This is a genomic window from Jiangella rhizosphaerae, assembly GCF_003579925.1.
Taxonomy (GTDB): Bacteria; Actinomycetota; Actinomycetes; order Jiangellales; family Jiangellaceae; genus Jiangella; species Jiangella rhizosphaerae.
Map to the genome: position 1 here is coordinate 1 of NZ_QUAL01000045.1, position 48,110 is coordinate 48,110.

Here is a 48,110-nt window from a genome sequence, read left to right on the forward strand (position 1 = left end):
GAGGACGCGTTCACGTTCACCGTCTCCGACGGCACCGCGGTGTCCGAGCCGGCCACGGTGACCGTCAGCGTCGTCGAGGAGCCCAGTCCGACGCCGACGCCCACCGAGACGATCACGCCGTCGCCGTCGCCGAGCGAGACCGGTGAACCGCTGCCCGACACCGGCTCCGGTGCGGGCTTGGCGCTGGCGTCGGCGTTGCTGTTGGCGATTGGCTGGCTGGCGTTTCTGCTGCGGGGTCGCCGTACTACGGCCTGACCCCCTCGGCCGCGTTGGCCGGTCGTTGGGGCGTTGGTTCCCCGTCCCCCTGCTGCCCGATTGTCTTGGCCGCGTGCGCGCGCCTCAAGCGGACTATGGAGGCGCTTCGCGCCGGCGATGACCGCTTGACCCGCGCGCCCGCGGCAAAGAACGGGCAGCTATCAGGGGGACGGGGGAAGAGCGGCGACGGCTGCCCGGGGCGTTGGCCCCGTTACGGTGTGGCGTTGGTGTCGTTGAGCGTCCACGTGGTGAGATTTCACCGTGGTTGGCGGGCCATCACGAGGATTACCCCAGCGTCAACACGCGTACAGGCATGGTGAAGCTCGCGAAATCCTCGTGATGTAGGCGATCGCCGATGATCATCGCCGTCCACAGGCCGACAAAGCACGCGAAACGGGCACGGCAAGCGCGAGGCGTGCCCAGATCCTCCCCGTCCCCCTGATAGCTGCCCGTTCTTGGCCGCGAACCCGCGGGTCAAGTCCGCCCCTCGTCGCGAAGCGACTCCATGGCGGACTTGAGGCGCGGGTTCGCGGCAAGAGAATGGGGCAGCAGGGGGACGGGGAGCCTGGCCGACCTCGCTGGAAACCGATTACAGGTGTGTCGGCGGCAGTTGGTACCGTACAAAGCCGGGCACCCCACGGATTTCGCGCGAGCGGTCGATCACGCCTGCGCTCTGTCCGGGGACGGGCATGAGCGCAGAGAGCGAGTGACGTGAGGGACGAGCGGCAGGCCACCCTGCGCGAGGGGCTCCGGATCCTCGTCCGGGCCTTGCGCGACGAACCGGTCATCCTGGGCATCGCGGTCGCCGGCAGTGCGGTGTATGGGTTCGCGACGGTGGCGGCGGCCGAGGTCATCGGGCGGGTCACCGACCGCGTCGTGGTGCCGGCGTTCCGCGACGGCGAGACCACCACGGGCGCGCTGGCGCTGGCGGCGTTGGCCATCATGGTGACCGCGCTGGTCAAGGCCGGCGGCATCGTGGTGCGCCGGTACTTCGCCGGGCTCGGCCAGTATCGCCTCAACGCCCGCTACCGGCGCCAGGTGAGCCGTCAGTACCTCAAGTTGCCGCTGTCCTGGCACCACCGGCACTCCACCGGCAAGCTGCTGTCCAACGCCAACGCCGACGTCGAGGCGTCGTTCTGGCCCATCGCGCCGCTGCCGTTCGCGCTCGGCGTCGTCGTCATGCTGGTGTTCGCGCTGGTGTCGATGTTCCTCGCCGACCCCCTGCTGGCGCTCGTCGGTGCGCTGGTGTTCCCGGCCATCCTGCTGCTGAACTTCGTCTACCAGCGCCGGCTGTCGCCACTGGCCACCCGTGCCCAGGCGTTACGCGCCGAGCTGTCCGGCGTCGCGCACGAGTCGTTCGACGGCGCCATGGTGGTCAAGGCGCTGGGCCGCGAGGCCGCCGAGACCGCCCGGTTCGCCAAGGTCGCCGGCCAGCTGCGCGACGCCAACTCCGCCGTCGGGCGCGTCCGCGGCGCGTTCGACCCCATGCTCGAGGCGCTGCCCAACCTCGGCGTGCTCGCCGTGCTCATCATCGGTTCCGCGCGGGTCGCCGACGGGTCGCTCGCGGCCGGCACGCTGGTCCAGGTCGCCTACCTGCTCACCATCACCGCGTTCCCGATCCGCGCCATCGGTTTCGTGCTCGGCGAGCTGCCGCGGGCCACCGTCGGCTGGCGGCGGGTCCAGGCGGTGCTCGACGCCACCGGCGCGCTGCCGCACGGCACGAGCAGCCTCGACGGCGACGGCGCCGCCGCCCACCTGGGCATCCGCGACGTCAGCTACGCCTACGTCGAGGGCACGCCGGTGCTCGACGGCGTCCACCTCGACGTCGAGCCCGGCCGCACGGTCGCCGTCGTCGGATCCACGGGGTCGGGCAAGTCGACGCTGGCCAGCCTGCTGGTCCGGCTGGTCGACCCGGTCAGCGGCGCGGTGCTGCTCGACGGCACCGACCTGCGCCAGCTCGAGCCCGGCGCGGTCGCCGGCGCGGTGTCGCTGGTGTTCCAGCAGCCGTTCATCTTCGAGGACACCGTCCGCGACAACGTCACCCTCGGCCTCCCGGTGCCCGACGACGACGTCTGGGCGGCGCTGCGGCTGGCCCAGGGCGACCGCTTCGTGCACGACCTCGACGGCGAGCTCGACGCCCGCATCGGCGAGCGCGGCGCCACGCTCTCCGGCGGGCAGCGGCAGCGGCTGGCGCTGGCCCGCGCACTGGTCCGCAAGCCGCGGCTGCTCGTCCTCGACGACGCCACCAGCGCGGTCGACCCCGAGGTCGAGCGGCGCATCCTGGCCGGCCTGCGCGACGCCGCGCTGCGGTCCACCGTCGTCGTGGTCGCCTACCGGCGGGCCACCATCGCGCTGGCCGACGAGGTCGTCTACGTCGAGGACGGCCGGGTGTCCGCCCGCGGCACCCACGCCGAGCTGCTGACCACCTCGCCCGGCTACCGCGACCTCATCACCGCCTACGAACGCGACGCCGCCGAGCGGGCCATGGCCGGCACCGACGAGGAGAACCGGCCATGAGCGCTGTAGCCGGCCAGAGTTCCCGCCTGGGCGAGGTCCGCTCCGGCTCCGCCTGGGCGACGTTCCGGCGCGGGCTGGCGCTGTCGCCCGAGATCACCCAGGGCCTGACGGTGACGCTGCTGCTCGCGCTGGTCGCCACCGCCGGGCGGGTCGTGGTGCCCATCGCCGTCCAGCAGACCATCGACGACGGCCTCAACGCGCCCGGCGGCGCCGACCTCGGCTACGTCCGCTGGATGGTGGGGCTGGCCGGCGCCGGCATCGTGGTCACCGTCGTCGCGGCGTACTTCATGAACCGGCGCATCTTCCGGGCCAGCGAGGCCGGCCTCGCCACGCTGCGGACCAAGGCGTTCCGGCACGTGCACGACCTGTCGGTGCTGACCCAGGACACCGAGCGGCGCGGCTCGCTGGTCTCCCGCGTCACCAGCGACGTCGACACCATCTCCCAGTTCGTCCAGTGGGGCGGGCTGATCATGCTGGTCAGCATCGGCCAGCTGATCATCGCGACGGTCGTCATGGCGGTGTACTCCTGGCAGCTGACGCTGCTGGTCTGGGTCTGCTTCCTGCCGCTGTTCCTGGCGCTGCGGACGTTCCAGCGCATGCTGTCGGCGGCGTACATGGTGGTGCGCGAGCGGGTCGGCGGCATGCTCGGCGCCATCTCCGAGTCCGTCGTCGGCGCCCAGGCCGTCCGGGCGTACGCCATCGAGGCCCGCACGCAGCAGCGCATCGACGACGCCGTCGAATCGCACCGCGTCGCCGCCAGCCGGGCGCAGCGGCTCGCGGCGACGGCGTTCTCCACCGGCGAGGTGGTCGCCGGCCTGGCCAACGCCGCCATCGTCGTGGCCGGCGTGCTGCTGGGCGTGGCCGGCGACATCACGCTCGGCCGCATGCTGGCGTTCCTCTTCCTCGTCACGCTGTTCGTGGCCCCGGTGCAGGTCGGCACCGAGGTGCTGAGCGAGGCGCAGAACGCCATCGCCGGGTGGCGGCGCGTCCTCGGCATCCTCGACACCCCGGCCGACGTCGCCGATCCGGGTGAGGACGGCGTCCGCCTGCCCCGCGGCCCCATCGACGTCCGCTTCGAGCGCGTGTCCTACGCCTACCCGAACGGGCCGACGGTGCTGAAGGAGGTCGACGTCGCGATTCCCCGGCACACCCGGGTCGCGGTGGTCGGCGAAACCGGCTCGGGCAAGACGACGTTCGCCAAGCTGCTCACCCGGCTGATGGATCCCGTGCACGGGCGGGTCCTGGTCGACGGCACCGACCTGCGCGAGGTGCGGTTCGCGTCGCTGCGCGAGCGGGTGGTCATGGTGCCGCAGGAGGGGTTCCTGTTCGACGACACCCTGGCGGCCAACCTGCGCTACGGCAAGCCCGAGGCCACCGACGAGGAGCTGCTGCTGGCGGTCACCGAGCTGGGGCTGGGCGAGTGGCTGGACTCCCTGCCGTACGGGCTGGAGACGCCGGTCGGGCAGCGGGGCGAGTCGTTGTCGGCGGGCGAGCGGCAGCTGGTGGCGCTGGCCCGGGCCTACCTCGCCGACCCCGACCTGCTGGTCCTCGACGAGGCCACGAGTGCCGTCGACCCCGCGACTGAGGTGCGGCTGGCGCGGGCGCTCGAGGGCATCTCCCGCGGCCGGACGTCGGTGACCATCGCCCATCGGCTGTCCACCGCCGAGGCCGCCGACGAGGTGTTCGTGTTCGATCGCGGCCGGCTCGTCGAGGCCGGGCCGCACGCGGAGCTGGTCGAGAAGGGCGGCGTCTACGCCGCCCTGCACGCGGCCTGGATCAGCCAGTCACGCTGATCCAGGCCACGGCCGGACCTCAGCGGTTGGCGCCCTCGAGGGTGCCGCTCACCGGGCCGGAGGGGTCGAGCACGGTGCAGACGAGCTCGCGGTCGCCCTGCGCCCAGGACTCCTCGGTCGGCTCCAGCCACTGGATCTGCAGGACCGACTCCTCGTACGGCATACCGACGAACGTCTCGAACTCGCCGACGCAGTCGGTCGTGACCTGCTCCTCGAACGCCTCGGAGCCGGGGAAGTCGCCGTCGGGCACCTCGAAGACCGCGAACACCTCCTGGTCGTGCTCCTCCTCGCACGGGATGACGGTCAGCTCGCTGACCTGCTCCTCGGCGTTGAAGTTGCTGATGCAGTCGCCCAGGCCGACGTCGAAGACGTCCTGGGTCTCGCCCTCGGGCGCCTCGGACTCCTCCTCGGCCGGGGTCTCCTCCTCGGCGGGGGTCTCCTCGGCCGGGGTCTCCTCCGAGGCGGTCTCCTCGGTGGTGGCGGTCGAGTCGCCGCCGGCGTTGTCGTCAGACGAGTCGTCGCCACACGCGCTCAGGCTGAGCGCCGCGACGGCGGCCAGCGCCGTGACAGCAGTACGAATCGTGATCCGCACGATCATTGTCTCCTTGTGGTTGAACACGCCGATGACACGGCGTCTTGCGGCCGCCGCCCGCTCGGACGGACGACGGAGTCCATGGGGGTGGTCACCGGTCTCAGCGGTTCGCGCCCTGCAGCGAACCCGTCACGGGGCCGGCTGGGTCGTTGACGAGGCAGACCAGCTCGCGGTCGCCCTGCTCCCACGACTCGGCGGTGGGCTGCAGCCAGGTGAAGTCGAGCGCGGACTCGGCGTAGGGGAGCCCGACGTAGGCCTCGAACTCGGCGGTGCAGACCTCCTCGGCCTGCGCGCGGAGGTCGTCGTCGCTGGGCAGCTCGCCGTCGGGGATCTGCGCGGTGGCGTAGATCTCCTGGGCGTGCTCTTGGTCGCACGGGACGACGGACACGTCGGTGACCTGCTCGGAGTCGCCGAAGTCGCCGAGGCAGTCGCCGACCCGCACCTGGAACACGTCGGCGGCGGCGGACTCGGTGACGTTGCCCGAGGCGTCGCGCCGGGGCTCGTCGCCGTCGTCCGAGCAGGCGGCCGGCAGCAGGACCGCGGCCACAGCGGCCGACGCCGCCGCGGCGACGCGGAACGTGCGTGCCACGAGAATGCTCCTTCGTCACGAGTCGGTGCCGAGTCGTACCCAACCACGGCACCTTAGTTGGTCATCGCGTCGTCCACGATGCGATACCGGAGATCCGGCCGCGTGTCGTCCGCCGCGAGCGCGTCGGCGACAATGGGGGGATGCCCGGTCTCGACCCCACCGTAGCCGCCCGGCTCAAGCTCACCCCCGACGGCCTGCTGCCCGCGGTCGTCCAGCAGCACGACACCGGTGAGGTGCTCATGCTCGCGTGGATGAACGCCGAGGCGCTGCACCGCACGCTCACCACCGGCCGGGCCACCTACTGGAGCCGCAGCCGCGGCGACTACTGGGTGAAGGGCGAGACGTCGGGCAACCGGCAGTGGGTGCGCGAGGTGCGCCTCGACTGCGACGGCGACACCCTGCTGCTCAAGGTCGACCAGGAGGGCCCGGCCTGCCACACCGGCACCCGCACCTGCTTCGACGACGGCCTGCTCGACTCCGTCGCCGGGACGGCCGCATGAGCGCCATCGAGCCCGCACCGGACCTCGAGACGTTCCGGGTGCTGGCCAAGGAGCACCGCGTCATCCCGGTCGTCCGGCGGCTGCTGGCCGACGGCGAGACGCCCGTCGGGGTCTACCGCAAGCTGGCCGCCGACCGGCCCGGCACGTTCCTCCTGGAGTCCGCCGAGCACGGCGGCGTGTGGTCGCGCTACTCCTTCGTCGGCGCGCGGTCGGCCGCGGTGCTCAGCGAGCGCGACGGCGAGGCCGTCTGGCACGGCACGCCGCCCGTCGGGCTGCCGTCCGGCGGCGACCCGTGGGAGGCGCTGCGCGGCACGCTGCGGGCGCTGAAGAGCCGGCGGCTGCCCGGGCTGCCGCCGCTCACCGGCGGGCTGGTCGGCTTCGTCTCCTACGACGCCGTGCGGCGGCTCGAGCGGCTGCCCGAGACGACCACCGACGACCTCCACCTGCCCGACCTCGCCTTCCTGCTGGCCACCGACGTCGCCGTCCTCGACCACGACGACGGCACGATCCTCCTGGTCGCCAACGCCGTCAACTGGGACGACAGCGACGAGCGCGTCGACCAGGCGTGGGCCGACGCCGTCGAGCGGCTGGACCGCATGACCGCCGAGCTGGCGCGGCCGACGCCGTCGTCGGTGGCGTCCTACGACCCCGCCACGCCGCCGCGGCACGACAGCCGCACCGAGAAGGCCGACTTCCTCGCCGCGGTCGAGCGGGCCAAGGAGGAGATCCGGGCCGGCGAGGCGTTCCAGATCGTGCTCTCGCAGCGCTTCCAGACCCCCACCACGGCCGACCCGCTGGACGTCTACCGGGTGCTGCGCCGCGACAACCCGAGTCCCTACATGTACCTCGTCCGGCTGCCCGGACCGAGCGGCGACGGCGACGGCGCCTACTCCGTCGTCGGGTCCAGCCCCGAGGCGCTGGTCAAGGTCAACGGCGACCGCGTCATGACCCACCCGATCGCCGGCACCCGGTGGCGCGGCGAGACGCCCGAGGCCGACGCCGCGCTGGCCGACGAGCTGCTCGCCGACCCCAAGGAGCGCGCCGAGCACCTCATGCTGGTCGACCTGTCCCGCAACGACCTCGGGCGGGTCTGCGCGCCGGGCACCGTCGAGGTGGTCGACTTCATGACGGTGCGCCGCTACAGCCACGTCATGCACATCGAGTCGACGGTGATCGGGCGGCTGCGCGACGACCAGGAGGCGCTCGACGTCCTGGCCGCCTGCTTCCCGGCCGGCACGCTGTCCGGCGCGCCGAAGGTGCGGGCCATGGAGATCATCGACGACCTCGAGCCGGTCCGCCGCGGCGTCTACGGCGGCGTCGTCGGCTACCTCGACTTCGCCGGCGACCTCGACGTCGCCATCGCCATCCGCACCGCGCTGATCCGCGACGGCGTCGGCTACGTCCAGGCCGGCGCCGGCATCGTCGCCGACTCCGACCCCGAGGCCGAGTGGACCGAGTCGCGGAACAAGGCCGCGGCGGCGCTGCGGGCCATCGCCGTCGCCGAGACGATGCGGCCGGTGGAATGACCCCGCGGTCCCGCCGCGAGTACGTCGGCGCGCTGCTCCTGCTGGCCGCCGGCGGCGTGCTCGGGCTGGTGGCGGCGTCGCGGCCGTGGGGGAGCGGCGAGCAGTCGTCGTCACTCTCCGTGACCCCGACGACGGTGTCCGGGTCCGACCTGCTGCCGCTCGCCCCGGCTGTCGCGCTGGTGGCGCTGGCGGCCGTCGTCGCGGTCCCGGCGGTCCGGCGGCTCGGCCGGCGCATCGTCGGTGGCGTTCTCGCCTTGCTGGGCCTCGTGCAGGCCCTGATGGCCGCGCTGGCACTGGCCGACCTCGCGGGGCGGGTGTCGGACTGGCTGACCACCGGCCCCGAGGCCGCCGGCCCCGTCGAGGCGATCTCCACCTCGCCCGCGTGGCCGGTCGCCGTCGTCGTGGCCGGCCTGCTGGTGGCGATGGCCGGCGTGCTGATCGCCGTACGCGGCCCGTCCTGGCCGGCCATGGGCACCCGCTACGAGCGGTCCGGCGGCCGCGCCCCGCGCCGCCCCGCCGGCAAGCCGGCCGACGGCAACCGCGCCACCTGGGACGCCCTCGACCGCGGCGACGACCCGACGACCTGACCCCGGCCCGGTCGCCGGGCGCCCGCCTGCCCGCCGACCCTCCGCCGCCCCCGGACGAGTGGGCGGGGCGAGAACGGAGGTCGGGCGACGGGGTGCGGCGGTCATCGGGCACAATGAGCGTAAGGACGCCACGACGACAGGAGACGTGACACACGATGGCGCACAACGAGCACGGCCACACCCCGGCCGCCTGGACCACGGTCATCCTGATCCTGGCCGGCTTCGTGGTCGGCGCCATCGCGGTCATCCTGCTCAACTGGCCACTGTTCTGGATCGGCGGCGTCGGCCTGGTCGTGGTCGGCGGCATCGTCGGCAAGATCATGCAGATGATGGGCCTCGGGCAGCGCGACACCCAGCGCGACGCGCAGGCCGGTCCCCGTCAGCCCGCCTCCGCGACGGGCGAGGACAGCATCGGGTAGGCCATGCCACGCGCCGGCAGGACGACGTCGGACCGGGCCCGCGCGGGCCCGCCGGTCGTCTCCGTCGCCGGAGTGACGCTCGACGTCGACCACCGCCGGGTGGCGACGCCGGAAGGGCGCGAGGTCGCGCTGACGCCGTTGCAGGCCGCGCTGCTCGCTCACCTCATGCACCGGCCCGGCCGGGTCTGCACGCGCGAGGAGCTCATGTGCCAGGCGCTGGGCTACCCGGTGCCGGTCGGCAGCCGCACCGTCGACGTGCACGTCGCGACGCTGCGGGGCAAGCTCGACGGCGCGCTGACGATCCGCTCGGTGCGCGGCGTCGGCTATGCCCTCGACCCCGTCCCGGAGGTGTGAAGCACATGGCCGTCGAGCACCCTTCACCGGGGGTACGTCGAGACCACTCATCACTCGCCGTTACTCTGGACCAGCCGGGTCGACCGATCCGGTGGGGCGGCACCGGCGAGGGGCGGAGATGAGCGTTCTCGAAGAGATCATCGACGGGGTGCGCGCCGACCTGGCCGAACGAGAGAACCAGTGCCCTCTCGACCAGCTGAAGGAGATGGCGGCCAAGCAGCCGCCGGCCCGTGATCCGCTGCCGTTGCTCCGTTCGCCGGGTGTGTCGGTCATCGCAGAGGTGAAACGGTCGAGCCCGTCGCGTGGTTCCCTCGCCGAGATCGCCGACCCCGCCGCCCTCGCCGTCGACTACGAGTCCGGCGGCGCCGCGGCCATCAGCGTGCTCACCGAGCGGCGCCGGTTCGGCGGCACGCTGGAAGACCTCAAGACGGTCCGGGCCGCGGTCGACGCGCCGGTGCTGCGCAAGGACTTCATCGTCACCAGCTACCAGCTGTGGGAGGCGCGGGCCTACGGCGCCGACCTCGCGCTGCTCATCGTCGCCGCGCTCGAGCAGATCGCGCTGGTGAGCCTCATCGAGCGGGCCGAGTCCATCGGGCTGACGCCGCTGGTCGAGGCGCACACCGCCGAGGAGGTGGCCCGGGCGGCCGACGCCGGGGCGAAGCTCATCGGCATCAACGCCCGCGACCTCAAGACCCTCGACGTCGACACCACGACGTTCGAGCGGCTGGCGCCGAAGGTCCCGGACGGCATCGTGAAGATCGCCGAGTCCGGCGTGAAGTCCCCGCGCGACGTCATCGACCTCGCCCGGGCCGGCGCCGACGCCGTCCTCGTCGGCGAGACCCTGGTCACCGGCAAGGACCCCAGGGCCGCCGTCGCCGACCTCGTCGCCGCCGGAGCCCATCCCGCGCTCAACCGGGGCAGCCGCCAGGGCTGAGGCCACCTGCTTGCTGCGCTGGTTCGCCTCAGCGCAGGTCACGTCGACGGAGTGACACCGTTGGCTCGACGGGGCTTCTACCGTTGGCCGTCCCCTGCTGCCCTATTTTCTTGGCCCCGGATCCGCGCCTCAAGTCCGGCGCCCCTGCTGGTCATTGTGGGTTTGTGGTCGGGGCTCTGGACTTGACCCGCGGCTCCGGGGCCAAGAACGGGCAGCTATCAGGGGGACGGGGGGGTCTGAGCACGCCGCACGGTCGGTCTGCCGCGTCGGCGCTCGTCACGTGTCCGGTTTGCGGCGTTTGCTGGGTCATGGACGCTCATGATCATCAATGATCGGGTACACCACTACGATTACCCGACCTTCACCATGCCTGCATTCGTGGTGATGGTCGGGTAATCCTCGTGTCGGCTCCCGGATCACCGGCAGGTCCCACATCGTGGACCCAGCGACACCAACGCCACACCGAACGGCCCGACAGCCCACCGCGAGCGGGCCAGCGAGCCCGAACCACCCGACAACACGACGCACGGCCAACGTTCGCAGCCCATCGAGCCGACTGCAGCACAACTGCTACGAACGCCGCATCGGCCGTCCCGGCGTCAAGTGGTTCGGCGAAACCGGAGGCGATTGGGGCCGCGGCCGCTCGCTGCGATACCGTCGCTGGACAGCCATCCCTGCCACGCAACGAGGAGCTACTCGGGTGGACACCAGGCCCGATTCCGGGCACGTCCTTTCCGCCGACCGGCCCGGCCGGTTCGGCCCGTACGGCGGCCGCTACGTCCCTGAGGCGCTGATCGCGGCGCTCGACGAGCTGGACCGCGAGTACACCGCGGCCCGTCAGGACCCCGCCTTCACCGCTGAGCTCGACCACCTGCTTACCACCTACACGGGCCGGCCGACGCCCGTCACGGAGGCGGCCCGGTTCGGCGCCGAGGCGGCCGGGGGCGCGCGCGTCCTGCTCAAGCGCGAGGACCTCAACCACACCGGCTCGCACAAGATCAACAACGTGCTGGGCCAGGCGCTGCTCACCAAGCGCATCGGCAAGCCGCGGGTCATCGCCGAGACCGGCGCGGGCCAGCACGGCGTCGCCACCGCCACCGCGGCCGCGCTGATGGGCCTGGAGTGCGTCATCTACATGGGCGAGGAGGACACCCGCCGGCAGGCGCTCAACGTCGCCCGCATGCGGCTGCTCGGCGCCACCGTCGTCCCGGTGACGACCGGCTCGCGCACGCTCAAGGACGCCATCAACGAGGCCCTGCGCGACTGGGTCACCAACGTCGAGACGACGAACTACGTGTTCGGCACGGTCGCCGGGCCGCACCCGTTCCCGACGCTGGTGCGCGACCTCCAGCGCGTCATCGGCGTCGAGGCGCGCCAGCAGGTGCTCGACCTCACCGGCCGGCTGCCCGACGCCGTGGCGGCCTGCGTCGGCGGCGGGTCCAACGCCATCGGCATCTTCCACGCGTTCGTCGACGACGCCGACGTCGCCCTGTACGGCTTCGAGGCCGGCGGCGACGGCGTCGCCACCGGGCGGCACGCGGCGACGATCACCGCCGGCTCGCCCGGGGTGCTGCACGGCGCGCGGTCGTACCTGCTGCAGGACGAGATGGGGCAGACCATCGAGTCGCACTCGATCTCCGCCGGGCTCGACTACCCCGGCGTCGGGCCGGAGCACGCCTGGCTGAAGGACACCGGCCGGGCCACGTACGAGCCGGTCGACGACGCCGACGCCATGGAGGCGTTCCGGCTGCTCTGCCGCACGGAGGGGATCATCCCGGCCATCGAGAGCTCGCACGCGCTGGCCGGCGCCCGGCGCCTGGGCGAGCGGCTCGGGCCCGATGCGACGATCCTGGTGAACCTGTCCGGGCGCGGCGACAAGGACGTCGACACCGCCGCCAAGTGGTTCGGCCTCATGAGCGAGTCCGGGGAGGTTCAGGCGTGACGACCTCGGTGGCGTTCGAGAAGGCGCGGGCCGAGGGCCGCGCCGCCCTGGTCGGCTACCTGCCGGCCGGCTATCCCAGCGTCGACGGCTCCATCGCGGCGCTGCGGGCCATGATCGACGCCGGCGTCGACATCGTCGAGGTCGGGCTGCCCTACAGCGACCCGCTCATCGACGGGCCGGTCATCCAGACCGCGGTCGACGCCGCTCTGCGGGCCGGCACCACGACGACCGACGTGCTGCGCGTCGTCGAGGCCGTGGCCGCCACCGGCGCGCCCGCCGTCGTCATGTCGTACTGGAACCCGCTGGACCGCTACGGCGCGCAGGCCTTCGCCCGCGACCTCGCGGCGGCCGGCGGGTCCGGCGTCATCACGCCCGACCTCACGCCCGACGCCGACGACTCCTGGATCCCGGCGGCGCGCGAGCACGGCCTCGACACCGTCTTCCTGGTCGCGCCGTCCTCCACCGACGAGCGCATCGCCATGACGACGGCGGCCTGCCGCGGCTTCGTCTACGCGACCTCCGTCATGGGCGTCACCGGAACCCGCGAGCAGGTCGGCGACGCCGCTGCCGGGCTGGTGGGCCGCACCCGCGCGACGACGGACCTGCCGGTCGCCGTCGGACTGGGCGTCTCCAACGCCACCCAGGCCGCCGAGATCGCCGCGTTCGCCGACGGCGTCGTCGTCGGGTCCGCGTTCGTCCGCCGGCTGCTCGACGCCGCCGACCCCGCCGCCGGGGTCGCGTCCGTCGCCGAGCTGGCCGCCGACCTCGCCGGGGGAGTACGGAAGCGCTGATGGCCAGCAAGCGAGAGCAGGCTCGCATCCGGGCGGAGGCGCTGCGCAAGGAGGCGGAGGCCCGGGCGCTGGCCGAGCGGCGGCGAGAGCGGTTCCTGCGGGCCGGCATCTCCGTCGGCATCCTGGTCGTCGTCGCGGTCATCGCGATTGTGCTGGTCAACCGGGCGACTGACGATCCCCAGGGCACAGGCGCCATCCCGTCGGGCACCGTCGAGGGCGGCACCGGTGTGGCGGTGGGCGAGGCGGACGCGCCGGTGACCATCGACTACTGGTTCGACTTCCAGTGCCCGTTCTGCGGCCAGTTCGAGGCCGAGAACGGGCCGGTGCTGGAGGAACTGGTCGCCGACGGCACCGCCCAGGTGGTCTACCACCCGGCGGCCTTCCTCGGCGAGGAGTCCGACCGCGCCAGCAATGCGTTCGGCTGCGCCATCGACGCCGGCCGGCCGGTCGAGTACCTCACCGAGCTGTTCGCGAACCAGCCCGAGGAGCGCTCCGGCGGCTACACGACGGACGACCTGCTGGCGGCCGGTGAGGCGGCCGGCCTCGACGACGCCGTCTTCGAGTCGTGCGTCCGCGAGGGCACCTACGCCGACTGGGGCCGGCACGTCCTCGACGCCTTCCGCGACGAGGGCCTCGAGGCGACCCCGGCGGTGCTGCTGAACGGCGAGCCGCTCGACGATCCGGCCGCGATGAGCGCCGACGAGTTCCGGTCGGCGGTCGACGCCGCCGTGACGACATCGTGATCCTCGGGCCCGGAACTCACGTCATGGTCAATGAAGTTGTACCCTCGTCAATCCCCGTGAACTCACTCGTGTCGAAGGAAGCCCATCGATGAGCAGCAAGAAGGCCGAGGCCCGCGAGCGCATCAAGGCGATGCGCGAGGAGCAGGCGCGCCAGGAGAAGCGGCGCGAGCGCATGATGCGCTACGGCGTGGCCGTGGCCATCGTGGCGGCGGTCGCGATCATCGCGGTCGCCGTCGCGGCCAGCCGCGGTGGCAGCGACGGGCCGATGCAGGTGCCCGACGCCGTGGGGTCCGGCAACGGCCAGGTCATCGAGGGCGACGGCGGCGGCATCCTCGTCGGTGAGGCCGACGCGCCGGTGACCATCGACTACTGGATGGACTTCCTCTGCCCGCACTGCGCCGACTTCGAGGCCGCGAACGGCGCCGCCATCCAGCAGCTCGTCGACTCCGGCCAGGCGAACATCGTCTACCACCCGCTCGACTTCACCGGCGCCGTCTACTCGCGGCGGGCCAACAACGCCTTCGCGTGCGCCGCGCAGGAGGGCCAGGCGATCGAGTTCAAGAGCGCCGCGTTCGCCGCGGCCGGCACCCAGTGGTCCACCAGCTCGCTGGTCGACCTCGGCGAGCAGGCCGGCATCGGCGGCGACTACGAGGGCTGCGTCCGCGACGACGAGTTCGAGGACTGGGCGGCCGCGGTGCCGCAGACGGCGCGCGACCACCAGGTGGAGGGCACGCCGACGGTGTTCGTCAACGGCGAGCTGCTCGACTCCACCCAGTGGACCCCCGAGGGCATCAACGCCGCCGTCGAGACCGTCGCCGCCGGTGGCAGCCTCGCCACCCCGGCGCCCGACGCCACCGGCACGGCCCCGGCGACCACCCCGCCGGCCACGCCGCCCGCGGGCGAGACGCCGAACCCGTCCGCCACCCAGTGACGTGCGGCACACCGCGATGACGTACCGCGCCGACCCGTCCGGTACGGTTCGCCTGTGATCGCGACGCCGGCCGTGGTGCCCACCTCCATCCCCAGCCCGAGCAGCGGCTCCTGGGAGATCGGCAGCTTCGACCTGAGGGCGTACGCCCTGTGCATCATGGCCGGCATCGTGGTGGCGATCTGGCTCACCAACCGGCGCTGGCTCGCCCGTGGCGGCGAGCCCGGCGTCGTCGCCGACATCGCGGTGTGGGCGGTGCCGTTCGGCATCATCGGCGGCCGCCTCTACCACGTCATCACCGACAACCAGCTCTACTTCCGCGAGGGCCGCGATCCCTGGCAGGCGCTGCGCATCTGGGAAGGCGGCCTGGGCATCTGGGGCGCCATCGCCATGGGTGCCCTGGGCGTCTGGATCGCCTGCCGCCGCCGCGGCGTCCCGTTCGCCGCGATGGCCGACGCCGCGGCGCCGGGCATCCTGCTGGCGCAGGCCCTCGGCCGGTGGGGCAACTGGTTCAACCAGGAGCTGTTCGGCCGCCCCACCGATCTGCCGTGGGGCCTCGAGATCGACCCCGTGCACCGGCCCGACGGCTACGCCGACGTCGCGACCTTCCATCCGACGTTCCTGTACGAGTCGCTGTGGGCCGTGGCGCTGGCGCTTCTGCTGCTGTGGGCCGACAAGCGGTACACCATCGGCCACGGCCGGCTGTTCGCCCTGTACGTGGCCGGCTACACGCTGGGCCGGGGCTTCTGGGAGTACCTGCGCATCGATCCCGCCAACGAGGTGTTCGGCGTCCGGGTCAACCTCTGGGTGACCGGGCTGATCTTCGTGGCGGCCATGGGGTACTTCTTCTGGTCGCTCAAGCGCCACCCCGGCCGCGAGGACCCCGAGACGCTGCGCGGCTTCTACGACCAGCCCGACCCGTTCGACGACAAGGGCAAGGCCGAGGACGACGCGCCCCTCACCCTCCCCGACGACGAGCCGGAGGACGGCGAGAAGGAACCGGCCGACGCCAAGCCGGCGGCGGGGGAGAAGCCCTCGGAGGCGAAGCCGTCGGAGCAGAAGCCGGCCGACGGGGACAAGCCGGCCGACGCGGAGAAGGCCGACGACGAGAAGCCGGCCGAGCCGGCAACCGCTGCGGCCACCGCCAAGAAGGCTTCCGCGACGACCACGGCGGCCGCGGCGACGGCCGCCGGGACGTCGACCGCGAGCACGGCGGCGACGAAGGCGACCACGGCGAAGAAGACGACGACCGCCAAGAAGGCTCCGGCCGCCAAGAAGACGGCGGCCAAAACCACCGCGGCGACGAAGAGCACCGCCGCCGCGAAGAAGGCGCCTGCGGAGAAGCCCGCCGACACCGCCCCGGCCGAGACGGCGGCCGAGAAGGCGCCGGCCGCCAAGAAGACGGCGACCAAGAAGGCGACGGCTGCGACCAAGACCGCGGCGGCCACGAGCGCCGCCAAGAAGGCGCCGGCGAAGAAGGCGCCCGCGAAGAAGGCGCCCGCGACGCAGGCGCCCGACGCGTCGGCGGAGACTCCGTCGGCCGAGTCGACCGGCACGCCCGCCTCCGGCAGCTGACGCGGCGGCCGTCGGTCCACGTCGTGGTCATGGCGTGGGCCGGACTCGCCGCGTTGGCCTGCACCGCCGGCCGCTCCGGCCCCGAGATGATCACGTTCACTACGAAAACTCGTGTCGTACTACGCCTGCAATCGTGTCGACGGTCGAGGAACCCTCGTGATGTCTCCCGTACCGCCACCCACTCCCGTGATCATCGGCAATCGCTGGCGTTATGGCACCAGTGATCGCCGCTGATCCCGAAGGAGGCGCAAAGGAAGCGCCGTGTTACGTCACGAAACGGCCACGAACCGCCCTCGCCACGCCGGTGGTGGCGCCCTTCACAACTGCGTGGACGTCAACGTACTTGTGCGGTCGTACAGTCCACTGACCTGACGATCTGCGGCAACGACCGGTCATCGGTGGAGAATCCGATGATCAACAGCGGGTTCGCGGCCGTGCTAGTCACCCCCGTCGCCGATATCATGGAGAGACGCGACAACACATGACGGCCGAAGTGTTGTAATCTCCACGAAACTTCACGCACGGGCCATCGCCGTCCCTGCACCCGCCGCCAGTCTGACGACGACGGGAGTGCCATGCGCCTCACGCCTCACCCCCAGGGTCTCTACGACCCGCGGTTCGAGCACGACGCCTGCGGCGTGGCCTTCGTGGCCACGCTCGACGGCGTGGCCAGTCGCGCAATCATCGATCGCGGGCTGACCGCCCTGAGCAATCTCGACCACCGGGGCGCCTCGGGCGCCGAGCCTGACTCCGGCGACGGTGCCGGCATCCTCATGCAGGTCCCCGATGGGTTCTGCCGCGCGGTCGCCGGCGTCGAGCTGCCGGCCGCCGGGCACTACGCCACGGGGCTGGCCTTCATCCCCGACGACGACGCGCAGGACGCCGAGATCGTCGAGGCCACCGCGCGCGTCGCCGCCGAGGAGGGCCTGACGGTGCTCGCTTGGCGCGACGTGCCGACGACGCCCGAGCTGCTGGGCAAGACGGCGCGGTCGACGCTGCCGCGCATCCGCCAGCTGTTCGTGGCCGACGCCGACGACGCGCGCACCAGCGGCATCGATCTCGACCGCAAGGCGTTCGCCCTGCGCAAGCGGCTCGAGCGCACCACCGGCGCGTACTTCCCGAGCCTGTCGTCGCGCACGCTGGTCTACAAGGGCATGCTGACGACCGGCCAGCTCGAGCCGTTCTTCCCCGACCTCTCCGACGAGCGCCTGGCCAGCGCCATCGCCGTCGTGCACTCGCGGTTCTCCACGAACACGTTCCCCAGCTGGCCGCTGGCGCACCCGTACCGCTTCGTCGCGCACAACGGCGAGATCAACACCGTCCAGGGCAACCGCAACTGGATGCGGGCCCGCGAGTCGCAGCTGGCCAGCGAGGTCATCGGCGGCGACCTGTCCCGGCTGTACCCGGTGGTCGCGCCCGATGGCAGCGACTCCGCCAGCTTCGACGAGGTGCTCGAGCTGCTGCACCTGGGCGGGCGCAGCCTGCCGCACGCGGTGCGCATGATGATCCCCGAGGCGTGGGAGAACCACCAGGGCATCTCGAAGGCGCGGCGCGACTTCTTCGAGTTCCACAGCACCATCATGGAGCCGTGGGACGGACCGGCGGCGGTCGTCTTCACCGACGGCAGCCTGGTCGGCGCCGTGCTCGACCGCAACGGCCTGCGCCCGGGGCGCTACTGGATCACCGACGACGGCCTGGTCGTGCTCGCGTCCGAGGCCGGCGTCCTCGACCTCGACCCCGCGACGGTGGTGCGCAAGGGCCGCCTCGAGCCGGGCCGCATGTTCCTCGTCGACGTCGCCGGCCACAAGGTGATGGACGACGACGAGGTCATGGACAAGCTGGCCGCGGCCGAGCCGTACGGCGAGTGGCTGCACGCCGGCCTGATCCGCCTCGGCGACCTCCCCGAGCGCGAGCACGTCGTGCACACCCACGCCAGCGTCACCCGCCGCCAGCAGACCTTCGGCTACACCGAAGAGGAGCTGCGGCTGCTGCTCGCGCCGATGGCCAAGACCGGCGCCGAGCCGATCGGATCGATGGGCACCGATACCCCCGTCGCCACGCTCTCCGACCGGCCGCGGCTGCTGTTCGACTACTTCTCCCAGCTGTTCGCGCAGGTCACGAATCCGCCGCTGGACGCCATCCGGGAAGAGCTGGTCACGTCGCTGGCGGGCACCATCGGCCCCGAGGGCAACCTGCTCGAGCCTGGCCCGGCGTCGTGCCGCCAGCTCGTGCTGCCGTTCCCGGTCATCGACAACGATCAACTCGCCAAGATCATCCACGTCAACCGCGACGGCAACCTGCCGGGCTACGCCACCCACGTCATCCGCGGGCTGTACGACGTCGCCGGCGGGGGAGCGGAGCTGGGCCGGCGCCTCGCCGAGATCTGCACCGAGGCGTCGAAGGCCATCGAGTCCGGCGCGCGCATCATCGTGCTGTCCGACCGCCACTCCGACACCACGCTGGCGCCGATCCCGTCGCTGCTGCTCACGTCGGCGGTGCACCACCACCTCATCCGCGAGAAGAGCCGCACCAAGGTCGGCCTGGTCGTCGAGGCCGGCGACGTGCGCGAGGTGCACCACGTCGCGCTGCTCATCGGCTACGGCGCCGGCGCGGTCAACCCGTACCTCGCCATGGAGAGCGTCGAGGACCTCGTCCGCCAGGGCACGCTGCTCCCGGGCGTGAGCCCCGAGAAGGCGGTCGCCAACCTCATCAAGGCGCTCGGCAAGGGCGTCCTCAAGGTCATGAGCAAGATGGGCGTCTCGACGGTCGCGTCGTACACCGGCGCGCAGATCTTCGAGGCGCTGGGACTGTCGGCCGAGGTCGTCGACCGGTACTTCACCGGCACGACGTCGCGCCTCGGCGGCATCGGCCTCGACGGCATCGCCGAAGAGGTGCGCCGCCGGCACGCCCGCGCCTACCCGCGCGGCGGCAGCGCCACCCGGCACCGCAAGCTCGAGGTCGGCGGCGAGTACCAGTGGCGGCGCGAGGGTGAGCCGCACCTGTTCGACCCCGAGACGGTGTTCCGGCTGCAGCACTCCACCCGCGCCGGCCGCTACGACGTGTTCAAGCAGTACACCCGGCAGGTCGACGAGCAGTCGAAGCGGCTCATGACGTTGCGCGGCCTGTTCACGCTCAAGACCGGCGAGCGCCCGCCGGTGCCGATCGACGAGGTCGAGAGCGTCGACAGCATCGTCAAGCGGTTCTCCACCGGCGCCATGTCGTACGGCTCCATCAGCAAGGAGGCGCATGAGACCCTCGCCATCGCGATGAACCGCCTCGGCGGCAAGTCGAACACCGGCGAGGGCGGCGAGGACACCGACCGCCTGTACGACCCCGAGCGGCGCAGCGCCATCAAGCAGGTCGCCAGCGGCCGGTTCGGCGTGACGTCGGACTACCTGAGCAACGCCGACGACATCCAGATCAAGATGGCGCAGGGCGCGAAGCCCGGCGAGGGCGGCCAGCTCCCCGGCCACAAGGTGTACCCGTGGGTGGCGCGCACCCGGCACTCCACGCCGGGTGTCGGCCTCATCTCGCCGCCGCCGCACCACGACATCTACTCGATCGAGGACCTCAAGCAGCTCATCCACGACCTCAAGAACGCCAACCCGGCCGCCCGCATCCACGTGAAGCTGGTCGCCGAGGTCGGCGTCGGCACGGTCGCCGCGGGCGTCTCGAAGGCGCACGCCGACGTCGTGCTGATCTCCGGTCACGACGGCGGCACCGGCGCCGCGCCGCTGACCAGCCTCAAGCACGCCGGCGGACCGTGGGAGCTGGGCCTGGCCGAGACGCAGCAGACGCTGCTGCTCAACGGCCTGCGCGACCGCATCGTCGTTCAGACCGACGGCCAGCTCAAGACCGGCCGCGACGTCATCGTCGCCGCGCTGCTGGGCGCCGAGGAGTACGGGTTCGCGACGGCGCCGCTGGTGGTGTCCGGCTGCATCATGATGCGGGTCTGCCACCTCGACACCTGCCCCGTCGGCGTCGCGACGCAGAACCCCGAGCTGCGCAAGAAGTTCACCGGGCGGCCGGAGTTCGTCGTCAACTTCTTCCAGTACATCGCCGAAGAGGTGCGCGAGTACCTCGCCCAGCTGGGCTTCCGCAGCCTCGACGAGGTCATCGGCCGCGCCGACCTGCTCGACACCACCGCGGCCGTCGACCACTGGAAGGCCGCAGGGCTCGACCTCTCGCCGATCCTGCACGTGCCCGAGCTGCCCGACGGCGCCGCCCGGCGCCAGGTGGTGAGCCAGGACCACGGGCTGGAGAAGGCGCTGGACAACCAGCTCATCGCGCTGGCCACCGACGCCCTGGAGCACGGCGAGCGGGTGCAGATCAAGCTCGAGGTGCGCAACGTCAACCGCACGGTCGGCACCATGCTCGGCCACGAGGTCACCAAGCGCACCGGCGGCGCCGGCCTGCCCGACGACACCATCGACGTCACGTTCACCGGCTCGGCCGGGCAGTCGTTCGGCGCGTTCCTGCCGGCCGGCGTCACGCTGCGGCTGGAGGGTGACGTCAACGACTACCTCGCCAAGGGGCTCTCGGGCGGCCGGGTGATCGTGCGGCCCGACCGCAACGCGCCGTTCCCCGCGGAGGAGAACATCATCGCCGGCAACGTCGCCGCCTACGGCGCCACCGGCGGCGAGCTGTTCGTCCGCGGCCTCGTGGGCGAGCGGTTCTGCGTGCGCAACTCCGGCGTCACGGCCGTCGTCGAGGGCGTCGGCGACCACGCCTGCGAGTACATGACCGGCGGCACCGTCGTCGTGCTCGGCCGCACCGGCCGCAACATCGCCGCCGGCATGTCCGGCGGCACGGCGTTCGTCCTCGACCTCGACCCCAGCCTCGTGAACCCCGAGATGGTCGAGATCGAGACGCCCGACGCCGGCGAGCTGGCCCGGCTGCACGGCATCATCTCGAAGTACCACGAGGAGACCGGCTCGGCCGTCGCCGAGGCGCTGCTGGCCGACTGGACGGCCGCGATGGCCCGGTTCTCGCTCATCATGCCCACTGACTACAAGCGAGTGCTCGCCGCCAAGGCCGCCGCCGAGCGCGATGGACGCGATGTGGACGTCGCGATCATGGAGGCGGCGCATGGCTGACCCACGAGGTTTCCTGAAGACCCCGCGCAAGGGCGCGACGCCGCGCCCGGTCGAGGAGCGGCTGCGCGACTGGAACGAGGTCTACCCCGCACCGGGCATCGGCCGCACCCTGCTGCCGATCATCGTCGAGCAGGCCGGGCGCTGCATGGACTGCGGCATCCCGTTCTGCCACCACGGCTGCCCGCTGGGCAACCTCATCCCGGAGTGGAACGACCTCGTCTGGCGCGACGACTGGAAGGTGGCCGCCGAGCGGCTGCACGCCACGAACAACTTCCCGGAGTTCACCGGGCGGCTGTGCCCGGCGCCGTGCGAGGCGGCCTGTGTGGTGGCCATCGCCGACGACGCCGTCACCATCAAGAACGTCGAGGTCTCCATCATCGACAAGGCGTTCGACGAGGGCTGGGTGGCGCCGCTGCCGCCGGAGCGGCTGACCGACCGGACGGTGGCCGTCATCGGCTCCGGCCCGGCCGGCCTGGCCGTCGCCCAGCAGCTGACCCGTGCCGGGCACACCGTCGCCGTCTACGAGCGCGCCGACCGCGCCGGCGGGCTGCTGCGCTACGGCATCCCCGAGTTCAAGATGGAGAAGCGGCACCTCGACCGCCGGCTGGACCAGATGCGCGCCGAGGGCACCATCTTCCGCACCGGCGTCGAGGTCGGCGTCGCCGTCACCGGCAAGGAGCTGCGGGCCCGCTACGACGCCGTCGTGCTGGCCGTGGGCGCCACCGACTGGCGCGACCTCCCGATCCCGGGCCGCGAGCTCGACGGCGTCCACCAGGCCATGGAGTACCTCCCGCAGGCCAACCGCACCGCACTCGGCGAGGCCGTCCCCGGCCAGATCACCGCCGAGGGCAAGCACGTCGTCATCATCGGCGGCGGCGACACCGGCGCCGACTGCCTGGGCACGGCCCACCGGCAGGGCGCGGCGTCGGTCACCCAGCTGGAGATCATGCCCGAGCCGCCCAGCACCCGGCACCCGTCCACGCCGTGGCCGACGTACCCGCTCATGCTGCGCACGTCCAGCGCCCACGAGGAGGGCGGCGAGCGCGTCTACGCGGTCTCCACGCAGGAGTTCGTCGGCGACGGCGGCAAGGTGAAGGCGCTGCGGCTGGTCGAGGTCCAGCGGACGCAGACCGGCGGGTTCGAGCCGGTGCCCGGCACCGAGCGTGAGCTGCCGGCCGATCTCGTCCTGCTGGCCATGGGGTTCGTCGGCCCTGAGAAGTCGCCGCTGATCGAGCAGCTGGGCGTCGAGCTCGACGCGCGGGGCAACATCGTGCGCGACGACTCGTTCGAGTCGACCGTCCCCGGCGTGTTCGTGGCCGGCGACGCCGGGCGCGGCCAGTCGCTCATCGTGTGGGCCATCGCCGAGGGCCGGTCGGTCGCGGCGGCGGTCGACCGCAAGCTGACCGGGGTCGACCGACTGCCGTCGCCGGTCTCGCCCACCGACCGTCCGCTCGCGGTTTGAGCCCAGAGAAGACTAGTGTTGGCGGACGTGCGTAGAGCGAAGATTGTTTGCACTCTTGGTCCAGCGACCGACTCGCCGGAGCGGCTGCGGGAACTGATCGACGTCGGCATGGACGTCGCCCGGTTCAACCTCAGCCACGGGAGCCACGCGGAGCACGAGGAGCGGTACCTGCGGGTGCGCAAGGCGGCCACCGAGGCCGAGCGCAACGTGGGTGTGCTCGTCGACCTGCAGGGCCCGAAGATCCGGCTGGGCGAGTTCGCGGACGGCTCGGCTGAGCTCGAGGTCGGCCAGACCTTCGTGATCACCGTCGAGGACGTCGAGGGCACGGCCGAGCGTGCGTCCACCACCTACAAGGGGCTGCCTGGCGACGTCAAGGCCGGCGACACCGTGCTGATCGACGACGGCCGGCTCGCGCTCGAGGTCACCGACGTCACCGACACCGACGTCGTCACCACCGTCGTCATCGGCGGCAAGGTGTCCAACCACAAGGGCCTCAACCTGCCCGGCACCGCCGTCAGCGTGCCGGCGCTGTCCGAGAAGGACATCGAGGACCTGCGCTGGGGCCTGCGCATCGGCGCCGACATGATCGCGCTGTCGTTCGTCCGGTCCGCCTCCGACGTCGACGACGTCCACCGCATCATGGCCGAAGAGGGCGTGCGGCTCCCGGTCATCGCCAAGGTCGAGAAGCCGCAGGCGGTCGAGAACCTCGCCGAGATCGTCGACGCGTTCGACGGCGTCATGGTCGCCCGCGGCGACCTCGGCGTCGAGCTGCCTCTCTGGGACGTCCCGCTGGTGCAGAAGCGCGCCGTCGAGCTGTGCCGGCGCCGGGCCAAGCCGGTCATCGTCGCCACCCAGATGCTCGACTCGATGATCACCAACCCGCGGCCCACCCGCGCCGAGACCTCCGACGTCGCCAACGCCGTCCTCGACGGCGCCGACGCCGTCATGCTGTCCGGCGAGACCAGCGTCGGTGCCTACCCCATCGAGACCGTCGCCACCATGGCGAAGATCGTCGAGGCGGTCGAGGACCACGGCCTCGAGCGCATCCCGCCGCTGGGCACCCAGCCGCGCACCAAGGGCGGCGCCATCACCAAGGCCGCGGTCGAGACCGGCGCCCTGCTGGGGGCGAAGTACCTGGTCGCGTTCACGCAGAGCGGCGACTCCGCCCGCCGGATGGCCCGGCTGCGCCCAGGCATCCCGCTGCTGGCGTTCAGCCCGCTGAGCGCCACCCGGCACCAGCTGGCGCTGTCGTGGGGCATCGAGGCGTTCACCGCCGAGCACGTCGACCACACCGACGAGATGGTCAAGCAGGTCGACCGCATGCTGCTCGAGCAGGAGCGCTGCCGCCGCGGCGACCTCGTCATCATCGTGGCCGGGTCGCCCCCCGGCATCCCGGGCTCGACCAACGCCATGCGGGTGCACCGCATCGGCGACGCCGTCGGCAAGGTGGCTCCGGCCTACCACTGACGGCCGCTCCGGCAGCCGGCCGGCGTCGTCAGGCGTTGGCCGGCTGCAGCACGTCGTCGAGCCGGCCCTCCTTGGCCGACTCGACGATGACGCGGAACTGGGCCAGGCTCATCTGCACCCGCTGGCCGAAGTCGTCGGTGATGACGACGCGGCGCTCCGGGGGAGCGTTGTGGTCGAGGAACACTTCCGGGCACCCGCAGTCGCAGGTGCCGCAGGAGGTCGCGACGTGCCGGAGACGGTCCATGGGCGGCCTCGTTTCTCGCGTTCGGAAAGTGCAGCAGCTCCATTCCGGACGGTAACCGAATCAGTCGATCATGAACAGTCTTGTTCGCCATTCCGCCGCCGAGTAGAATTCCGCGGGTCGCCCGCTCCCATTCGGTCCGTTTCGCCCTGGGTCAAGGTGGTCCGTGACCATCGGACAGGCCTTGGTGTCGTTCTCCGTCGTGACCGCGCTGCTCACCGTCATCCCTGGGGCGTCGCGGCGGCCGTCGGCGCGTCGGCACTGCTCGTGGCGTCGGAGACGGCGTACCGGGTGCTCACGCTGGCCGGCGCGGCCTACCTCGTGTGGCGCGGCGCGCACCTGCTCTGGACGAGCTTCCGTCGCGGCGGCGCGGACGAACTGCCGGCGGTGGCGCAACCTGCGCGCGGGTCGTCGTGGGTCTCATGGCTCACCGGACTGGGCACGAACATCCTCAATCCGAAGATCGGCGTGTTCTATGTGGCCACCATTCCGCAGTTCATTCCGGACGGCACGTCACCGCTGCTGATGGGAATTCTGCTCGCGGTGGTGCACAACCTCATCGGAATGCTGTGGTTCGCGTTCGTCATCGCCGATGCGGGATTCATGACACGCACTCTCGGCCGGTCGCGGTTCGCCCGGGCGGCCGACCGCGTGACGGGCGTCGTGCTGGTCGGGTTCGGGCTGCGGCTGGCGCTGCAGCACCGCTGACGCCGTCGCCGGACCTACTCGGACGGCGTGTAGCGCTGTTCCGGTTCGAAGGCGGGCTCGGCGTCGCGGTCGAGCTCGATGTGGATGGCGTGACGAAGGTCGGTGTAGACGACGACCCTGCTGCCGTCCTTCGGCACGCGGTCGGGTGAGCTGCGCATGCGGGCCGCCACCTCGTGGCGGCCGGCCGGCGAGTCATAGGCGACCGTCACGTCGAGCTCGGGGTCGTTGTGCAACCAGAAGCGGACGTCGCCGAGCTGGAGCCGGCCCGCATACCGGCGGCCGTCGCGCCGGAGCCGCTCGATGCACTGCTGGCGCTCACGAGCATGGCGCAGGGCGGACGGAAGCCGCACGGCCACGGTCAGACCCCAGAGGGCGGCCAGCACCGCGACGGCCCCCGAGACGAGGGTCGCCTCGGTGCCGGGCACACCGTCGAGTGCCTGACGCACGCCCTCGGTCGGGTTTGGGCCGGCCGCCACGGCGGCCCCGGCGCCTGCCCCCACGGTGACGCCGGCCAGCAGCGGGGCCAGGTAGGACAACGCTGCCGCCCGGCGCTGCCCGAGGCGCTCTCGCGCGTATTCGGCGAGGCCGACCGTGACGAGAAGGGCCAGGTAGCCGAGGACGAGGAGACCACCGACCAGCCAGCCCGGGCCGACGTCAGCGACGCAGCCGGCGGACGTCGTGCAGCCCAGTGACGCCGAGCCGACCAGCGTCGCGGAGGCCCAGGTCGTGAACGTCAGCAGTGCCGAGAACAGCATCCGCGGGGTCAGCCGTCCTGGAGCCCGTCCTGGGGCGAGCCCCGTGATGCGGGAACCCTTGTCGGTCACCGAGAACACGGGCCGGTGGTCCCACCAGTCCGGCGAGACCGCGTCGCGCGGCGCCGCCGCGTCCGTCATGGCCACCTCTCTCCACTGCTCACTCGACGTGTCATCGGCGATCATCCGACGCCGGTCAGTCGTCGACCTCGGCGACCGACCGGGGCAGTGCGCCCGGGGCGAAGTGGATCAGCCCCTCCGGGACGTGCCAGCGCATCGCCCGCACCTCGAACCGTCCGGCCCGGACCGCGGGGTCGGCGCTCTCGAGCTCGATCGCCCGCTCCGGATCGACCCGCAGGATGGTCAGGCCGCGGAACCGCGGGTCCTCGAGCGGGCCGGCCGCCAGCAGGTAGCCGGCGTCGTGCAAGTCGGCGAGGTGCGCCAGGTGCGCGTTCTGCAGCGCCGAGGCGGCGTCGTCGTCGAGCTCCGGTGCGTCGTCGCGCAGGACGAGCAGCGCCACGGTGTATTCGTCCAGACGCATGGCCGGACGGTAGTGCATGGGTGTCGGTGGACGCGACTACGGTAGGTGCGGTGAGAGTCGCCACCTGGAACGTCAACTCCGTCAAGCAGCGGCTGCCGCGCCTGCTGCCCTGGCTCGACCAGCGCCGCCCCGACGTCGTCTGCCTGCAGGAGACCAAGCTCGCCGACGACCTCATCGAGGAGCTGCTGGGCGCCGAGCTCGAGAAGCGCGGCTACCAGGCGGCCTACCACGGCGAGGCGCGCTGGAACGGTGTCGCGCTGTTCTCCAAGGTGGGCCTCGACGACGTCGTCACCGGGCTGCCCGGCGGGCCGGGCTTCCCCCACCAGGAGGCGCGCGCCGTCTCGGCCACCTGCGGGGGAGTGCGGGTGCACTCGGTCTACGTCCCCAACGGCCGCGAGCCCGACTCCGAGCACTACGCCTACAAGCTCGAGTGGCTGGCCGCCCTGCGGGCGCAGGTCGCCGCCGGCCCCGACGCCGTCATGGTGTGCGGCGACATGAACATCGCCCCCGCCGACGCCGACGTGTTCGACCCCGACGCCTACGTCGGGCAGACCCACGTCACCGAGCCCGAGCGCGCCGCACTGGCCGACCTCCAGTCCGCCGGCCTGCACGACGTCGTCCGCGACCGCTGGCCGTCCGAGCGGGTCTTCACCTACTGGGACTACCGCGCCGGCATGTTCCACAAGGACCTCGGCATGCGCATCGACCTCGTGCTGGCCAGCGACCCGGTGGCCGAGCGGGTCGCCGCCGCCTGGGTCGACCGCCACGCGCGCAAGGGCACCGGCCCCAGCGACCACGCCCCGGTCATCGTCGACCTCGACGAAGCTCCCGACGGCGACATCGGCCCGGTCGTGCCCCCGCCCTCGGCCGCCGCGCCTCGGCGAGGCTCGGTGAAGCTCCCGCAGTCGAAGTAGCGGTATGCTCCAGTCATACCAAGGAGTGGTGACATGGCCGTGAAGAAAGTTGCGGTAACGCTTCCGGAAGAGCTCTACGACATGGTCGAGCGGGCCCGGAAAATCGAGCACCGCTCCCGCTCCGAGCTGATCCAGGAAGCCTTGCGCACGCACTTCGGCGAGCCGGTCTACACCCCAACCGACGAAGAGCGCCGCATGATCGACGAGGCGCTGGACGACCTCCGACGTGATTCCGGCACGAGCCGATCCTGGGACGACGTCCACGAGGAGCTGCGGTCGCGCCGGTGAAGATCGCCTTCCGGCCGGCCGCGGTCGCCGATCTGCGGTCGGCACTCGAGTACTACGACGACGCGAAGCCCGGCCTCGAGGACGACCTGATCGACGACGTCGATCGCCTGCGTCAGCGCCTGCAGACGTTCCCGCGCAGTGCTCCGGCCGTCGCCGGCTATGACAGCGTGCGCCGCGCGATGCTGCGCAGGTTCCCCTACGCGGTGTTCTATGAGTTCGGCGAGTCGGTCGAGGTGCTGCGTGTGGTCCATACCGCCCGCCATCCCGAGGCCTGGCGCCGTTAATCCAGTTGCCAGCCGGCGTCGACGGCGATGGTCTGGGCGGTGATGGCCCGGCTGCCGTCGCCGCAGAGGAAGGCGATCAGGCCGCCGGCGTCCGACGGCTCGAGGAGGCCGCCGAGCAGCGGCTGCTTGGCCGCCACCCAGTCCGCCAGCGCCGGGTGCTCGCTCACCCGCCGGGCCAGCGGCGTGCGCACCAGCCGTCGTCGATCGGGGTGACGCCGGCCGACGTGAAGACGACCGACGACTTCCGCGACCTGTGCGCGGAGCTGACGGCGCCGCAGTCGGGCCGGTGGGCGATGGGGCCGTTCGGCCCGACGATGATGCTGCTGTTCTGGGCCGCGTTCGGCATGCCGAACAACTGGCGGCTGGAGAGCGACGGCACGCTGACCAAGGACTGGGAGACCGACAAGTACTTCGCCGCCGTCGAGTACCACCTGGAGCTGTCCAAGCAGGGCTACTTCCACCCCGACTTCACCGGATTCTCGGTGACGCAGGCCAAGCAGGCGTTCTCGTCCGGGACGACGGCGCTGTACATGGACGGGCTCGCGGCCTGGCGCGGCTTCGTCGAGCAGGAGCGGCGCACGGTCGACGAGATCGGCGCCATGCTGCCGTTCGCGCAGCCGGGCGCCGACCCCGTCTTCCACGTCTCGTCCGGCATCTTCGGCATCACCGCGCTGCGGCAGGACGACCCGGCCGTCGTCCAGGACCGGCTGCGGCTGCTTGACTTCCTCGCCGCGCCGTTCGGCACCGAGGAGTGGTTCCTGCTCAACTACGGCGTCGAGGGGGTGGACCACGAGATGACGAACGGACTGCCGGTGCTCACGGACAAGGGGATCGAGGAGATCCGGACCATGTTCAAGTTCATCGGCGCGCCGCCCGGGGTGATGTTCAGCGGGCAGTCGCCGGAGTGGGTCGAGGCGCAGCACGCGTGGGCGGCCGCGGTGATCCCGGCGATCATCCCGGACCCGACGGTCGGCGTCTACATCGAGCCGGTCGAGGACACGACGGGGGCGCTGCAGGCCGTCTATGACGCGGTCGCCGACGTGACGGCTGAGCGGGTCTCGATCGGCGACTTCCGGAAGATCACTGAGAACTGGACGGAGAAGGTCGGCAACGAGACGCGGGAGCGGTTGCAGGAGGCGACGGGGTGACGGACGGGTCGGACGGCGGCCGGTTGCCGCGAATGGTGGTCGTGGGCACGACGGTCTTCGGCGGCGGCGCGCCGTTCCCCGGCGTGCTCGAGCGGTCCCGGGAGGTGTCCGGCCTGGTCGACCGGATGGCCGCCGCGGCGTCCGGGACCACGCGGGGCGGGCTGGACCTCGTCGTCCTGCCCGAGCTGGTCGCCGGTCCGCCCGGCCCGGTCGCCGTGGCGCGGGCGCTGCCGCTGGATCACCCCGTGCTCGAGGTCTACGGCTCGATGGCGCGGCGGCACCGGACCTACCTCGTCGTCACCCTCGACCTCGCGGACGGCGGCGCGGTGTGGAACGCGGCGGTGCTGCTGGACCGGGCCGGCGACGTCGTGGGGGTGTACCGCAAGGCGCACCCCGTCGCCGCCACGGGGTCGTCGTCGTTCGAGGGCGGCGTGACCCCCGGCACGTCGTTCCCGGTCTTCGCCTGCGACTTCGGCGCCGTCGGCATCCAGATCTGCTGGGACGTCATGTACGACGACGGCTGGCAGGCGCTGGCCGCCGGCGGCGCGGAGATGGTCGCGTTCCCGTCCGCGTCGCCGGCCACGGTCCGCACCGCAGCCCACGCCGCCCGGCACCGCTACTACGTGGTGTCGAGCACGCCGCGCGACAACGCCGCGGTGTACGAGCCGTCCGGGCTGGTCGCGGCGCGCCTGCTCGGGCCCGGTGTGCTGGTGCACGAGCTGGATCTCAGCTACGCCGTCCTCGGCTGGTCGGCGTCCCTGCGCGACGGCCTGGCCTTCCGCGAGGCGTTCGGCGACCGCGCCGGCTACCACTACTCGCCCCGCGAGGACGTCGGCCTGTTCTGGTCGAACGACCCGGCGACGCCGATCGACGCGATGACGGCGCGGCTCGGCGTCGAGGACCTGCGCGACCAGGTCGCGCGCAACGCCTCGCTACGGAGCCGGCCGATCGCCCCGGCCACCCCGAGTTGATCGCGGAGAAGGTGGGGTATCCATCGGGGCGCATGGGCCTCTTGCGCTCTCGGGTCCGCTCATGCCGCGCCCTTGGCAAGGCTGGTCGCCGTCCACGTGTCCGATATGCCCGAGTTCGCGCGACGGTGAGCCTTGCCAAGGCGGTCGGTGGGCGTGTCGCCGCTGAGGCCCGCCGAAGAAGGGATCAGTGCGCCGGCATCCCGGTGACCGCCGGCTTGCCGGCCGGGATGAGCGCCAGCGCGACCCCACCGGCGACGACCGCCGCGCCCGCGCCCGCCGCGAACGCTCCGGTGAACCCGTCCGTCCCCGTCGCGCCGGGAGCGAGGTCCGCCGCCGCGAGGCTCGACGCCACGGCGACGCCGAGAGCGGCGCCGAACTCGTGGAACGTGTTCACGACCCCGGAGGTCAGACCGGCCTCGTGAGGGTCGACGTGGGCGAGGGCGCTGGTGGTGGCGGTGACGAAGGTCGCGCCCAGGCCGGCGGTGGCGACGCTCATGCCCGTCACCAGCAGGGCGGTGTCAGCGGAGCCGTCTGCGCGAGTGGTGGCGAGAGCGGCGAGGCCGAGACCGGCGGCGGCGACGGCGAAGGCGACAGCCGCGACGGGGCGTGGCCCGGCCCGGCCGACCGCCTGCCCGCCCACGTGCGCCCCGGCGGCGACCGCGACCGCCACGGGGAGGAACAGCACACCGGTGGCCAGGGCGGTGTTGCCGCGGACGTGCTGCAGGAAGAACGAGCCGAGGAAGAACGACGAGATCAGCAGCCCGGTCGCGACCAGCATGAGCAGGACGCCGGTCAGCACGGGCCGGCGGGTCAGGATCCGCGGGTCGATGAGGGGCGCCCGCAGCCGCCGCTGCACCACGCCGAAGACGGTGTACAGAACCAGCGCGGCCGCCACCGGGACGACGGTCGCCGACCCGGTCCAGCCGTCGTCGCCGGCGTTGACCAGCCCGTAGATCAGGGCGGCGGTTCCGCCGGTGACGAGCACGGCCCCGGGCACGTCCAGGCGCCGCGGCCGCTGACCGCCGTCGCCGGGCCGGCCGGATGCACGGTGCGCTGCTCCGGCACGCGCGCTGTGAGCCGGCCCGTCGTCCGGCCGAGCCGGGGCGAGCAGCCGCGCCAGCAGGACGACCAGCACGATGCCCACGGGCACATTGACGTAGAAGATCCAGGACCAGCCGGGACCGGCCGTCAGCAGCCCGCCGACCAGCACGCCGGCCGCCGACCCGGCGCCGCCCAGCGCGGCCCAGACGCCGAACGCGCGGTTGCGCTCCGCGCCGTGGAACGTGGTGGCGACGATCGACAGCGCGGCGGGGGAGAGCAGCGCGGCTCCGGCGCCCTGGGCGAGGCGGCCGCCGATCAGCGACTCGGCGTTCCAGGCCAGCCCGCTGACCAGCGACGCCGTCGCGAACAGGGTCAGGCCGGCGAGCACGACGCGGCGGGCGCCGACCAGGTCGGCCAGCCGGCCGCCGAACAGCAGCAGCCCGCCGAACATCAGCGTGTAGGCCGAGACCACCCACGTCAGCGCCGTGCGCGACAGCGCCAGGTCGGCGCCGATGTCCGGCAGCGCCACCGCCACCACCGTCACGTCGAGCACGAGCATGAACTGGGCCACGCCGAGGAGGGCGAGCAGCCGCCAGCGATCGGCGGCGGGCGGATTCGCGGACATGTGAGCCCCTAACCTGAACATGGCTGTTTGACTTGCGTCCAGTACGCTAACTCGAACAGAGGTGTTCGACAAGAGGGGAGAGCGCATGCCGGTCACGACGGGCAAGCGGGCCGACGCCCAGCGCAACGTCACCGCGATCCTGGACGCCGCGGCGGCCTGCCTCGTCCGCGATCCCGACGCGAGCGTCTCGGACATCGCCGCGGCGGCCCGCGTCGGCCGGGTGACGCTCTACGGGCATTTCGCGTCGCGCACCGAGCTGGTCGACGCCGTCTTCGTGCGCGCCGTGGCCCGGGCACACGAGGCACTCGACGCCGTCGACCTCACCGGCGACGCCCGGCAGGCGCTGGCCCGGTTGATCGCGTCCAGCTGGCAGGTGGTCGACGAGTCGCGGATGCTGCTGGTCGCGGCGCAGCGCACGCTGCCGCCGGAGCGGATCCGCGAGCTGCACGAGCACCCGATGCGACGCGTGCGATCGCTGCTCGAGCGCGGCCGGGCCGCCGGCGTGTTCCGGTTCGACCTGCCGGCCGACTGGCTGGTCGCGGTCTTCTACACCGTCCTCCACGGCGCGGCCGACGAGATCGGCGCCGGGCGGCTGGCGCCCGAGGGTGCGGCCGACGCGATCACGGCCACCCTGCTGGCCGCCTTCACCCCGCCCGGCGCTCCGGTCCCCGGCTGACGACCGCAGCCGGCCCAGTTGATCTTGGAGTTGTTCGGCCATCTATCGGGCATTTCGCCCCGCGATCGACGAACAACTCCAAGATCGACTCGCGGGGTGGGGTGGGAACGGGGGCTCGGGGCGCCGGTCACCAGAGGTCGACGGCGTGAGCGGTGACCCGGGCGGCGATGCGCGCGACGGCCTCGGCGACGGGTAGGGCGTCGAGCCGGCGGCCGTCGCGTAGCCGCAGCGCGAGCTCGTCCGCACCGGCCTCCCGGGCGCCGACCACCCCGACGTACGGGGCGAGCCGCGCGGCGTGGACGCGGGCGCCGACGCTGCCGTGGTCCGCGCCCGCGACCTCGACCCGCAGCCCCGCGTCCAGGCACCGCCCGGCGACCGCCCGCGCGGTCTCGTGCTGCTCCGGTCCGATCGGCACCAGCACCACCTGCACCGGCGCCAGCCAGGGCGGGAAGGCGCCGCCGTGCACCTCGATGAGCTGTGCGACCGCCCGTTCCAGGCTCCCGATGATGCTCCGGTGCACCATCACCGGCCGGTGCCGCTCGCCGTCGGCGCCGACGTACTCCAGCCCGAACCGCTCCGGCTGGTGGAAGTCGATCTGGACGGTCGACAGGGTCGACTCGCGGCCGGCGGCGTCGACGATCTGCACGTCGATCTTGGGGCCGTAGAAGGCCGCCTCGCCCTCCTCGGCCTCGTACTCCAGCCTCGACTCCGACAGCGCCTCGACCAGCAGCGCGGTCGACCGCTCCCACGCCGACGGCGCGCCGGCGTACTTCCCGCCGGGACCCGGCAGCGACAGCCGCAGCCGCGCCGGCGCGATGCCCATCGCGGCGTGCGCGTCCCCGATCAGCGCCAGCGCGGCGGCCGCCTCGGCGGCGGCATCGTCGGCGGAGCAGAAGACGTGCGCGTCGTTGAGCTGGATCGACCGGACGCGGGTCAGCCCGCCGAGCACGCCGGACGCCTCGGAGCGGTACATGCCGCCCAGTTCGGCGAGCCGCAGCGGCAGCTCGCGGTACGAGCGGCCGCGGGACCGGTAGATCAGCGCGTGGTGCGGGCAGAGGCTCGGCCGCAGCACGAGCTCCTCGCCGCCGGCGTCCATCGGCGGGAACATGTCGTCGCGATAGTGCGCCCAGTGGCCGGACAGCTCGTACAGCTCGCGCTTGGCCAGGACTGGGGAGTGGACGTGCTGGTAGCCGGCCCGCCGCTCGACGGCGTGGACGTACTCCTCGAGCGCGTGGCGGACGGCGGCGCCGGCGGGCAGCCAGTAGGGCAGGCCGGCGCCGATGAGCGGATCGGAGCCGAACAGGTCCAGCTCGCGGCCGAGTCGGCGGTGGTCGAACATCGTGGTCTCCTCGGTGACAGCGGGCGAGTGACCACTCCGGCGGCGCTCCGGGGCACTCGCCCCGGGCGTCGGTGGACAGGAATCAGCGCGCCGGGACGGTCTCCGGCGTCGTCGTCAGGCCAGCGCGCTGCATGGCGCCGACCGTAGCACCCGGCGCCGTCCGGACGCGCGCGGATTTCCGCAACGTGGGCAGGGCACCGGTCGCGCCGTACGCCGTGTTCGCCGTCCCCTGCTGCCCCATTCTCTTGCCGCGCTACCGCGCCTCAAGTCCGCGCGCGTCGTGTACATCACGAGGATTACGTGACCTTCAACAGGGCTGTAGGGGTGTTGACGCTTGGGTAATCCTGGTGATGGCTCCCGAATCCCGGTGAAATCTCACTACGTGGGCGCTCAGCGACGGCGACGCCACTCACCGCCGGCGCCGCCCTCGCTTGCCGTCACCTAAAACCTACTGAATTGATAGGATAAGGCGCCGACCCCGACCGAGGAGGCCGCCATGCCGGCTGAGCAGCACGATCTCCCCGTCGACCTGGTGGTGCTGACGGCGGGTACGGCGCCGTCGTCGCGCATCCGGGCCGTCGCGGCGGCGTTCGCGGTCGAGCTGGCCGGCCGGCTGCCGCAGCCGCCGGTCTGGCGCGACGTCGTCGACCTCACGGCGCATGTGCCCGACCTCGTCGGCGTCCCGTCGGCCGGGGTGGCGCAGCTGGTCGACACGGTCCTCGCCGCGGAGGTGGTCGTGCTGGCGACGCCGGTGAGCCGGGCGTCCTACACCGGCGTGCTCAAGCTGTTCCTCGACCGGCTGCCTGACGCCGCGCTGGCCGGCGCCGTCGTGGTCCCGGTGACGCTGTCGCGCGACCCGGCCGAGCGGCAGGCCGCGGACCTGCAGCTGCGCCCCGTCCTCCACAGTCTCGGAGCCGTGCTGCCGGTGTCATCGTTCGTGGTCGACGAGGGGGAGCTGGCCGACGTCGCGGCGCTGGCCGATGCGTGGGCGGACCGGCACGCCGGACTGCTGGCGGCCGCGGTCGGCGAGCTCAGGCGGCCGTCTGCTCGGTGCGATACCGGCCCGGCGGCCGGGCGTACTCGCGCTTGAACGCGGCGGCGAACGCGAACTCCGACGTGTAGCCGACCCGGCGGGCGACGGCGCCGACCGGCAGGTCGGTGTCGGCCAGCAGCCGCGCCGCCGTCGTCATGCGCCACCAGGTCAGGTAGGCCAGCGGCGAGCTGCCGACGAGTGCGGTGAACCGGCGCGCGAACGCCGCCCGCGACAGGCCGGCCACCGCGCCCAGCGACTCCACCGTCCACGGCCGCTCCGGGCCCTCGTGGATGGCGGTGAGCGCGGCGGCGACGGCGTCGTCGCGCAACGCCGCGCCCCAGCCGCGCGGGTGCGCGCCCGCGCAGTTCTCGTCGCTGAACCAGGCCCGCAGCACGTAGAGCAGCAGCGCGTCGAGCAGGGCGGGCACGACGGCGTCCGAGCCGGCCGCCGGGGCGTCGACCTCGCGGCCGAGCAGCTCGACGGCGGCGTGCAACGACGGGTTCCGGCCCAGCCGGTTCGGCAGGTGCACGAGGTCGGGCAGCTCGGCGAGCATCGGGTGCGGCCGGTCGCGGTCGAGCAGGTACTGGCCGCACAGCACGACGAGGTCCGGCGCCGCGTCCTGCGCGCCGGCGGCGAGCACGCGGTGGCCCGGATCGCCGGCGCACAGCTCGGCGAGCGGCGTGTCCGCAGCGTCGGCGAGCCCGTGCCCGGTGCCGTGCGGGAACAGCACGACGTCGCCGGCGCTGAGCGCGACCGGCTCGCCCGCCTCCGGCCGCAGCCAGCACGACCCCTGCAGCACGACGTGGAAGGCCGCGCCGCGCACGGGCGGGTACCTCCAGCCCCACGAACCGACCGCCTGCAGCCGGAACGAGCGCGGCCGTCCGGTCCGCATGACGGCCACGACCTGGCTCAACGCGTCCACGACCCCACCCTAGTTGCGCTCGAGTGGTCGGCCCCTCTCATCGCCGGTCTGCCCGGCCCCCCTGGGGGCGATCGTCTCGCCCGCCGCCCGGGGCCGAGACGATCGCGTAGGACGGCGAGACGGTCGCCCATGGGCGCCACGGGGGTCGCGTTCCTAGCGTCGGAACCATGACACGCATCGCGATCATCATCGGCAGCACCCGCCCCGACCGCGTCGGCCCCGCCGTCGCCCACTGGCTCCTCGACCTGGCTGAGCAGCGCGGTGACGCCGACTACGAGGTCGTCGACCTCGCCGACTTCGACCTCCCGCACCTCGACGAACCGCTGCCGGCGGCGACCGGCCGGTACACCCGCCCGCACACGCTGCGGCTCGCCGAGACCGTCGCCGGGTTCGACGGCTTCGTCTTCGTCACGCCCGAGTACAACCGCTCCTACCCGGGCGTGCTGAAGACCGCCATCGACCTCGTGTACGCCGAGTGGCACCACAAGGCGGCCGGTTTCGTCGGCTACGGCGCGGACGGCGGTATCCGTGCGGTCGAGCACCTGCGCGGCGTCATGGGCATGCTGCAGGTGGCCGACGTCCGGGGCCAGGTGACGCTGTCGGTCTACGACGACTTCGAGGACTTCACCCGGCCCACGCCGCGCGAGCGCCAGGTGGCGGCCGCCGGGACGATGCTCGGCGAGGTCGTGACGTGGGCCGCAGCGCTGGCGCCGCTGCGCGCCGCCACAGCGGCGTGACGATCAGGGCCCGGCCGGGTCGAGCTCCTCGACGTCGCGGGTGCCGCGCAGCACCCACCAGACCGGCAGCGGCGCCAGGAGCGTCAGGACGCCGACCACCCAGAGCGTCGCCCGCGGCCCGGCCAGCTCGCCGAGCACGCCGCCGGCCAGGCCGCCGAGCGGGAACGCCCCCATGATCAGCACCCGCATGGTGGCGTTGACCCGGCCGAGCAGCTCGTCCGGGGTGATGCGCTGACGCAGGCTCACGCTCGCGATCGCGTAGATGATCTGGCCGACCTCGCCGGCGCCGATGCCCACGATGAGGAACGCGATCGCCGTCCAGCCGGGCTCGGCCAACGGGATCAGCAGGCCGGCCGGGCCGGTGACGACGAGGCACAGCCAGGCCAGCCGGGCCGACCCGACGCGCCGCGACAGCCACGGCGTCACCGCGGCGGCGGCCAGCACCGTCGCCGACCCCGCCGCGACGATCAGACCGATCGCCGACGGCGACAGCTCGAGCATCCGGGCCATGAAGATCACCGAGACCGCGGCCGCGATGGCGAAGCAGAAGTTGGCGACGGCGCTGGTGAGGGCGGTCGCGCGGAGCGCCGGCGTGTGCCGGACGAAGGCGAGGCCGGCGCGGATCTCGGTGCGCAGCCGACCCCGCGCGGGCTGCCGCGACGCGAGCTCGCGGGGCGGCGGCTCGGGGGTGCGGATCGCGAACAGCGCGGCCGCCGACACCAGGAACGTCACCGCCTGCACCAGCACGACGACAGCCCCGCCGAGCAGGCCGGTCAGCCAGCCGCCCAGGCCCGGGCCGGCGAACTGGCCGGACGCGCGGACCGTCTCCATGGCGGAGTTGCCGGCCAGCACGCGGTCGCGGCCGATGACGACCGGCAGGTAGCTCTGGTAGCCGATGTCGAAGAACACCCGGGCGACGCCGGTCAGCAACGCGACGACGATCAGCTGGGTCACCGTCAGCACGCCGGCGACCGCCGCGAGCGGGATGGTGGCCAGCAGCACCGCCCGTGCGAGGTCGGCGGCGATCAGCACCGGCCGGCGGCGCATGCGATCGATCCAGGCTCCGGCCGGCAGCCCGATGACGGCGAACGCGACCGTCGACGCCGCGGCCAGCAGGCCGGCCTCGAGGGCGGACGCGCCGAGCGTGATGACGGCGAGCAGCGGGATCGCGATGCCGCTGACCTGGGCGCCGAACTGACTCGTGGTCTGACCGAGCAGGAGCAGGCGGAAGTCGCGCTGCCGCAGAGGGGAAGGGGTGGACACGGAAAAGCCTCCATCGAGTCGGGCGGGCAGGTGCCCCACCCGCCAGTCGACAGAGGCGTCGCTAGGGGAGGGGTACGTTACCCGTCCCTCGGAGGAGGGTCAAACCGGAGGCGAGGCCGCGTAGCACTTCGTAGCGTTCCGTAGCCTCAGCAGCTAGACTGCAGGCATGGCCGAGCCGACGTTCCGCGAGATCACGCAGCGCGAGCTGCGCAACGACTCCGGCAGCATCATGCGGTCCGTCGAACGCGGCGGATCCTTCGTCATCACCCGCAACGGCACACCCGTCGGACAGCTGGTCCCGCTGCGGCGGCGCACGTTCGTCCCGCGCGATCAGGTCGTCGCCGCCTTCCGGACGGCGGCGACCTTCGATGCCGATCGGTTCCGGCGTGACATCGACGAGGCCGTCGATCAGGATCCGCAGAGCCGTGACTGGTGAGCCCACCCGCGGCCTGATCGACACCAACGTCGTCATCCATCTGGCGGCACTGGACCCCGAGCGGCTTCCGGACGAGATGGTGATCAGCGCCGTCACTCTGGCCGAGCTGTCCGCGGGTCCGCTGCACACCGACGATGCCGACGAGCGCGCACGCCGTCTCAGCGTGCTGCAGCACACCGAGGCGACGTTCGATCCACTGCCGTTCGACGCGGAAGCGGCGCGCGTCTTCGGCCAGGTGTCCGCCGCGGTGCTGGCCACCGGTCGCACGCCGCGACGCCGCGTCGCGGACCTCCTGATCGCGGCGACCGCCGTCGCCAACGACCTGCCGCTCTACACCACCAACCCGGGCGACTTCCTCGGGCTCGGCCGGTTGCTCGCCGTCGTCCCGCTGCCGCGGCCGCGCTGATCCGGCGGCGGAGGCGGCGCGGGAACATCCCGGCAGCCGACGGTGTTGTGAGAATCGTTCTCGTGAAGAAGGGGTGTCCCGATGAAGGTCCGCAACTCGCTGAGGTCGCTGAAGAACCAGCCCGGCTCGCAGGTCGTCCGCCGCCGCGGCAGGCTGTTCGTGATCAACCGGCAGAACCCCAGGCTGAAGGCCCGCCAGGGCTGACGCCGTCCCACAATCTCCGGAAAGGACCCCCATGGCACGCACCGAACTGCGCCCCGTCGTGAAACTCCGCTCGACGGCCGGCACCGGATACACGTATGTCACCCGGAAGAACCGCCGCAACGACCCCGACCGGATGGTGCTGCGCAAGTACGACCCGCTTGCCCGGCGGCACGTGGAGTTCCGCGAGGACCGCTGAGCGCCGGGCCGGCCGGGCCGCGGTCGTAGGATCGCGGCCATGGCCGATGACGACGCCGACCGGCGCGCCGCACTGCAGCGGGTCTCCGACGCCGAGCGGGAGAAGGTGGCCGAGCGCATCCGGGCGGCCGCCGCCGACGGCCGGCTCGGCCTCGACGAGCTGGACGATCGCCTGGGCTCGGCCCTGGCCGCGCGTACGCGCGGTGACCTCGACGCCGTCGTCGCCGATCTCGGTGACGACGGCGCCGCACGTCCGGCCGCCGAGCCCGTGGTCATCAGGGCCGACGGCTCCGCCGTCGAGCGCACCGGCCGCTGGGTGGCGCCGCCGCGGCTCACCGTGAAGGCGTCGATGTCGTCAGTGGTGCTCGACTTCACCGACGCCACGTTCGCGGCGGCCGGCTGCCGCGTCGAGGTGGAGCTGTCGGGCTCGTCGCTGCGGCTGGTGGTGCCCGAGGACGTCGCGGCCGACGTCGACGTCGAGACCCGCTTCTCCAGCGTTGACGTCAAGGTGCCGGACCGACCGGCCGACCCGCGCGCCGTCGTGCAGGTCACGGGTGCCACGAACATGAGCAGCGTCAGCGTGCGCCGTCCCGGCTGGCGACGCCGCCGGCAGCTGCGCAAGGCGCAGCGGAGACGGGCTCTCGAGGCCTGAGCCGGCCGGACGGCGCCGGCCTCGTGGGTCAGCCCAGGCTCAGGACCAGGTGCGGCCGGCTCCAGCCGATCCGCCCGTACGGCTCGATGACGCCGACGTCCCGGAAGCCGCAGCTGCGGTAGAAGCCGGCCGACGGCGGGTGCGACACGACGTGCAGCCGGTGCAGGCCGCGCTTCGCGGCCTCGGCGCGCAGGTCGTCCATGAGCAGCCGCCCGATGCCGCGTCCCTGCGCGTCATCGGCGACGAACATGAAGTCGACCTCGCCCTCGCCCGGCCCGCCGCGGCCGGGAACCTGGAGAGTGGCGAAGCCGAGCAGCTCGCCGTCCGGCCCGTGCGCGACGCGGGTCACGTGCCGCGCGATGTACGCGGCGTCGATGGTCTGGTTGGCGACCATCACCCGGTAGTCGCCGGTGTAGGCGCCCGAGGTGCGCACCATGGTGGTCAGCACCTCGGTCTCTGCCACCGTCGCCGGTGCGATCGCCACCTGCAGCGTACTCGTCATCGTCGTCTCCTCGCCTCGTACAGATACCCCGTAGGGGTAACCATAGATACGGGGGAGGGGTATCCGCAAGGGACCGGCCGACGGGTCCTCGCCCGGGCCTCGGTCAGGCCGGCAGGGCGTCTCCGGGGAAGCCGTGGCAGGAGTAGACCTCGCACCGCATCATCCCGGCCCGGACGCAGGGGTCTTCGGCCATGATCTGCTCGGCTTCCTCGGCCGGAACGGTCATGATGGCCACGCCGGCCAGGGTGTCGGAGGCGACCGGACACAGGATCGCGATCACGCCGTCGGCACGCAGCGACGCCATGCGTCGCTGGTGTTCCAGTTCCGTCGCCGCGGCGCCGTCCATCGTCCGCTCCGGACCCCACCGAAGGACCGCCAGGCTGTAGGGCCTGGCCGTCGCCGCCAGGTCCCGGATCTGCTCGTCGGTCACGGTCGTCTGCATGATGTCTTCCTGGATGGACTGTCCGCCACGGGTTCGACGCTACGGCCGACGGCTCGCCGGTGCTTGAACGGATCGGCCAGAGCCGAGCGGTCGCGTGCGTCGAGCGGGCGCGTGTGAGACTGATCGCCGAGACCTTGGATCGTCGCCGGCCAGGGTCGCCGCACAGCACCGGACCGCGAGGAGGAGTACCCGCCGATGGCCCACGGCCCCTTCCCACTCGACCCTGAGCCGATCGTCGTCGCCGAGGACGTGCTCGACGCGCTGCGGGCGCGGCTGGCACTGACCCGCCCGCCAGTCGACGAGGGCAACGAGGACTGGTCCTACGGGGTGCCCGCCTCGTACCTGGGGGAGCTGATCGCCTACTGGCGGGACGGGTTCGACTGGCGCAAGGCCGAGGCCGCGATCAACGCCTACGAGCACTACCGCGTGACGGTCGACGGCGTGCCGGTGCACTTCCTGCGCAAGCCCGGCCGCGGGCCCGCCCCGGTGCCGCTCATCCTCACGCACGGCTGGCCGTGGACGTTCTGGCACTGGTCGAAGGTGATCGACCCGCTCGCCGACCCCGCCGCGTCCGGCGGCGACCCGGCCGACGCGTTCGAGGTGATCGTGCCCTCACTGCCCGGCTTCGGCTTCCCCGGCCCGCTCACCGGCTTCCCGGACGTGAACTTCTGGAAGGTCGCGGACCTGTGGCACACGCTGATGACCGGCACCCTCGGCTTCGAGAAGTACGCCGCGGGCGGCTGCGACATCGGCGGCATCGTCTCCAGCCAGCTCGGCCACAAGTACGCGGACGAGCTGTACGCGATCCACATCGGCTCCGGCCTGCCCTTGGACTTCTTCACCGGCCCCCGGGCCTGGGACTTCGCCCGGGGCGGCCGGCTCAGCGACGACCCCGAGCTCCGCGCGCGGATGATCGAGCTCGACCACCGCTTCGCCGTCCACCTCGCCGCGCACATGCTCGACGGCGCCACCCTCGCCCAAGCCCTGGCGGACTCGCCCGCCGGGCTGCTGGCCTGGCTGCTGGAACGCTGGAACTCCTGGAGCGACCATCCCGGCGAGAGCGTCGAGGCGGTCTTCTCCAAGGACGAGATGCTCACCCACGCCACGATCTACTGGGTGAACAACTCCATCGCCACGTCCATGCGGTACTACGCCAACGCCAACCGCTACCCCTGGACGCCGTCCCACCAGCGCACCCCGATCGTCCAGGCCCCCGTCGGCCTGACGTTCGTCGGCCACGAGAACCCGCCCGGCGTCCACACGGCCGCTCAGCGCGTCCAGGCCTTCCTCGGCGGCCCGGCCGCCACCTGGTTCAACCACGTCAACGTGAGGGCGCACGAGCGCGGCGGCCACTTCATCCCGTGGGAGGTCCCCGATGCCTGGGTCACCGACCTGCGCGACACCGTCCGCCCCTACCGCCCCCGGCGGTAGACCGATGCCCCACAGTGTCGGCAGGCTGGTGCGGCGGTTCGTCCCGCAGCCCGAGATGAAGGACTCCGGTACATGACGATCGTTCGAGAGGCTGTGAGGCGCTGAGCGCCGCGCGGAGGTCGGCCGTGCATCTGGAGATGCGCGACGCGTACATGCTGGACGATCCAGAGTTCATCGCGTGGCAGCGGGGCAAGCGCTACCGCCCTGATGACCGTCACTCCTGGTGGCGACCCTGGCTGGACGTGGTCAGGGCAACCGTGGATCGGGGGGTGGTCATGCGCCGCGCCCGTATCGTCTCCGAGCCGATCAGCGACTACATCCGCTACGAGTACGACATCACCTTTACCAACATCGCCGCCGGCGAGCAGGTGCGGTGGCTGCCGCGCCGACAAGCGAAGGACCTGCTGGTGCCAGGTGCCGATCTGTGGGTGTTCGACGACACCACCGTGGTCTTCAAGCACTTCACCGGCGACGGCCAGGTCGACGAGCCGGGCATGGAGCGCGTCGACGACCCGTCCCTGGCCACGCAGTGCGCCGTGGTGTTCGAGGCCGTTTGGGAACGGGCCATCCCGCACGACGAGTACCACCCGTAGCCGGAGGTGCCAGGGCCGTCGTGGCGTCCTCCGTCGCCCGGGTCGCGGACCGACGGGACACGGCTCGTCCGTGCGGTGCGGATCGGATGTTCGTCGTGGTAGCCCGGGTGGGACTCGAACCCACAGGCACCGCATTTTGAGTGCGGCGGCTTTGCCAATTTGCCTACCGGGCCGCGCGCTCGGCCGCGACAGGGGCCCAGCCTACCCTTTTCCGTAACATGCGCCGAGTAGGCTTCCCGGGTGACCGAATCGCCTACGCCAGCCGCGCCCGCCCGACGTGTTCTCGTCGCCGAGGACGAGTCGCTCATCCGCCTCGATCTCATCGAGATGCTGGGTGAGGAGGGCTACGAGGTGGTGGGAGAGGCCGCCGACGGCGCCAGCGCCGTGCGGCTCGCCGAGGAGCACCGCCCCGACCTCGTCGTCATGGACGTGAAGATGCCGGTGCTCGACGGCATCTCCGCAGCGGCCCGCATCGTCGAGCAGCGCATCGCCCCCGTGCTCATCCTGACCGCCTTCTCCCAGCGCGACCTCGTCGAGCGCGCCCGCGACGCGGGGGCGATGGCGTACCTGGTGAAGCCGTTCAGCAAGGCCGACCTCGTGCCGGCCATCGAGATGGCGCTGTCGCGGCACGAGGAGATCACCCAGCTCGAGAACGAGGTCGCCGACCTCAACGAGCGGCTCGAGACGCGCAAGCTGGTCGACCGCGCGAAGGGGATCCTGCAGACCAGGTACGGGCTGAGCGAGCCCGACGCGTTCCGGTGGATCCAGAAGGCCGCCATGGACAAGCGCACCTCCATGCGCGAGGTCGCGAAGGTCGTCCTGTCCGAGTCCGAGGCCGAGCCGAAGAGTTGACGTCCGTGGTGCGTCGTGGCGCGGGGTGGGCCGCGCTGACGGCGGCCGCCGCGCTGGTCTCGTCGTGCGGGATGGTCGGCGCCCTGGGCGACGACGACGCCGGCGCGCAGACGGCGACCGTCGGCGTGCTGGTGCCCGGCAGCGGCTGGCAGCAGGCCGACGGCGAGGCGGTGCTGGCCGCGGTCCGCGCCGCCGTCGAGGAGACGGCGGGCGACATCGCCGGCTGGACGGTCGAGGTCGTCGCCGTCGACGAGGGCGAGAAGGGCGAGGCGGCGGCCGACTCCGTCACCGAGCTGGTCGACGGTGACGCGGTCGCCGTGATCGGCGGGTTGACGACGGCCGGCGTGCGGGCCGCGCAGCCGGTCCTGGACGACGAGGACGTGCTGTTCGTGTCGCCTGCCGACGTCGTGCCGTCGCACACCCTGGGCGCCGACCCGAGCGCGCCGCTGCGTCCGTACCGCTCGTACTTCCGGACGGCGGTGGGCGCCGAGCCGCCGGCCGCGGCGCTGGGCCGGTACGCCGTCAGCGGGCTGCGCGCCGACGCCGTCGCCGTCGTCGACGGGGGAGATCCGGCCGAGGTGCGGGCGTTCGCCGAAGCGGTCGACGAAGCCGGCGGGTCGGTCGTGGCCCGCGGCGCCGACGTCGCCACCGTCGTCGCGAAGGCGAAGACCGAGGGCGCCACCGCCGTCTTCGTGGCCGGCGACCCGGAGGCCGCCGCCCAGGCAGACCGCCAGGTGCGCAGCGCGCGACTCGACGCGACCCTGCTGGGCGCGACGGCGTTCGGCGGCGACTTCGCCGACGACGGCCGCGACGGCGCCGTGCGGGCAGAGCCGGCCGAGCTGGACGCGACGGCGGGGGTGCGATCGGGCCGGTTGACCGACGACATCGGCGCGCCGCTGGGGGAGTACGGCGCCGCCGCCCACGACGCCGGGATCGCCGTCGGCACCGTACTGGAGCGCTGCCTGCCACCGGCCAGTTCGGCGTCGTCGGCGCGGCGCGGCTGCCTGGGCGAGATGAGTCAGCTCGACTTCGCCGGCGCCACCGGAGAGGTCTCGTTCGACGAGTACGGCGACCGCAGCGGAGGCAGCGTCCGGTTCAGCGTGCTGCGCGACGGAACCTGGGAAGTCGTCGGTGTTGACGGCTGATGTCCAAGGTCACAGTGTCCTAACAAGATGATCCTGGTTGGCCACCACTACTACGTTTAGCTGCTTCCACGGCATAAGTTTCGGGAATCATCGCAGACCCAACCGGCGGCTGGTGACGGCGGCCGGCTCGGCGAAGGAGACATCTCATGACCCGCACATCGCGACTGTGGCGGTCTCTTGCCGTCGCCGGAGCGGCCTCGCTCGTGCTGGCCGCTTGCGGTGGCGACGACGACGGCGGTTCGGACGAGGAGTCGCCGGGCGCCGGCGGCAACGCCGAGGCGACCAGCGACGAACCCCTGCGGCTCGGCACGCTGCTGCCTGAGACCGGCAACCTCGCGTTCCTCGGCCCGCCGGAGTTCGCCGGCGTCGACCTCGCGATCCAGGAGATCAACGAGGGCGGCGGCGTGCTCGGCCACGACGTCGAGGTCACGCACACCGACTCCAGCGACGCCAGCAACACGGCCGTCACCCAGCAGTCGACGGACTCCCTGCTCAACGCGGGGGTCGCGGCCATCATCGGTGCCGCGTCGTCCGGTGTGTCGTTCACGGTCCTCGACCGCATCGTCCAGGACGAGACCATCATGTTCTCGCCGGCGAACACCTCGCCCGACTTCACCACGTACGAGGACGACGGCCTGTACTTCCGTACCGCTCCGTCCGACGTGCTGCAGGGCCAGGTGCTCGGCGACACCATCCTCGGTGACGGCCACGCCAACGTCGCGATCATGAACCTCGACGACGCCTACGGCAACGGCCTCGCGCAGTACCTCTCCGAGACGATCGAGAGCGGCGGCGGCACCATCGCGGCGCACATCGTCTACGACCCGCAGGCCTCGAACTACACCTCCGAGGTCAGCCAGGTCGCCGCGGCGGCGCCCGACGCCATCGCGCTGATCGGCTTCGAGGAGACCGTCACGATCATCCCCGAGCTGGTCACGCAGGGCATCGGCCCGCAGTCGATCCCGCTCTACTTCGTCGACGGCAACCTCTCCAACTACGGCGCCGACCTGCCGCCGGGCACGCTCGACGGCAACAAGGGCACGCTGCCGGGTGCGGAGACGGGGCCGGAGTTCCAGGAGCGGATGCTGGAGATCAACCCGGACCTCGAGGACTTCAGCTACGGCCCCGAGTCCTACGACGCGACCATGCTGCTGGCGCTGGCGGCCATCCAGGCCGGGTCGGTCGAGAGCCGCGACATCGCCGACAACCTGGTCGACGTCTCGCGCGAAGGCACCGAGTGCTCCGGCTTCCAGGAGTGCGCCGACCTGCTCGCCGACGGCGAGGACATCGACTACCAGGGCGTGTCGGGCCCGGTCGAGTTCACCGAGGCCGGCGACCCCGAGACGGCCACCATCGGCGTCTACCAGTACGGCCCCGACAACACCTACACGCCGCTGGAGTACGTCGAGCGGACCATGTCGGAGTGATCTGACCCGGTCCCCCTTTCCCTTCAGGGACTCGCCGACCGGGACCATGCGGTCGGCGTGCGGGGAGCCGGCGAAGGCCCCGCCGGAACACCCGGCGGGGCCTTTTCGCGCCCTGAACCGGCCCGTGATACGACCGTTGACATTTTATACATCGCTCTTGTACGTTCCTCGTTCAAGGCCCCGAAATCATCCCAGCCGACCCATTTTCGACATCCGTCCTGCCTTCGCGCCACCATTCTGGTCGCGCCCAGGTCAGCGGTTCCGGCGACGGTGCCACGCCGCTCATCCCCGCAGCTCAGACGTCTGTCTCGGTCCATCGTGGCCGCAGTGAGGAGCGTTTGCGATGTGCGACACCGACCACAACGAACCCGTCAGCAGACCACAGTTCAGCCGGCGCCAGGCGATCGGCCTGGGCGCCGCCGCGGCCGCCGCCGCGACCGTCGTCCCAGGGCTCACCGGGCGGCAGGCCGCCTACGCCGCGGCGGAGGTGAGCCCGGACAACTACGAGGCGCCCACGGGCCTGGCGAAGGACAGCAACGCCAAGGACACCGCACTCGGCGTCATCGACCGGTACGCGGACTCGATCACCGGCCTCAGCGACACCATCTGGGAGTACGCCGAGCCGTCACTGGCCGAGTGGAACTCCGCGCTCGCGGAGGCGGAGTTCCTGCGCAAGCATGGGTTCCGCATCCAGTGGGCGGTCGGCGGCCTGCCGACGACGTTCGTCGCGACGTTCAGCAACGGGACCGGCAGCCCGGTCATCGGGTTCAGCGGCGAGTACGACGCGCTGCCCGGCGTCTCGCAGAAGAAGGGCTCCACCGAGCACGACCCGCTGGTCTACAAGGACGACCCGTACTCGCCGAACTACGGGTACGGGCACGGCTGCGGCCACTCGGCGCTGGGCGCGGCGGCGGCCGGTGCGGCGGTGGCGGCGGCGAGCGCGCTGCGCCGGCACCGGCTCGACGGCACCGTCAAGTTCTTCGGGTCGACGGCGGAGGAGCAACTGGTCGGCAAGTCCTACGACGTCATGAAGGGCGTCTACGACGGCTGCGACGTCTTCGTCGACTGGCATCCCGGGCGCAACACCAGCACCGGCTTCGGCTCGAACAACGCGCTCAAGGCGATGGCGTTCAACTTCAGCGGCACCCACGGCCACGGCGGCAGCCCGCTGGGCAACAAGAACGCGCAGAACGCCGTCCGGGCTCTGACGATGCTCACCGACATGCTGCGCGAGCACCACGTCGCGCCGGCCGGGCGCATCCACCACGCCATCCGGCACTCCGCCGAGGCGCCGAACGTGCACGCCGCGCTGGCCGGCGCCTGGTACTTCGTCCGCGAGGCGACCCCGGAGCGGGTGGCGATCCTGGCCGAGAAGGTCAGCGACTGCGCCCGCGCCGCCGGCATCGCCATGCGCATGGAGGTGCACGAACGCACCGTCGCCAACATCTGGAACATGCTGCCGAACAAGCGCGGCGCCGAGCTCGTCCACGACAACATGGTCCAGATCGGCGCGCCGGAGTTCACCGAGGAGGACCAGGCGTACGGGAAGGGCCTGCAGGCCGCGGCTGGCATCGCCCAGAACGGCTACAGCACCGGTGTCGCCGACCTGCGCCCGCCGCAGGAGTTCTTCACCGGCGGCGGCTCCACCGACGTCGCCGACATCAGCTGGATCGTGCCGACGCTCAGTCTCGGCACCCCGGTCAGCCCGTCGGGGACGGCCAACCACAGCTGGCTCACGACGGGTTCGACGGTGTCGCACGCGGGCCACGTGGCGATGCTGGCCGCCGCCCGCTACCTCGCCGCCGTCGCCGTCGACCTGTTCACCCAGCCGGCGCTGGTGACGGAGATCAAGGAGGAGCACGCCGCCCGCACCGCGAACGTCGAGTGGGCCAGCCTCCTCCCGGCCGACTTCCAGCCCCCGGTCGTCGAGCCGCCCGAGTGGTTCCTGAAGCGGACCGGCCAGAAATGGCCCAACGGGCAGATCACCTGGCCGCCCGAGCGGATCGTCGGTCACACCAAGTGGGAGAGCCTCGGCCCGCCCATCCCGCCGGGCAACGTCCAGCCCTACGAGTGACGGCGTTGGCCCCGTCCCCCTGCTGCCCGATTGTCTTGGCCGCGTGCGCGCGCCTCAAGCGGACTATGGGGGCGCTTCGCGCCGGCGATGACCGCTTGACCCGCCGCACGCGGCGAAGAACGGGCAGCTATCAGGGGGACGGGGGAAGAGCGGCGACGACTCCCGCGGCGTTGGCCCCGTTTGCGTGTGGCATTGGTG

48 protein-coding genes, 1 tRNA gene and 1 pseudogene are annotated in these 48,110 nt (G+C 72.4%); 37 read left to right on the forward strand and 13 right to left on the reverse strand.

The window, feature by feature from the left end; all coding sequences use genetic code 11:
• From DY240_RS05430 to DY240_RS05440, 3 genes are all read left to right on the forward strand, one after another.
• Positions 1 to 255: LPXTG cell wall anchor domain-containing protein (locus DY240_RS05430; RefSeq protein ID WP_119658943.1), on the forward strand; the 255-nt coding region annotated here is incomplete at its 5' end.
• A 711-nt stretch (positions 256 to 966) separates the two neighbouring features.
• Positions 967 to 2,772 carry an ABC transporter ATP-binding protein gene (locus DY240_RS05435; RefSeq protein ID WP_119658944.1) on the forward strand — a complete coding sequence of 602 codons (1,806 nt, stop codon included), beginning with the start codon at positions 967 to 969 and terminating at the stop codon, positions 2,770 to 2,772.
• On the forward strand, positions 2,769 to 4,565 hold the full coding sequence (locus DY240_RS05440) for an ABC transporter ATP-binding protein (RefSeq protein WP_119658945.1): 1,797 nt from the start codon (positions 2,769 to 2,771) through the stop codon (positions 4,563 to 4,565). The genes DY240_RS05435 and DY240_RS05440 overlap by 4 nt, the downstream gene beginning before the upstream one ends.
• A gap of 19 nt (positions 4,566 to 4,584) precedes the next feature.
• Here the strand turns inward: DY240_RS05440 and DY240_RS05445 are convergent, their stop codons facing one another.
• Positions 4,585 to 5,157, reverse strand: coding sequence for a septum formation family protein (locus tag DY240_RS05445; RefSeq protein ID WP_147375202.1), 573 nt, complete (start codon positions 5,155 to 5,157; stop codon positions 4,585 to 4,587).
• Between the two features lie 100 nt (positions 5,158 to 5,257).
• The gene (locus DY240_RS05450) at positions 5,258 to 5,746 is read right to left on the reverse strand and encodes a septum formation family protein (RefSeq protein WP_158602746.1); all 489 of its coding nucleotides are present in this window, start codon (positions 5,744 to 5,746) and stop codon (positions 5,258 to 5,260) included.
• Between the two features lie 140 nt (positions 5,747 to 5,886).
• On the opposite strand from DY240_RS05450, the gene hisI reads away from it, so the two are divergent.
• From hisI to pyk, 14 genes are all read left to right on the forward strand, one after another.
• Positions 5,887 to 6,246 (forward strand): phosphoribosyl-AMP cyclohydrolase, encoded by a 360-nt coding sequence (gene hisI / locus DY240_RS05455; RefSeq protein WP_119658948.1) that lies wholly within the window; start codon positions 5,887 to 5,889, stop codon positions 6,244 to 6,246.
• Entirely contained in the window at positions 6,243 to 7,772 is a 1,530-nt protein-coding gene (locus DY240_RS05460; RefSeq protein WP_119658949.1) for an anthranilate synthase component I, read from the forward strand. Before hisI ends, DY240_RS05460 begins: the two co-directional genes overlap by 4 nt.
• Positions 7,769 to 8,359: a TIGR02234 family membrane protein gene (locus tag DY240_RS05465; protein ID WP_119658950.1), complete on the forward strand. Its 591-nt coding sequence runs from the start codon at positions 7,769 to 7,771 to the stop codon at positions 8,357 to 8,359. Before DY240_RS05460 ends, DY240_RS05465 begins: the two co-directional genes overlap by 4 nt.
• A 155-nt stretch (positions 8,360 to 8,514) precedes the next feature.
• Positions 8,515 to 8,778 carry an HGxxPAAW family protein gene (locus DY240_RS05470; protein WP_119658951.1) on the forward strand — a complete coding sequence of 88 codons (264 nt, stop codon included), beginning with the start codon at positions 8,515 to 8,517 and terminating at the stop codon, positions 8,776 to 8,778.
• A gap of 3 nt (positions 8,779 to 8,781) precedes the next feature.
• On the forward strand, positions 8,782 to 9,132 hold the full coding sequence (locus tag DY240_RS05475) for a winged helix-turn-helix domain-containing protein (RefSeq protein WP_119658952.1): 351 nt from the start codon (positions 8,782 to 8,784) through the stop codon (positions 9,130 to 9,132).
• A 118-nt stretch (positions 9,133 to 9,250) separates the two neighbouring features.
• A complete protein-coding gene (trpC, locus tag DY240_RS05480; protein ID WP_119658953.1) occupies positions 9,251 to 10,066 on the forward strand; it encodes an indole-3-glycerol phosphate synthase TrpC in 816 nt (271 codons plus the stop codon).
• Between the two features lie 700 nt (positions 10,067 to 10,766).
• Entirely contained in the window at positions 10,767 to 12,008 is a 1,242-nt protein-coding gene (gene trpB / locus DY240_RS05485) for a tryptophan synthase subunit beta (protein ID WP_119658954.1), read from the forward strand.
• A complete protein-coding gene (gene trpA, locus DY240_RS05490; RefSeq protein WP_119658955.1) occupies positions 12,005 to 12,799 on the forward strand; it encodes a tryptophan synthase subunit alpha in 795 nt (264 codons plus the stop codon). Before trpB ends, trpA begins: the two co-directional genes overlap by 4 nt.
• Positions 12,799 to 13,542: a DsbA family protein gene (locus tag DY240_RS05495; protein ID WP_119658956.1), complete on the forward strand. Its 744-nt coding sequence runs from the start codon at positions 12,799 to 12,801 to the stop codon at positions 13,540 to 13,542. Before trpA ends, DY240_RS05495 begins: the two co-directional genes overlap by 1 nt.
• An 88-nt stretch (positions 13,543 to 13,630) precedes the next feature.
• Positions 13,631 to 14,473, forward strand: a complete 843-nt coding sequence (locus DY240_RS05500; protein WP_119658957.1) for a DsbA family protein — start codon at positions 13,631 to 13,633, stop codon at positions 14,471 to 14,473.
• Positions 14,474 to 14,527: 54 nt separating this feature from the next.
• A complete protein-coding gene (gene lgt, locus DY240_RS05505) occupies positions 14,528 to 16,045 on the forward strand; it encodes a prolipoprotein diacylglyceryl transferase (RefSeq protein WP_233552619.1) in 1,518 nt (505 codons plus the stop codon).
• A 575-nt stretch (positions 16,046 to 16,620) separates the two neighbouring features.
• The gene (gltB, locus tag DY240_RS05510; protein WP_119658958.1) at positions 16,621 to 21,141 is read left to right on the forward strand and encodes a glutamate synthase large subunit; all 4,521 of its coding nucleotides are present in this window, start codon (positions 16,621 to 16,623) and stop codon (positions 21,139 to 21,141) included.
• The gene (locus tag DY240_RS05515; RefSeq protein WP_119658959.1) at positions 21,134 to 22,603 is read left to right on the forward strand and encodes a glutamate synthase subunit beta; all 1,470 of its coding nucleotides are present in this window, start codon (positions 21,134 to 21,136) and stop codon (positions 22,601 to 22,603) included. Before gltB ends, DY240_RS05515 begins: the two co-directional genes overlap by 8 nt.
• Positions 22,604 to 22,630: 27 nt before the next feature.
• Positions 22,631 to 24,070 (forward strand): pyruvate kinase, encoded by a 1,440-nt coding sequence (gene pyk, locus DY240_RS05520; RefSeq protein ID WP_119658987.1) that lies wholly within the window; start codon positions 22,631 to 22,633, stop codon positions 24,068 to 24,070.
• Between the two features lie 28 nt (positions 24,071 to 24,098).
• On the opposite strand, the gene DY240_RS05525 is transcribed toward pyk, so the two are convergent.
• Positions 24,099 to 24,314 carry a hypothetical protein gene (locus tag DY240_RS05525; RefSeq protein ID WP_119658960.1) on the reverse strand — a complete coding sequence of 72 codons (216 nt, stop codon included), beginning with the start codon at positions 24,312 to 24,314 and terminating at the stop codon, positions 24,099 to 24,101.
• Between the two features lie 264 nt (positions 24,315 to 24,578).
• Between DY240_RS05525 and DY240_RS33195 the strand changes: the two genes are divergently transcribed.
• Entirely contained in the window at positions 24,579 to 25,019 is a 441-nt protein-coding gene (locus tag DY240_RS33195; protein WP_233552620.1) for a LysE family translocator, read from the forward strand.
• Positions 25,020 to 25,033: 14 nt separating this feature from the next.
• Here DY240_RS33195 and DY240_RS05535 read toward each other — a convergent pair whose 3' ends face one another.
• Together DY240_RS05535 and DY240_RS05540 are read right to left on the reverse strand one after the other, a co-directional pair.
• The gene (locus DY240_RS05535; protein WP_147375203.1) at positions 25,034 to 25,912 is read right to left on the reverse strand and encodes a hypothetical protein; all 879 of its coding nucleotides are present in this window, start codon (positions 25,910 to 25,912) and stop codon (positions 25,034 to 25,036) included.
• A 55-nt stretch (positions 25,913 to 25,967) separates the two neighbouring features.
• Complete coding sequence (locus tag DY240_RS05540; protein WP_119658988.1) at positions 25,968 to 26,312, reverse strand: YciI family protein; 345 nt, start codon at positions 26,310 to 26,312, stop codon at positions 25,968 to 25,970.
• Between the two features lie 50 nt (positions 26,313 to 26,362).
• Here DY240_RS05540 and DY240_RS05545 point away from each other — a divergent pair, with 50 nt between their 5' ends.
• Genes DY240_RS05545 through DY240_RS05555 form a run of 3 tightly spaced genes read left to right on the forward strand, consistent with a single transcriptional unit; the run spans position 26,363 to position 27,798 of the window.
• Positions 26,363 to 27,226, forward strand: a complete 864-nt coding sequence (locus DY240_RS05545; RefSeq protein WP_119658962.1) for an exodeoxyribonuclease III — start codon at positions 26,363 to 26,365, stop codon at positions 27,224 to 27,226.
• A 33-nt stretch (positions 27,227 to 27,259) separates the two neighbouring features.
• A complete protein-coding gene (locus DY240_RS05550; RefSeq protein ID WP_119658963.1) occupies positions 27,260 to 27,514 on the forward strand; it encodes a ribbon-helix-helix protein, CopG family in 255 nt (84 codons plus the stop codon).
• The gene (locus tag DY240_RS05555) at positions 27,511 to 27,798 is read left to right on the forward strand and encodes a type II toxin-antitoxin system RelE/ParE family toxin (RefSeq protein ID WP_158602747.1); all 288 of its coding nucleotides are present in this window, start codon (positions 27,511 to 27,513) and stop codon (positions 27,796 to 27,798) included. Before DY240_RS05550 ends, DY240_RS05555 begins: the two co-directional genes overlap by 4 nt.
• On the opposite strand, the gene DY240_RS31685 is transcribed toward DY240_RS05555, so the two are convergent.
• On the reverse strand, positions 27,795 to 27,989 hold the full coding sequence (locus DY240_RS31685) for an SDR family oxidoreductase (protein WP_158602748.1): 195 nt from the start codon (positions 27,987 to 27,989) through the stop codon (positions 27,795 to 27,797). The two genes, DY240_RS05555 and DY240_RS31685, sit on opposite strands and share 4 nt — an antisense overlap.
• 33 nt (positions 27,990 to 28,022) lie before the next feature.
• Here DY240_RS31685 and DY240_RS05560 point away from each other — a divergent pair, with 33 nt between their 5' ends.
• Positions 28,023 to 28,946: an extracellular solute-binding protein gene (locus DY240_RS05560; protein ID WP_158602749.1), complete on the forward strand. Its 924-nt coding sequence runs from the start codon at positions 28,023 to 28,025 to the stop codon at positions 28,944 to 28,946.
• Positions 28,943 to 29,917 (forward strand): carbon-nitrogen hydrolase family protein, encoded by a 975-nt coding sequence (locus DY240_RS05565; protein ID WP_119658966.1) that lies wholly within the window; start codon positions 28,943 to 28,945, stop codon positions 29,915 to 29,917. The genes DY240_RS05560 and DY240_RS05565 overlap by 4 nt, the downstream gene beginning before the upstream one ends.
• A gap of 184 nt (positions 29,918 to 30,101) precedes the next feature.
• Here DY240_RS05565 and DY240_RS05570 read toward each other — a convergent pair whose 3' ends face one another.
• Complete coding sequence (locus tag DY240_RS05570; protein WP_119658967.1) at positions 30,102 to 31,583, reverse strand: MFS transporter; 1,482 nt, start codon at positions 31,581 to 31,583, stop codon at positions 30,102 to 30,104.
• A gap of 85 nt (positions 31,584 to 31,668) precedes the next feature.
• Between DY240_RS05570 and DY240_RS05575 the strand changes: the two genes are divergently transcribed.
• Positions 31,669 to 32,259, forward strand: coding sequence for a TetR/AcrR family transcriptional regulator (locus DY240_RS05575; RefSeq protein WP_119658968.1), 591 nt, complete (start codon positions 31,669 to 31,671; stop codon positions 32,257 to 32,259).
• A gap of 127 nt (positions 32,260 to 32,386) precedes the next feature.
• Here the strand turns inward: DY240_RS05575 and thrS are convergent.
• Positions 32,387 to 33,658: pseudogene (gene thrS, locus DY240_RS05580) on the reverse strand (threonine--tRNA ligase); the annotation flags it as partial.
• Positions 33,659 to 34,094: 436 nt separating this feature from the next.
• Here thrS and DY240_RS05585 point away from each other — a divergent pair.
• Positions 34,095 to 34,688, forward strand: coding sequence for an NADPH-dependent FMN reductase (locus DY240_RS05585; protein ID WP_119658970.1), 594 nt, complete (start codon positions 34,095 to 34,097; stop codon positions 34,686 to 34,688).
• Here DY240_RS05585 and DY240_RS05590 read toward each other — a convergent pair.
• On the reverse strand, positions 34,630 to 35,553 hold the full coding sequence (locus DY240_RS05590; protein WP_119658971.1) for an AraC family transcriptional regulator: 924 nt from the start codon (positions 35,551 to 35,553) through the stop codon (positions 34,630 to 34,632). The two genes, DY240_RS05585 and DY240_RS05590, sit on opposite strands and share 59 nt — an antisense overlap.
• A gap of 167 nt (positions 35,554 to 35,720) precedes the next feature.
• Here DY240_RS05590 and DY240_RS05595 point away from each other — a divergent pair, with 167 nt between their 5' ends.
• Positions 35,721 to 36,290: an NADPH-dependent FMN reductase gene (locus DY240_RS05595; RefSeq protein ID WP_119658972.1), complete on the forward strand. Its 570-nt coding sequence runs from the start codon at positions 35,721 to 35,723 to the stop codon at positions 36,288 to 36,290.
• A gap of 3 nt (positions 36,291 to 36,293) precedes the next feature.
• On the opposite strand, the gene DY240_RS05600 is transcribed toward DY240_RS05595, so the two are convergent.
• Positions 36,294 to 37,553 (reverse strand): MFS transporter, encoded by a 1,260-nt coding sequence (locus DY240_RS05600; RefSeq protein WP_119658973.1) that lies wholly within the window; start codon positions 37,551 to 37,553, stop codon positions 36,294 to 36,296.
• A gap of 166 nt (positions 37,554 to 37,719) precedes the next feature.
• Here DY240_RS05600 and DY240_RS05605 point away from each other — a divergent pair, with 166 nt between their 5' ends.
• The 5 genes from DY240_RS05605 to DY240_RS05625 all read left to right on the forward strand — a co-directional run bounded on the left by DY240_RS05605 (position 37,720) and on the right by DY240_RS05625 (position 39,446).
• Positions 37,720 to 37,989, forward strand: coding sequence for a type II toxin-antitoxin system Phd/YefM family antitoxin (locus DY240_RS05605; protein ID WP_119658974.1), 270 nt, complete (start codon positions 37,720 to 37,722; stop codon positions 37,987 to 37,989).
• Positions 37,979 to 38,395 carry a type II toxin-antitoxin system VapC family toxin gene (locus tag DY240_RS05610; protein WP_199700873.1) on the forward strand — a complete coding sequence of 139 codons (417 nt, stop codon included), beginning with the start codon at positions 37,979 to 37,981 and terminating at the stop codon, positions 38,393 to 38,395. The genes DY240_RS05605 and DY240_RS05610 overlap by 11 nt, the downstream gene beginning before the upstream one ends.
• An 81-nt stretch (positions 38,396 to 38,476) precedes the next feature.
• The gene (gene ykgO, locus DY240_RS05615; protein WP_119658976.1) at positions 38,477 to 38,599 is read left to right on the forward strand and encodes a type B 50S ribosomal protein L36; all 123 of its coding nucleotides are present in this window, start codon (positions 38,477 to 38,479) and stop codon (positions 38,597 to 38,599) included.
• A gap of 31 nt (positions 38,600 to 38,630) precedes the next feature.
• Positions 38,631 to 38,795 carry a 50S ribosomal protein L33 gene (gene rpmG / locus DY240_RS05620; RefSeq protein WP_119658977.1) on the forward strand — a complete coding sequence of 55 codons (165 nt, stop codon included), beginning with the start codon at positions 38,631 to 38,633 and terminating at the stop codon, positions 38,793 to 38,795.
• 39 nt (positions 38,796 to 38,834) lie between these two features.
• On the forward strand, positions 38,835 to 39,446 hold the full coding sequence (locus DY240_RS05625) for a DUF1707 SHOCT-like domain-containing protein (protein WP_119658978.1): 612 nt from the start codon (positions 38,835 to 38,837) through the stop codon (positions 39,444 to 39,446).
• 28 nt (positions 39,447 to 39,474) lie between these two features.
• Here DY240_RS05625 and DY240_RS05630 read toward each other — a convergent pair whose 3' ends face one another.
• Positions 39,475 to 39,948, reverse strand: coding sequence for a GNAT family N-acetyltransferase (locus DY240_RS05630; RefSeq protein ID WP_119658979.1), 474 nt, complete (start codon positions 39,946 to 39,948; stop codon positions 39,475 to 39,477).
• A 103-nt stretch (positions 39,949 to 40,051) separates the two neighbouring features.
• Positions 40,052 to 40,390: a YciI family protein gene (locus DY240_RS05635; RefSeq protein ID WP_119658980.1), complete on the reverse strand. Its 339-nt coding sequence runs from the start codon at positions 40,388 to 40,390 to the stop codon at positions 40,052 to 40,054.
• A gap of 195 nt (positions 40,391 to 40,585) precedes the next feature.
• Here DY240_RS05635 and DY240_RS05640 point away from each other — a divergent pair, with 195 nt between their 5' ends.
• Both DY240_RS05640 and DY240_RS05645 read left to right on the forward strand, forming a co-directional pair.
• Complete coding sequence (locus DY240_RS05640; RefSeq protein ID WP_119658981.1) at positions 40,586 to 41,821, forward strand: epoxide hydrolase family protein; 1,236 nt, start codon at positions 40,586 to 40,588, stop codon at positions 41,819 to 41,821.
• Positions 41,822 to 41,922: 101 nt separating this feature from the next.
• Entirely contained in the window at positions 41,923 to 42,414 is a 492-nt protein-coding gene (locus tag DY240_RS05645) for a DUF6879 family protein (protein WP_325049275.1), read from the forward strand.
• 96 nt (positions 42,415 to 42,510) lie between these two features.
• On the opposite strand, the gene DY240_RS05650 is transcribed toward DY240_RS05645, so the two are convergent.
• A tRNA-Leu gene (locus DY240_RS05650) sits at positions 42,511 to 42,587 on the reverse strand.
• Between the two features lie 67 nt (positions 42,588 to 42,654).
• Here DY240_RS05650 and DY240_RS05655 point away from each other — a divergent pair.
• The 4 genes from DY240_RS05655 (at position 42,655) to DY240_RS05670 (ending at position 47,912) form a co-directional block, all read left to right on the forward strand.
• A complete protein-coding gene (locus DY240_RS05655; RefSeq protein ID WP_233552621.1) occupies positions 42,655 to 43,266 on the forward strand; it encodes an ANTAR domain-containing response regulator in 612 nt (203 codons plus the stop codon).
• A 5-nt stretch (positions 43,267 to 43,271) separates the two neighbouring features.
• A complete protein-coding gene (locus DY240_RS05660) occupies positions 43,272 to 44,411 on the forward strand; it encodes an ABC transporter substrate-binding protein (protein WP_147375204.1) in 1,140 nt (379 codons plus the stop codon).
• A 146-nt stretch (positions 44,412 to 44,557) separates the two neighbouring features.
• Positions 44,558 to 45,838, forward strand: coding sequence for an ABC transporter substrate-binding protein (locus tag DY240_RS05665; protein ID WP_119658984.1), 1,281 nt, complete (start codon positions 44,558 to 44,560; stop codon positions 45,836 to 45,838).
• Positions 45,839 to 46,181: 343 nt separating this feature from the next.
• The gene (locus DY240_RS05670) at positions 46,182 to 47,912 is read left to right on the forward strand and encodes an amidohydrolase (RefSeq protein WP_119658985.1); all 1,731 of its coding nucleotides are present in this window, start codon (positions 46,182 to 46,184) and stop codon (positions 47,910 to 47,912) included.
• Positions 47,913 to 48,110 lie beyond the last annotated feature (198 nt).

What these genes read in the sequence shown, in the direction of transcription:
- DY240_RS05440 (WP_119658945.1), top strand. Translation starts at nt 2,769, where the DNA reads ATGAGCGCTGTAGCCGGCCAGAGTTCCCGCCTGGGCGAGGTCCGCTCC.
- hisI (WP_119658948.1), top strand. Translation starts at nt 5,887, where the DNA reads ATGCCCGGTCTCGACCCCACCGTAGCCGCCCGGCTCAAGCTCACCCCC.
- DY240_RS05460 (WP_119658949.1), top strand. Translation starts at nt 6,243, where the DNA reads ATGAGCGCCATCGAGCCCGCACCGGACCTCGAGACGTTCCGGGTGCTG.
- DY240_RS05465 (WP_119658950.1), top strand. Translation starts at nt 7,769, where the DNA reads ATGACCCCGCGGTCCCGCCGCGAGTACGTCGGCGCGCTGCTCCTGCTG.
- DY240_RS05470 (WP_119658951.1), top strand. Translation starts at nt 8,515, where the DNA reads ATGGCGCACAACGAGCACGGCCACACCCCGGCCGCCTGGACCACGGTC.
- DY240_RS05475 (WP_119658952.1), top strand. Translation starts at nt 8,782, where the DNA reads ATGCCACGCGCCGGCAGGACGACGTCGGACCGGGCCCGCGCGGGCCCG.
- trpC (WP_119658953.1), top strand. Translation starts at nt 9,251, where the DNA reads ATGAGCGTTCTCGAAGAGATCATCGACGGGGTGCGCGCCGACCTGGCC.
- DY240_RS05495 (WP_119658956.1), top strand. Translation starts at nt 12,799, where the DNA reads ATGGCCAGCAAGCGAGAGCAGGCTCGCATCCGGGCGGAGGCGCTGCGC.
- DY240_RS05500 (WP_119658957.1), top strand. Translation starts at nt 13,631, where the DNA reads ATGAGCAGCAAGAAGGCCGAGGCCCGCGAGCGCATCAAGGCGATGCGC.
- gltB (WP_119658958.1), top strand. Translation starts at nt 16,621, where the DNA reads ATGCGCCTCACGCCTCACCCCCAGGGTCTCTACGACCCGCGGTTCGAG.
- DY240_RS05515 (WP_119658959.1), top strand. Translation starts at nt 21,134, where the DNA reads ATGGCTGACCCACGAGGTTTCCTGAAGACCCCGCGCAAGGGCGCGACG.
- DY240_RS05525 (WP_119658960.1), bottom strand. Translation starts at nt 24,314, where the DNA reads ATGGACCGTCTCCGGCACGTCGCGACCTCCTGCGGCACCTGCGACTGC.
- DY240_RS05535 (WP_147375203.1), bottom strand. Translation starts at nt 25,912, where the DNA reads ATGACGGACGCGGCGGCGCCGCGCGACGCGGTCTCGCCGGACTGGTGG.
- DY240_RS05540 (WP_119658988.1), bottom strand. Translation starts at nt 26,312, where the DNA reads ATGCGTCTGGACGAATACACCGTGGCGCTGCTCGTCCTGCGCGACGAC.
- DY240_RS05550 (WP_119658963.1), top strand. Translation starts at nt 27,260, where the DNA reads ATGGCCGTGAAGAAAGTTGCGGTAACGCTTCCGGAAGAGCTCTACGAC.
- DY240_RS05570 (WP_119658967.1), bottom strand. Translation starts at nt 31,583, where the DNA reads ATGTCCGCGAATCCGCCCGCCGCCGATCGCTGGCGGCTGCTCGCCCTC.
- DY240_RS05575 (WP_119658968.1), top strand. Translation starts at nt 31,669, where the DNA reads ATGCCGGTCACGACGGGCAAGCGGGCCGACGCCCAGCGCAACGTCACC.
- DY240_RS05585 (WP_119658970.1), top strand. Translation starts at nt 34,095, where the DNA reads ATGCCGGCTGAGCAGCACGATCTCCCCGTCGACCTGGTGGTGCTGACG.
- DY240_RS05595 (WP_119658972.1), top strand. Translation starts at nt 35,721, where the DNA reads ATGACACGCATCGCGATCATCATCGGCAGCACCCGCCCCGACCGCGTC.
- DY240_RS05605 (WP_119658974.1), top strand. Translation starts at nt 37,720, where the DNA reads ATGGCCGAGCCGACGTTCCGCGAGATCACGCAGCGCGAGCTGCGCAAC.
- ykgO (WP_119658976.1), top strand. Translation starts at nt 38,477, where the DNA reads ATGAAGGTCCGCAACTCGCTGAGGTCGCTGAAGAACCAGCCCGGCTCG.
- rpmG (WP_119658977.1), top strand. Translation starts at nt 38,631, where the DNA reads ATGGCACGCACCGAACTGCGCCCCGTCGTGAAACTCCGCTCGACGGCC.
- DY240_RS05625 (WP_119658978.1), top strand. Translation starts at nt 38,835, where the DNA reads ATGGCCGATGACGACGCCGACCGGCGCGCCGCACTGCAGCGGGTCTCC.
- DY240_RS05630 (WP_119658979.1), bottom strand. Translation starts at nt 39,948, where the DNA reads ATGACGAGTACGCTGCAGGTGGCGATCGCACCGGCGACGGTGGCAGAG.
- DY240_RS05635 (WP_119658980.1), bottom strand. Translation starts at nt 40,390, where the DNA reads ATGCAGACGACCGTGACCGACGAGCAGATCCGGGACCTGGCGGCGACG.
- DY240_RS05640 (WP_119658981.1), top strand. Translation starts at nt 40,586, where the DNA reads ATGGCCCACGGCCCCTTCCCACTCGACCCTGAGCCGATCGTCGTCGCC.
- DY240_RS05665 (WP_119658984.1), top strand. Translation starts at nt 44,558, where the DNA reads ATGACCCGCACATCGCGACTGTGGCGGTCTCTTGCCGTCGCCGGAGCG.
- DY240_RS05670 (WP_119658985.1), top strand. Translation starts at nt 46,182, where the DNA reads ATGTGCGACACCGACCACAACGAACCCGTCAGCAGACCACAGTTCAGC.